Source organism: Paenibacillus sp. J22P165 (assembly GCF_059692015.1).
Window position 1 is genome coordinate 173,014 of sequence record NZ_JCAUAP010000006.1, and the last position, 57,671, is coordinate 230,684.

Annotated in this window: 59 protein-coding genes (2 of these 59 only partly in view); 48 read left to right on the forward strand and 11 right to left on the reverse strand. The window is 45.4% G+C overall.

The features are described 5' to 3' along the window. From AC58QM_RS15950 to AC58QM_RS15995, 10 genes are all read left to right on the forward strand, one after another. Positions 1–303: the 3' end of a peptidoglycan DD-metalloendopeptidase family protein gene (locus tag AC58QM_RS15950; protein WP_497285559.1), read on the forward strand. 594 nt of this gene lie to the left of the window's left edge; the window shows 303 of its 897 coding nt (coding positions 595–897); its start codon lies off the left edge, out of view; its stop codon occupies positions 301–303. Beyond that, the gene (locus AC58QM_RS15955) at positions 296–1,171 is read left to right on the forward strand and encodes a M50 family metallopeptidase (protein WP_497285561.1); all 876 of its coding nucleotides are present in this window, start codon (positions 296–298) and stop codon (positions 1,169–1,171) included. The genes AC58QM_RS15950 and AC58QM_RS15955 overlap by 8 nt, the downstream gene beginning before the upstream one ends. A 23-nt stretch (positions 1,172–1,194) precedes the next feature. Further along, complete coding sequence (locus tag AC58QM_RS15960) at positions 1,195–2,358, forward strand: Rne/Rng family ribonuclease (protein ID WP_497285563.1); 1,164 nt, start codon at positions 1,195–1,197, stop codon at positions 2,356–2,358. Positions 2,359–2,514: 156 nt separating this feature from the next. Then, positions 2,515–2,826, forward strand: a complete 312-nt coding sequence (rplU, locus tag AC58QM_RS15965) for a 50S ribosomal protein L21 (protein ID WP_028555793.1) — start codon at positions 2,515–2,517, stop codon at positions 2,824–2,826. 11 nt (positions 2,827–2,837) lie between these two features. Next, on the forward strand, positions 2,838–3,191 hold the full coding sequence (locus AC58QM_RS15970) for a ribosomal-processing cysteine protease Prp (protein ID WP_497285565.1): 354 nt from the start codon (positions 2,838–2,840) through the stop codon (positions 3,189–3,191). Positions 3,192–3,195: 4 nt separating this feature from the next. Then, complete coding sequence (gene rpmA, locus AC58QM_RS15975; protein ID WP_036742986.1) at positions 3,196–3,510, forward strand: 50S ribosomal protein L27; 315 nt, start codon at positions 3,196–3,198, stop codon at positions 3,508–3,510. Between the two features lie 191 nt (positions 3,511–3,701). Then, positions 3,702–4,457: a Spo0B domain-containing protein gene (locus AC58QM_RS15980; protein ID WP_497285566.1), complete on the forward strand. Its 756-nt coding sequence runs from the start codon at positions 3,702–3,704 to the stop codon at positions 4,455–4,457. 15 nt (positions 4,458–4,472) lie between these two features. After that, positions 4,473–5,777 carry a GTPase ObgE gene (obgE, locus tag AC58QM_RS15985; RefSeq protein ID WP_497285567.1) on the forward strand — a complete coding sequence of 435 codons (1,305 nt, stop codon included), beginning with the start codon at positions 4,473–4,475 and terminating at the stop codon, positions 5,775–5,777. Positions 5,778–5,933: 156 nt separating this feature from the next. Then, entirely contained in the window at positions 5,934–7,010 is a 1,077-nt protein-coding gene (locus AC58QM_RS15990; protein ID WP_497285569.1) for an anthranilate phosphoribosyltransferase, read from the forward strand. A gap of 162 nt (positions 7,011–7,172) precedes the next feature. After that, positions 7,173–8,153: a C40 family peptidase gene (locus AC58QM_RS15995; RefSeq protein ID WP_497285571.1), complete on the forward strand. Its 981-nt coding sequence runs from the start codon at positions 7,173–7,175 to the stop codon at positions 8,151–8,153. 55 nt (positions 8,154–8,208) lie between these two features. Here AC58QM_RS15995 and AC58QM_RS16000 read toward each other — a convergent pair whose 3' ends face one another. Next, positions 8,209–8,718, reverse strand: coding sequence for an NUDIX domain-containing protein (locus AC58QM_RS16000; protein WP_497285573.1), 510 nt, complete (start codon positions 8,716–8,718; stop codon positions 8,209–8,211). Positions 8,719–8,915: 197 nt separating this feature from the next. Between AC58QM_RS16000 and AC58QM_RS16005 the strand changes: the two genes are divergently transcribed. The 5 genes from AC58QM_RS16005 (at position 8,916) to AC58QM_RS16025 (ending at position 14,030) form a co-directional block, all read left to right on the forward strand. Next, positions 8,916–9,368 carry an ACT domain-containing protein gene (locus tag AC58QM_RS16005; RefSeq protein ID WP_497286031.1) on the forward strand — a complete coding sequence of 151 codons (453 nt, stop codon included), beginning with the start codon at positions 8,916–8,918 and terminating at the stop codon, positions 9,366–9,368. A gap of 29 nt (positions 9,369–9,397) precedes the next feature. Then, a complete protein-coding gene (locus AC58QM_RS16010) occupies positions 9,398–10,684 on the forward strand; it encodes a homoserine dehydrogenase (protein WP_497285575.1) in 1,287 nt (428 codons plus the stop codon). A 53-nt stretch (positions 10,685–10,737) separates the two neighbouring features. Beyond that, positions 10,738–11,715, forward strand: coding sequence for a homoserine kinase (gene thrB, locus AC58QM_RS16015; protein ID WP_497285577.1), 978 nt, complete (start codon positions 10,738–10,740; stop codon positions 11,713–11,715). Then, on the forward strand, positions 11,712–12,578 hold the full coding sequence (gene pheA, locus AC58QM_RS16020; protein ID WP_497285579.1) for a prephenate dehydratase: 867 nt from the start codon (positions 11,712–11,714) through the stop codon (positions 12,576–12,578). Before thrB ends, pheA begins: the two co-directional genes overlap by 4 nt. A gap of 189 nt (positions 12,579–12,767) precedes the next feature. Then, positions 12,768–14,030, forward strand: a complete 1,263-nt coding sequence (locus AC58QM_RS16025) for a LysM peptidoglycan-binding domain-containing protein (RefSeq protein WP_497285581.1) — start codon at positions 12,768–12,770, stop codon at positions 14,028–14,030. Between the two features lie 68 nt (positions 14,031–14,098). Here AC58QM_RS16025 and sigW read toward each other — a convergent pair whose 3' ends face one another. After that, positions 14,099–14,710 (reverse strand): RNA polymerase sigma factor SigW, encoded by a 612-nt coding sequence (gene sigW, locus AC58QM_RS16030; protein ID WP_310502873.1) that lies wholly within the window; start codon positions 14,708–14,710, stop codon positions 14,099–14,101. Between the two features lie 513 nt (positions 14,711–15,223). Between sigW and AC58QM_RS16035 the strand changes: the two genes are divergently transcribed. From AC58QM_RS16035 to yajC, 8 genes are all read left to right on the forward strand, one after another. Continuing rightward, on the forward strand, positions 15,224–15,886 hold the full coding sequence (locus AC58QM_RS16035; protein ID WP_497285583.1) for a BofC C-terminal domain-containing protein: 663 nt from the start codon (positions 15,224–15,226) through the stop codon (positions 15,884–15,886). A gap of 173 nt (positions 15,887–16,059) precedes the next feature. Then, the gene (gene ruvC, locus AC58QM_RS16040) at positions 16,060–16,563 is read left to right on the forward strand and encodes a crossover junction endodeoxyribonuclease RuvC (protein ID WP_497285585.1); all 504 of its coding nucleotides are present in this window, start codon (positions 16,060–16,062) and stop codon (positions 16,561–16,563) included. Then, the gene (gene ruvA, locus AC58QM_RS16045) at positions 16,560–17,189 is read left to right on the forward strand and encodes a Holliday junction branch migration protein RuvA (RefSeq protein WP_497285587.1); all 630 of its coding nucleotides are present in this window, start codon (positions 16,560–16,562) and stop codon (positions 17,187–17,189) included. The genes ruvC and ruvA overlap by 4 nt, the downstream gene beginning before the upstream one ends. 32 nt (positions 17,190–17,221) lie before the next feature. Then, positions 17,222–18,229, forward strand: coding sequence for a Holliday junction branch migration DNA helicase RuvB (gene ruvB / locus AC58QM_RS16050; RefSeq protein WP_497285589.1), 1,008 nt, complete (start codon positions 17,222–17,224; stop codon positions 18,227–18,229). A gap of 188 nt (positions 18,230–18,417) precedes the next feature. Next, the gene (locus tag AC58QM_RS16055; RefSeq protein WP_497285591.1) at positions 18,418–20,595 is read left to right on the forward strand and encodes a SpoIID/LytB domain-containing protein; all 2,178 of its coding nucleotides are present in this window, start codon (positions 18,418–18,420) and stop codon (positions 20,593–20,595) included. A gap of 9 nt (positions 20,596–20,604) precedes the next feature. Then, on the forward strand, positions 20,605–21,684 hold the full coding sequence (gene queA, locus AC58QM_RS16060) for a tRNA preQ1(34) S-adenosylmethionine ribosyltransferase-isomerase QueA (RefSeq protein ID WP_497285593.1): 1,080 nt from the start codon (positions 20,605–20,607) through the stop codon (positions 21,682–21,684). Between the two features lie 49 nt (positions 21,685–21,733). Next, positions 21,734–22,873 (forward strand): tRNA guanosine(34) transglycosylase Tgt, encoded by a 1,140-nt coding sequence (gene tgt, locus AC58QM_RS16065; protein WP_057311648.1) that lies wholly within the window; start codon positions 21,734–21,736, stop codon positions 22,871–22,873. A 15-nt stretch (positions 22,874–22,888) separates the two neighbouring features. Further along, complete coding sequence (gene yajC / locus AC58QM_RS16070; protein ID WP_497285595.1) at positions 22,889–23,203, forward strand: preprotein translocase subunit YajC; 315 nt, start codon at positions 22,889–22,891, stop codon at positions 23,201–23,203. 65 nt (positions 23,204–23,268) lie between these two features. Here yajC and AC58QM_RS16075 read toward each other — a convergent pair whose 3' ends face one another. Both AC58QM_RS16075 and AC58QM_RS16080 read right to left on the reverse strand, forming a co-directional pair. Further along, on the reverse strand, positions 23,269–24,108 hold the full coding sequence (locus AC58QM_RS16075; protein WP_310502864.1) for a phosphatase PAP2 family protein: 840 nt from the start codon (positions 24,106–24,108) through the stop codon (positions 23,269–23,271). Positions 24,109–24,205: 97 nt separating this feature from the next. Then, complete coding sequence (locus tag AC58QM_RS16080) at positions 24,206–24,586, reverse strand: TIGR04086 family membrane protein (RefSeq protein WP_497286033.1); 381 nt, start codon at positions 24,584–24,586, stop codon at positions 24,206–24,208. A 111-nt stretch (positions 24,587–24,697) separates the two neighbouring features. Between AC58QM_RS16080 and AC58QM_RS16085 the strand changes: the two genes are divergently transcribed. Then, on the forward strand, positions 24,698–26,026 hold the full coding sequence (locus tag AC58QM_RS16085) for an ArsB/NhaD family transporter (RefSeq protein WP_497285597.1): 1,329 nt from the start codon (positions 24,698–24,700) through the stop codon (positions 26,024–26,026). Positions 26,027–26,130: 104 nt separating this feature from the next. Next, positions 26,131–26,817 (forward strand): DUF421 domain-containing protein, encoded by a 687-nt coding sequence (locus tag AC58QM_RS16090; RefSeq protein ID WP_497285599.1) that lies wholly within the window; start codon positions 26,131–26,133, stop codon positions 26,815–26,817. Positions 26,818–26,828: 11 nt separating this feature from the next. On the opposite strand, the gene spoVB is transcribed toward AC58QM_RS16090, so the two are convergent. Further along, positions 26,829–28,394: a stage V sporulation protein B gene (spoVB, locus tag AC58QM_RS16095; protein WP_497286035.1), complete on the reverse strand. Its 1,566-nt coding sequence runs from the start codon at positions 28,392–28,394 to the stop codon at positions 26,829–26,831. A 204-nt stretch (positions 28,395–28,598) separates the two neighbouring features. Here spoVB and AC58QM_RS16100 point away from each other — a divergent pair, with 204 nt between their 5' ends. The 10 genes from AC58QM_RS16100 to AC58QM_RS16145 all read left to right on the forward strand — a co-directional run bounded on the left by AC58QM_RS16100 (position 28,599) and on the right by AC58QM_RS16145 (position 40,356). Continuing rightward, positions 28,599–28,886, forward strand: a complete 288-nt coding sequence (locus tag AC58QM_RS16100) for a post-transcriptional regulator (protein ID WP_497285601.1) — start codon at positions 28,599–28,601, stop codon at positions 28,884–28,886. Positions 28,887–28,982: 96 nt separating this feature from the next. Beyond that, the gene (gene secD / locus AC58QM_RS16105; RefSeq protein ID WP_497285603.1) at positions 28,983–30,218 is read left to right on the forward strand and encodes a protein translocase subunit SecD; all 1,236 of its coding nucleotides are present in this window, start codon (positions 28,983–28,985) and stop codon (positions 30,216–30,218) included. Next, a complete protein-coding gene (gene secF / locus AC58QM_RS16110) occupies positions 30,208–31,134 on the forward strand; it encodes a protein translocase subunit SecF (RefSeq protein WP_497285605.1) in 927 nt (308 codons plus the stop codon). Before secD ends, secF begins: the two co-directional genes overlap by 11 nt. 65 nt (positions 31,135–31,199) lie before the next feature. Then, positions 31,200–32,153, forward strand: coding sequence for a cation diffusion facilitator family transporter (locus AC58QM_RS16115; RefSeq protein ID WP_497285607.1), 954 nt, complete (start codon positions 31,200–31,202; stop codon positions 32,151–32,153). A gap of 63 nt (positions 32,154–32,216) precedes the next feature. After that, positions 32,217–34,634, forward strand: coding sequence for a single-stranded-DNA-specific exonuclease RecJ (gene recJ, locus AC58QM_RS16120; RefSeq protein WP_497285609.1), 2,418 nt, complete (start codon positions 32,217–32,219; stop codon positions 34,632–34,634). Positions 34,635–34,661: 27 nt separating this feature from the next. Then, positions 34,662–35,174, forward strand: a complete 513-nt coding sequence (locus tag AC58QM_RS16125) for an adenine phosphoribosyltransferase (protein ID WP_497285610.1) — start codon at positions 34,662–34,664, stop codon at positions 35,172–35,174. Between the two features lie 172 nt (positions 35,175–35,346). Continuing rightward, positions 35,347–37,533 carry a RelA/SpoT family protein gene (locus AC58QM_RS16130; protein WP_497286037.1) on the forward strand — a complete coding sequence of 729 codons (2,187 nt, stop codon included), beginning with the start codon at positions 35,347–35,349 and terminating at the stop codon, positions 37,531–37,533. Between the two features lie 24 nt (positions 37,534–37,557). After that, the gene (gene dtd, locus AC58QM_RS16135; protein WP_497285612.1) at positions 37,558–37,998 is read left to right on the forward strand and encodes a D-aminoacyl-tRNA deacylase; all 441 of its coding nucleotides are present in this window, start codon (positions 37,558–37,560) and stop codon (positions 37,996–37,998) included. A gap of 85 nt (positions 37,999–38,083) precedes the next feature. After that, positions 38,084–38,257, forward strand: coding sequence for a hypothetical protein (locus AC58QM_RS16140; RefSeq protein WP_497285614.1), 174 nt, complete (start codon positions 38,084–38,086; stop codon positions 38,255–38,257). A 149-nt stretch (positions 38,258–38,406) separates the two neighbouring features. Further along, the gene (locus tag AC58QM_RS16145) at positions 38,407–40,356 is read left to right on the forward strand and encodes an FAD-dependent oxidoreductase (RefSeq protein ID WP_497285616.1); all 1,950 of its coding nucleotides are present in this window, start codon (positions 38,407–38,409) and stop codon (positions 40,354–40,356) included. Positions 40,357–40,456: 100 nt separating this feature from the next. On the opposite strand, the gene AC58QM_RS16150 is transcribed toward AC58QM_RS16145, so the two are convergent. Both AC58QM_RS16150 and AC58QM_RS16155 read right to left on the reverse strand, forming a co-directional pair. After that, positions 40,457–40,771 carry a hypothetical protein gene (locus AC58QM_RS16150; RefSeq protein ID WP_497285618.1) on the reverse strand — a complete coding sequence of 105 codons (315 nt, stop codon included), beginning with the start codon at positions 40,769–40,771 and terminating at the stop codon, positions 40,457–40,459. Between the two features lie 308 nt (positions 40,772–41,079). Next, the gene (locus AC58QM_RS16155; protein WP_497285620.1) at positions 41,080–41,475 is read right to left on the reverse strand and encodes a DoxX family protein; all 396 of its coding nucleotides are present in this window, start codon (positions 41,473–41,475) and stop codon (positions 41,080–41,082) included. Between the two features lie 154 nt (positions 41,476–41,629). Here AC58QM_RS16155 and AC58QM_RS16160 point away from each other — a divergent pair, with 154 nt between their 5' ends. The 7 genes from AC58QM_RS16160 to AC58QM_RS16190 all read left to right on the forward strand — a co-directional run bounded on the left by AC58QM_RS16160 (position 41,630) and on the right by AC58QM_RS16190 (position 49,910). Beyond that, positions 41,630–41,938, forward strand: a complete 309-nt coding sequence (locus AC58QM_RS16160; protein ID WP_310502749.1) for a winged helix-turn-helix transcriptional regulator — start codon at positions 41,630–41,632, stop codon at positions 41,936–41,938. Positions 41,939–42,373: 435 nt separating this feature from the next. Beyond that, positions 42,374–43,639, forward strand: a complete 1,266-nt coding sequence (gene hisS / locus AC58QM_RS16165; RefSeq protein WP_497285622.1) for a histidine--tRNA ligase — start codon at positions 42,374–42,376, stop codon at positions 43,637–43,639. Positions 43,640–43,682: 43 nt separating this feature from the next. Further along, positions 43,683–45,464: an aspartate--tRNA ligase gene (gene aspS, locus AC58QM_RS16170; protein ID WP_497285624.1), complete on the forward strand. Its 1,782-nt coding sequence runs from the start codon at positions 43,683–43,685 to the stop codon at positions 45,462–45,464. A gap of 24 nt (positions 45,465–45,488) precedes the next feature. After that, positions 45,489–46,247, forward strand: coding sequence for a tRNA threonylcarbamoyladenosine dehydratase (locus tag AC58QM_RS16175; protein WP_497285626.1), 759 nt, complete (start codon positions 45,489–45,491; stop codon positions 46,245–46,247). Positions 46,248–46,391: 144 nt separating this feature from the next. Further along, a complete protein-coding gene (locus AC58QM_RS16180; protein ID WP_497285628.1) occupies positions 46,392–46,919 on the forward strand; it encodes a PadR family transcriptional regulator in 528 nt (175 codons plus the stop codon). Between the two features lie 14 nt (positions 46,920–46,933). Continuing rightward, positions 46,934–48,463 carry an MFS transporter gene (locus AC58QM_RS16185; RefSeq protein ID WP_497285630.1) on the forward strand — a complete coding sequence of 510 codons (1,530 nt, stop codon included), beginning with the start codon at positions 46,934–46,936 and terminating at the stop codon, positions 48,461–48,463. A 127-nt stretch (positions 48,464–48,590) separates the two neighbouring features. Beyond that, positions 48,591–49,910 carry a replication-associated recombination protein A gene (locus tag AC58QM_RS16190; RefSeq protein ID WP_436243154.1) on the forward strand — a complete coding sequence of 440 codons (1,320 nt, stop codon included), beginning with the start codon at positions 48,591–48,593 and terminating at the stop codon, positions 49,908–49,910. Here AC58QM_RS16190 and AC58QM_RS16195 read toward each other — a convergent pair. From AC58QM_RS16195 to mnmA, 3 genes are all read right to left on the reverse strand, one after another. Beyond that, a complete protein-coding gene (locus AC58QM_RS16195) occupies positions 49,905–50,252 on the reverse strand; it encodes a DUF3889 domain-containing protein (protein ID WP_497285632.1) in 348 nt (115 codons plus the stop codon). The two genes, AC58QM_RS16190 and AC58QM_RS16195, sit on opposite strands and share 6 nt — an antisense overlap. Before the next feature lie 490 nt (positions 50,253–50,742). After that, a complete protein-coding gene (locus AC58QM_RS16200; protein WP_497285634.1) occupies positions 50,743–51,432 on the reverse strand; it encodes an AlkZ-related protein in 690 nt (229 codons plus the stop codon). 60 nt (positions 51,433–51,492) lie between these two features. Next, the gene (gene mnmA / locus AC58QM_RS16205; protein WP_497285636.1) at positions 51,493–52,581 is read right to left on the reverse strand and encodes a tRNA 2-thiouridine(34) synthase MnmA; all 1,089 of its coding nucleotides are present in this window, start codon (positions 52,579–52,581) and stop codon (positions 51,493–51,495) included. A 322-nt stretch (positions 52,582–52,903) separates the two neighbouring features. On the opposite strand from mnmA, the gene cymR reads away from it, so the two are divergent. The 5 genes from cymR to AC58QM_RS16230 all read left to right on the forward strand — a co-directional run bounded on the left by cymR (position 52,904) and on the right by AC58QM_RS16230 (position 56,467). Next, entirely contained in the window at positions 52,904–53,323 is a 420-nt protein-coding gene (cymR, locus tag AC58QM_RS16210; RefSeq protein ID WP_497285638.1) for a cysteine metabolism transcriptional regulator CymR, read from the forward strand. A gap of 8 nt (positions 53,324–53,331) precedes the next feature. Beyond that, positions 53,332–54,480: a cysteine desulfurase family protein gene (locus AC58QM_RS16215; RefSeq protein ID WP_497285640.1), complete on the forward strand. Its 1,149-nt coding sequence runs from the start codon at positions 53,332–53,334 to the stop codon at positions 54,478–54,480. 28 nt (positions 54,481–54,508) lie between these two features. Further along, a complete protein-coding gene (locus AC58QM_RS16220; RefSeq protein ID WP_310502738.1) occupies positions 54,509–55,030 on the forward strand; it encodes a PRC-barrel domain-containing protein in 522 nt (173 codons plus the stop codon). A 7-nt stretch (positions 55,031–55,037) separates the two neighbouring features. Continuing rightward, complete coding sequence (locus AC58QM_RS16225; protein WP_028555750.1) at positions 55,038–55,241, forward strand: YrzR-like zinc ribbon domain; 204 nt, start codon at positions 55,038–55,040, stop codon at positions 55,239–55,241. A gap of 155 nt (positions 55,242–55,396) precedes the next feature. Next, positions 55,397–56,467: an AI-2E family transporter gene (locus AC58QM_RS16230; RefSeq protein WP_497285642.1), complete on the forward strand. Its 1,071-nt coding sequence runs from the start codon at positions 55,397–55,399 to the stop codon at positions 56,465–56,467. 273 nt (positions 56,468–56,740) lie between these two features. On the opposite strand, the gene AC58QM_RS16235 is transcribed toward AC58QM_RS16230, so the two are convergent. After that, positions 56,741–56,962, reverse strand: coding sequence for a DUF3951 domain-containing protein (locus tag AC58QM_RS16235; RefSeq protein ID WP_497285644.1), 222 nt, complete (start codon positions 56,960–56,962; stop codon positions 56,741–56,743). A 414-nt stretch (positions 56,963–57,376) separates the two neighbouring features. On the opposite strand from AC58QM_RS16235, the gene alaS reads away from it, so the two are divergent. Next, positions 57,377–57,671, forward strand: the start of a protein-coding gene (gene alaS / locus AC58QM_RS16240) for an alanine--tRNA ligase (RefSeq protein WP_497285645.1). 2,333 nt of this gene lie beyond the right edge of the window; the window shows 295 of its 2,628 coding nt (coding positions 1–295); its start codon is at positions 57,377–57,379; the stop codon falls past the right edge of the window.

Genomic DNA, 57,671 nt, shown 5'->3' on the forward strand with positions numbered 1-57,671 from the left:
CATAAAGGCGTGAATATAAATACGGCGGAGTTTGCGCCAGTGTATGCGATGGATACAGGACAGGTCATTTTCGCAGGGAATGCGACGGATACAGGGTTGACGATCATGATTCGTCATCCAGGGGGGCTGGAGTCCTTATATGGGGGACTTAGTCAGACTTCAGTAACTGTGGGGGATTGGATGAAGGTCGGGGAGCCGATAGGAAAGGCTTCTGCCAAAGATCCAGCTAAAGGGACTCTGTATTTTTCAGTCATGAAAGAGGGCGTGACGATCAATCCGGCGGAAGTGATTTCCTTTGATTAAATGGGCAGGGACGAAATATCGCTTTCATCCATTATTCACGCTAATTATGATCGGCTGTGCACTTACAGGATATTTTCTAGAAGCGATCACCTTGTTCGGTATCGTCCTCATTCATGAACTCGGGCATTTAACCGCGGCGAAAGGTTTCGGATGGAGGGTTCAAGAAGTGCAGCTTCTTCCCTTCGGTGGTGTTTTGATCGTGGATGAGCTAGGAAGTACCTCTACACGCGAGGAATTAATCGTCGCTATTGCTGGACCTCTACAGCATGTGTGGATGATTTTGATTGCAATCGTGATGAAATCATTTGAGATTGGCAGTAGTAATTGGTGGGACTACTTCATTGAAGCAAATCTCATGATCGGTCTATTCAATCTGATACCCGTGATGCCCCTCGATGGCGGGAAAGTGATGCAAGGCTTGTTAGGCTATATCATGTCGTACCATAACACGATTGTGTACTCAGTTTGGATCAGTATGACGATTAGTTGCTCGATCATTGTTATGGCTATTGTTCAGCTCATACAAGGCCAGCTGCCGATTAACATCCTAGTCATTGGTTTATTTCTTCTCGTGTCCAATTGGTACGCTTACCGGCAAATTCCGTATCATTTTGTGCGCTTTCTCATGGGCCGCGGACTGCGAGTAGGTCAGTTGCTTAGTCGAGGTACGAGAGCGCAGCCTATCGTGATAACGAAGCAGCTTACGATGGCAGAGACGTTGAAGCTTTTTATGCGAGAACGGTATCACTTAATTTATGTAATGAACGAAGCAGGACGCATTCAAGCCGTGTTACCCGAGCAGCAAATCGTCGGCGGTTATTTAGATGGAAAAAAACCGGGGAGTGCAGTTTCCGATCTTTTCATGTAAAATAACTGGTGAGGTGAACGTGTATGAAGCAACTGATAATTCACTGCGCACCCGAGCTTACACAAGCGGCATTGCTAGAAGATGGACGACTTGTGGAGTATGATACGCAGTATCCGCTTGAAACTCAACGGGCAGGCAGCATCTACATGGGCCGCATCGTGAACGTACTTCCTGGTATGCAAGCGGCATTCGTCGATATTGGACTTGCGAAGAATGCCTTTCTTTATATAGACGATCTCCTCCCCGTTCATTTGGACAAGCAGCCTAAGATTAAGCCATCCATAACGGATATTGCTGAAGTTGGGCAAATGTTGATGGTTCAAGTGAGCAAGGATCCACAAGGAACCAAAGGGGCAAGAGTGACTACACACGTTTCCATTCCGGGTCGTTGGATTGTTTATATGCCAGATGCTGATTATATTGCAATATCACGTAAAATTGACATTGAAGCCGAGCGGCAACGTCTGAAGCAGCTTGCTGAAGGCAATCTCATGCCTGGTGAAGGTGTTATTATTCGTACAGGGGCAATTGGTCAAAGTGAAGAAGCCATTCGCGATGATCTACAAAACTTGCGCGATGTATGGAGTACCATTCTAGCGAAGCGGGATGAGACAAATGTCCCTGCTCAGCTGTATCAAGATTTAGATCTCTTACCCAAACTTGCGCGAGATGTGATCTCCGATGAGGTTCAAGAAGTATGGATGAGCAATAACAAGGTCTTTGAAGAGATGAGAAACTTACTGCGTAAGCAGCAACCGAGCTGGCGAGGCCGCGTTGCTTTCTACGATCGCAGAACACCAATGTTCGATCATTTCGGCGTGACGGAAGAGTTGAATCAGAGCTTTCGTCGTAAAATTTGGCTGCCTAGCGGCGGGTATTTAATTATCGATCAAACAGAGGCGCTTACAGTTATTGATGTCAACACGGGACGATATACCGGTTCTATTGATTTGGAACAAACCGTAACAGATATTAATCGGGAAGCAGCTGTTGAAATTCCTAGACTTTTGCGGCTTCGTAATTTAAGAGGCATCATTATTGTTGATTTTATTGATATGCATGCCGAAGATAACCGGGCCAAGGTCATGGCCAACATGGCGGAAGCGGTGCGCAAGGACCGTTCTAAGACGACAATTGTCGGTTGGACGAAGTTAGGATTGCTAGAGATGACTCGCAAACGCAAATAAAACATTGCATATGAATTTATAACTGTGATATAATACTCGGAGTGTGTTGTTTAGGCATGCTGTAACCGCACGAAACAGGTCGAAGTACGCGAATGGATTTGAATTCGTTCCGTCACCTGCACAAGGCGAGTCTGAGACATGAGGAGGTAAGTGAAAATGTACGCAATTATTGAAACAGGTGGTAAACAGTACAAAGTTCAAGAAGGCGATGTTCTTTACATCGAAAAATTGAACGCTGCTGAGGGTGAGGTTGTTTCTTTTGATCGTGTGTTCTTGGTTTCCAAAGAGGATGGCCTAGTAGTAGGTGCTCCATTGGTTGCAGGTGCTTCAGTTTCCGCGAAAGTGGAGAAACACGGCAAAGGCGCAAAAGTCATCGTTTATAAGTACAAACCGAAAAAGAACTATCACAAAAAGCAAGGTCATCGTCAACCGTACACAAGAGTAGTAGTTGAGAAAATCCAAGCGTAAGAGACAAGCCTATGATCTACGTGACCATAGAACGTCTTGCACCGGATTCACCTCACATTCTTTCTTTTGTAGTTGAAGGACATGCTGAATATGACGTGCCTGGCAAAGACTTGGTCTGCGCCGCGGTATCGGCGGTTTCCGTTGGTACTATTAATTCGATCGTATCTCTAACCGGTGTGATTCCCATTCACGAAATGGAACGAGGACTTGTGGATGTAACCATCCCAGAAAGTGCGCGTGACATACCTGAAACTTGGAGTCAAGTGCAGTTAATTATAGAATCGATGGTCGTTATGTTACAAACGATTGAACAAACTTACGGTGATTATATAACGATTGAAACAATCTATCACAAAGGAGGATAACACCATGTTTTTGAAATTGGATCTCCAATTATTCGCTTCCAAAAAAGGGGTAGGTTCCACAAAGAACGGTCGTGACTCACACTCTAAGCGCCTTGGCGCTAAACGTGCTGACGGTCAAACTGTTACTGCTGGAAGTATTCTTTACCGTCAACGCGGTACGAAAATTCACCCAGGAACGAACGTAGGCATCGGTTCGGATGATACACTTTTCGCTTTGGTACAAGGCGTTGTGAAATTCGAGCGTTTGGGCCGCGATCGCAAAAAAGTGAGCGTATACCCAGTTGATGTAGCTCCAGTAGCTGCAGCTCTAGAAGCGTAATTAGAATCCCTGGTGAGCGAGAGTTCATCCAGGGATTTTTTCTCAGGCAGACATGGAAAAACCTCTAACCGTGATCACTCATTTCGGATGGTCGAGGGCGGAGGTTTTCTCGTTTGTTTGGTGAAGTTTTCCAGCCATCATGATATACTGGATGAACGGTTACAAAGCAGGGAGAACGGGGCGGACGGATAATGAAGCAATTGGGCAGCGCACAAGTCTATTTATTAGCACTTGTGTTCATAGGATTGACTGGCTTGTTGGTTACAGAACCCTGGATTATCAGAGTGGCGTTTCTACTGATCATTCTCGTTAGCGGTTATACCGCTTGGAGACTAGAAGTGAGTAGAATGGAAGAGAAGTGGCGTTGGGCGCAGAAGCAGCAAGAGCAAGACAATCATCTGAAGTTGATTGCTGTCGTTAATCGCTTACGACATGATTGGATGAATGATACTCAGATTTTATTTGGTTATATTCAAATGAAGAAGTTTGATAATTTACGGCCTTATATGGAAAAAATAAAAATGACTATGCAGCAGGAAAGCAATCTCTCCAAGTTGGGGATCCCATCATTCATTGCTTACTTGCTTCAATTCCGCGTGCAGTCGAAGACACTAGAGCTGCAAGTAGAAGTCGAACAAGAATTAAATCTTGGACAACTCCCGATCCAGCACGGACTAATTGAACGATTGGTTCGGCAAATGGTAGCGTGCGTCCAAGAACATACGGCATTTGAAGACGGGGAAAGTGGCACACTCAGCTTGGAGTTTGATGTTCAAGAAGATTGCCTACTGCTTGATTTTGTATATCAAGGCCCCTATAATCGGGAGCAACTTGAGCAATCCGTTTTACAACGTTTTTCATCGATAGGTTCCCAGTATTCGCTTGAGAATGAGGATTGGCATGAAGAAGAAGCAGGTGTCACACTACGATTGCCGTTTCATATATAAAGTTGAGGTGTAGAAATGTTTGTTGATAAGGCGAAGATTTTTGTAAAAGGCGGCGACGGTGGTGACGGTTTAGTTGCTTTTCGTCGTGAGAAGTACGTACCCGATGGTGGCCCTGCCGGTGGTGACGGAGGCAATGGTGGAGATGTTGTTTTTCGCGTAGACGAAGGTTTGCGGACACTGATGGATTTCCGTTATCAGAAGCACTTTAAAGCAGAACGCGGCGAGAAAGGCCGCAACAAAACGATGCACGGAGCTAATTCGGAACATATGATCGTTCGTATCCCTCCGGGGACGACAATCATTGATGATGATACGCAAGAAGTGATTGCTGACTTGACACGCCATGGGCAAGAGGTTGTCGTTGCCAAAGGTGGTCGAGGCGGAAGAGGAAATGCACGCTTTGCAACGGCGCGCCTAACAGCTCCTGAGATTGCCGAGAATGGTGAAGAAGGCGTAGAGCGCTGGGTTACCTTAGAAATGAAAGTGATGGCTGACGTAGGACTTGTCGGTTTCCCGAGTGTGGGTAAATCTACCCTATTGTCTGTCGTTTCTGCCGCGAAGCCTAAGATTGCTGCGTATCATTTCACAACGTTAACACCTAACTTGGGTGTAGTGGATGTTGGGGATGGCAGAAGCTTCGTGATGGCGGATTTGCCAGGATTGATCGAAGGTGCTCATGAAGGTGTAGGTCTTGGTCACGAGTTCCTGCGTCACGTAGAACGTACGCGAGTTATTGTACATGTCGTGGACATGTCGGCTGCGGACGGACGTGATCCTTATGAAGATTTCGTTAAAATCAATGAAGAAATCAAACTGTATAATGCGAAGTTGGAGCAACGTCCTCAAATTGTTGTAGCCAACAAAATGGACATGCCAGAATCGGAAGATAACTTGGCGTTGTTCAAAGAGCAACTGGCTGCTGATGGTAAGGATTACGCGGTTTATCCGATTTCTGCCCTTACACGCGGCGGTGTTCAAGACCTGCTTTACAAGATTTCTGAAATCGTGGAAAGCATCCCGAATGCCCCTGAAGTTGAGGGTGTAGCTGGGACGGAAGAGCGTAAAGTATACCGCTTTGAGAAACGCGAAGAGAATGACTTCACGATTCGTCGTGATAATGATGTCTTCGTTATCGAGAGTCCGTCCATTGAGAAATTAATCAAGCGGACGAATTTTACGACCCAAGATGGGATCGCGCGCTTTGCTCGTATTTTGCGTAACATGGGCATTGATGACGAGTTGCGTAGACGCGGTGCTGTCCATGGACAGACGATTCAAATTGGTGACTTTGACTTCGAGTTTGACGAAAACAATCTATAATACATGAGCACTTATCCCTATGGGATAGGTGCTTTTTCTTATTTTGACACAAATGATGTCACAATACTTGACATGATGTATTAAAAGCATTACCATTTTATATAAATAACCAATAATGTGTAAGTAAATATAACATAAAGCGGAGAGAGGAGGAGCATGATGAAGCGATGGATTCAAGCCATGGGTTCGGATCAAACACGGATGCGGGATTTAACCTACGATGAAGCGTTGGATGCTGCCAGTGAAATGGCGAAGGGAGATTCAACAGACGCGCAATGCGCAGCATTCTTAATGGCGTTATGTATGAAAGGGGAAGCAGATGATGAGTTGATGGCCTTTATTGATGTCTATCGCGGCTACGCCTTGAATTACCATGCTCAGCCTAACTCGCTTACTTCTATTGGGCCAACAGAGGGGAGAAAGCGATTCCCTATTACGCTGCCTGTCAGCCTCCTTCTTGCTTCAGTGGGCTTCACACAAGTGATGCAAGGTGGTGATGCACTTCCTTCGCGGCAAGGGACAGCACTGAAGGAAATTGTTGAGAGCTTTGGTGTAGCTGTTCAACTTTCTGTGAAGGCGTGGCAATCTATGCTATTTCATTTGCATATTGGATTCCTCCCTACCGAACAGTTGTGTCCGCCAATAGGGCGACTGAAGCAGGTTAGAGATCAATTAGGCATACGAACGGTCATTGATACCATTGAGAGAGTATTGAATCCTGTGCTTTCTACGAATTTAATTATTGGCGTGCAGCAGCGTAAAGCTATGGAGTCTCTGATTCCTATTTCGATGCGATCAGGCTTTCAACAAGCGTATATTATCAGTGGGATTGATGGTTCCGAGGATTTACCTATCTATGAGAACAGCACGATGCGCATTGTGACACCTTGGGGAGATGAGTCCCGCAGTGTTGAGCCGCAGAAGTTTGGCTTCACGAGTACAGCCTTACCCTTACTTGCTAAAGAAGAGCAGATCACCATGGTGAAGCGAATTATTTCAGGCGAGGATGGCGTGGAAGTCAAACGGGAACGGGATCATGTCATTTTTAATACGGGGCTGCGATTGAAATGGTTTGATCGAGTGGATAGTTACGAGGAGGGCTTTCAGCTGGCCGAAGCTTTACTACAGCGGAAAGAAGCACATAAAACCATGCAGCGCTGGATTGATCAGAGTCAGTATTTGAAGCTCCAGGATGTATCAGATAGCGACGATTCCTCATCGAAAATAGGTTGAAGACCTTTCCAAGAAGCTGGTTCTTAGACAGCAAATGGGGGTCTTTTTTTGTGGGGGTAGCAAAATTGGTAGATGTTACAGCTAAACCTTAATCAATGGATATGTTACCATTTACTAGTGTCGTTGTCATTCGTAAGTACAAATCGCTAGGAGGCCTACAACATGAAGAAACAATTACTTGCATTTGCCCTTATTCCTTCTCTTATATTTGGGGCTATTACCGTCCCATTACCTAAAGCAGCATCTGCTGCAACCACTGGTGAAGTTGTTAGCAGTGTGAGCTTTCGGCAAAGTCCTGATGAGAATTCACCTCGCATTCGTTATTTAAAAGCTGGTGAGCCTGTCTCCATTATTGAAAAAGTAAATGACTATTGGTATAGAGTTCAAGTCACGAACGGTCAAATCGGTTACGTCTCAACGAGTTCGAAGTACATAAAAGCAAACGGTCAAACCACAACACCAGCAACTGGAACTGGACGCATCGTCGCAAGCGTGAGTTTCCGTACGGCTGCCAATGAGAATGCAACACGCATACGATATCTGAAGGCGGGAGAAACGGTGCAGATCCTGCAAAAAGTAAATGCCTATTGGTATAAAGTCAAAGCTTCTGATGGTCGTGAAGGATACATAAGCACAAGCCCCACATACGTTACAACTTCTGGTGGTGTAACATCCCCTGGAAGCGGCAGTGGAGGATCAACTAGTGAAAAGATTCAAAAAGTGATTGCTGCCGGAAAGAAATACATAGGAACACCATATGAATATGGTTCTAGTCGCGATAATACAGCGACGTTTGATTGTTCAGATTTTGTACGTCAAGCTTACTTAGATGGCATTGGATTGAAATTACCGTCAGACTCTAGAGGTCAAGGCGCGTATGTGAAGTCACTTGGACACAATGTTACGGACTGGCATAACCTCAAGGTTGGCGATCTCATGTTCTTTATGTCCTATAAAGGGACAGCAAAGTCCAATTATGCAGGCATAAATAAGGCAACGCAGACCATTACGCATGTTGCTATCTACCTAGGCAATGGCCAAATTCTATCCACATATTCCAAAGAAAGCGGCGGTGTGCGAATCGATTCCATCGCCAATCGCCACTGGGAGTATCGCTTCCTTTTCGGAGGCAGCGCGCTATAGGCATGACAAACAAAGAGCAGATAACGAGAAATCGTTGTCTGCTCTTTGTGCGATCCTAGATTTGCATAGGATCCAGTAATGGATTCCAATGAATCGTTGGTGCTTCGGTCTCGGAGTGAATCCCCGCTGAGCCGATCCATGGATGAGAAGTTGGGCCTACGCTGAAATAATGTTCGAGCAAACAGCGAAAAATATAAGGCATCGGACGGTCTAAAACAGAGGCTTTGGGGACCCAGTAAAGGTCGCCTTCAGATGTAATGATCCGTGGATCCACATCCGTATTGCCTATGTAAAAGAACTGTTGGCGTATTTCTTGGCCATTGAGTCGAAGCAAGACATATTGAAGGCGTAGGTCATGAATTTCGTCCTGTTCAATGCCTGTTTCTTCCCATATTTCACGAAAACAGGCTGTTCTAGGTTGGTTGATTTCATGCGGTTCGAGATGACCGCCAATTGCTGCCCATAAGCCAGGGGAGAGCGTGCGCGTTAGTGCTCGCTTCATCATAAGGAGCTCGTCATGCTTGTTCCATAAAAGTGCAGTAGACATCATACGTAATGTAATCATGGAGAGTTCCCCTCACGTTGTTGGTTCCGTTTCAGCTTATCATAGAAAGGGAAGGGGCTGCAAAGGCGAATGCTTGGATGCATTTTGCCTATTGCTTCACGGGGCATGTTTCGATATAATGTCCTCTATAGGGAAACATTAGTCTTTTTGGAGAGGACGGTAGTTAGGTGCCGGAGAGCAAAGAGTTCCTTCCAACCATGAAGCACATCGGACCTGAGCGGTACTACTTAGTCCGCGAGGATATTCTTCCAGAAGGTGTTCTGAAGACAGCGCAGGCCAAAGAGTTACTTGCTAGGGGAGAAGTGAAGACGATTCACGACGCCGTAGAGCAAGTTGGGCTGAGCAGAAGCGCCTTCTATAAGTATAAAGATGGCATTCATCCGCTTAGCAAGCTAGAACGCGAGCGAATTATTACGATTTCAATGGATTTAGAGCATAGAGCCGGGATATTATCCCGCGTACTTGCACTTATCGCAAATTTGGATGGCAATGTACTAACCATTCACCAAACGATTCCATTACAAGGCATGGCGAACGTCGTTATATCACTAGAAATTTCATCCATGGGTGAAGAGATCCGAGAAATTGTGGATCGCCTAGGAGCACAAGATGGAGTTAAGCGTGCCATGGTCATCGGTCAAGGCAGTTAAAGATAGCATACAATTCAGGAGGTAATAAAATGAAGCCCATCAAGGTTGGTTTACTAGGATTAGGTACTGTAGGAACAGGTGTAGTACGTATTGTTGAAGGACATCAAGAGGATTTGCAACGTCAAACAGGTTCAGTGATTGAAATTGCAAAAATCCTTGTACAAGATAAATCCAAGCATCGGAACATCTCTGTGGATGCAGATAAGCTAACAGAGAATGTGTGGGATGTGATCGGTGATAGTGACATTGATATCGTTGTTGAAGTCATGGGTGGCGTTGAAGCAACGAAAGCACACATTCTAACAGCACTTGGAAATGGTAAGCACATCATTACGGCCAATAAGGATCTTATGGCGATGCATGGTGCTGAGATTTTGGCGAAAGCGGCTGAGAATAATTGCGACGTTTTTTATGAAGCGAGCGTAGCAGGCGGTATTCCAATTATTCGTGCGCTTGTAGAAGGCTTCTCTTCTGATCGTATCACGAAAATTATGGGTATTGTGAACGGCACAACGAACTATATTTTGACGAAAATGAGTCAAGAAGGCGCGGCGTATGCGGATGTGCTGAAGGAAGCACAGGAATTGGGCTACGCGGAAGCGGACCCGACATCCGATGTTGAAGGCTTGGATGCTGCTCGTAAAATGACTATCCTATCGACACTTGGTTTTCACGCGAACGTTGCATTGAGTGATGTTGAAGCGAAGGGGATTTCCAAGGTAACGAAGGAAGATATCCAATACGGGAAGAAATTAGGCTACGAAGTGAAGCTCTTGGGTATCGCTGAGAATCATGATGGCCATATCTCGGTGAGCGTTCAACCGACAATGGTAAAAAATTCACATCCACTAGCATCCGTAAACGGTGTCTTCAATGCCGTATACGTAACTGGTGAAGCTGTTGGTGAAACGATGTTCTATGGTGCAGGTGCCGGCGAGCTTCCAACTGCAACATCCGTTGTAGCCGATCTAGTGGCTGTTGTACGCAATTTGAAATTAGGTATTAATGGTCGTACGGTACAAGCTCCTTATAAAGAGAAGAAGCTCAAAACAGACGAACAAATCGCTTCCAAGAACTTCATCTTGCTTCATGTTGAGGATAAAGCAGGGGTACTTGCGCAAATTACACAAATTTTTGCAGAGCATGAAGTTAGTTTGGAGTCCGTCTTCCAACATCCGAATAAATCCAATCCAAAAGCTGAAATTATCATTATTACACATGATGCGAACCAAGCTAGCATGAAAAATGTATTGAATCAATTCAAATCTATGGATGTCATTCATGCGATTAAGAGCGTGTACCGTGTAGAAGGATAAGAATTTGGACGGCGTATCCATTTATTTTGAGTGAAAAGAGGCGCAATTTCGAAATGAGCTACAAGATAGAACAAAAGGTAAGGGTGAAAGTACCGGCAAGCACAGCTAATTTAGGTCCCGGCTTTGACTCTCTGGGGATGGCCTTGAACTTATATGCTTGGATTGATATGGCGATCTCTGATCAGACGAGAATACAATTAATTGGCGATCAGATGAGTGGTATTCCTACGGATAAAACGAATTTAATCTATAAGGTTGCTCAAATGGTTTTTGATAAAGCAGGCGTTTCACATCCTGAGCTTGAGATCACCATGTATAGTGAGATTCCACTTACACGTGGTTTAGGAAGCAGTGCTTCAGCGATTGTAGGCGCACTTGCAGGCGCGAATGCACTTATAGGGAATCGATTCTCAACCTATGAGCTCTTTCAAATCGCATCGCGTCTGGAGAAGCACCCTGATAATGTGGGCGCAAGCATTTACGGCGGGATCGTTGTTGCGTTCTGGGACGAAGTAAAGGCAGAATCGATCCGGATTGAGCCTGATCACAATCTGGAGGTGCTGGTGGCGATACCAGCCTTCCAGCTATCGACTGAAAAGGCGAGAGGTGTGATGCCGCAGCATGTATCGATGAAGGATGCGGTGTTCAACCTTAGCCACTCCTCGTTACTCGTTGCTGCGCTCAGCACAGGGAACCTCGGCATGATCCGTCATGCGATGAAAGATCGCTTGCATCAGCCTTACCGCGCGGCGCTCATTCCTGGCATGAAGACATTATTGGATGAATGTGAACATCATGGCGCGCTTGGTGTTGCTTTGAGCGGAGCGGGACCGACGATGTTAGCGCTGGTTGATGCGCGCAGTGAGAAGAAAACGGAGCTAGAATCGTTCCTTCAGGGCACATTGGCTAAAGAAGGCATTGAAGCCCAGCTTCTATGGCTAAAGCCAAGCCAAGAAGGTGTGACGACAACCGAACTTCAAAGCAGTGATGAGGGGCTTCTTTCTCTAGTGGAAAAGGAAGTGCTTGCATGAAACGAGTCGCAATACTTGGACCCAGTACGTTTTCAGAGGAAGCTACGCGTCATTTTCTAGGTGAGAATTTTACGTATGTGTCGTATAAGTTGATTTCAGAGGTATTTAATGCTACGGCTTCTGGAGAAACGGATCTGAGTGTTATTCCCATTGAGAATACATTAGAGGGTTCTGTACACTTACATGTAGATTGGCTTGTTCATGAAGTTGATTTACCGATTCGAGCAGAATGGGTATTCCCAATCGATATGAATTTAATAGGGTATCCGAATCCAGATATGGACGTTGATCCTACGAACCCTTATCGTCACATTCGCAAAGTGCTGTCTCATCAAGTTGTTCCTGCCCAGTGCAATCAATTTATGAAGCAATATTTGCGTGAGGCTGAGTTTGAACAAGTGAGTTCTACGGCTGAGGGTGTTCGTATTGTATCAACGCTTCAGGATCCAACGGTTGCTGCGATTGGGACGGCTATCGCTTCAGCGAATTATAACGTGCCCATGCTGCAACGTGAAATTCAAGACCATAAGGATAATATGACACGCTTCTTACTCGTTGGTAAAGAGGCATCAGAGTTGAAGTCCTCGGAGATCATTAAGACGACAATCCTTGTCACCTTACCAGACGATTATCCCGGAGGTTTACATCAGGTGCTGTCTGCATTTGCTTGGCGGAGAATCAACCTTTCGAAGATTGAATCGAAGCCGACGAAGAAGAAGCTTGGCATTTACTATTTCTATATCGATATCGTTGGTACGATGGACTCTGTTCTTCTACCTTCAGCTATTCAAGAGATCGAAGCGATTGGATGTCAGGTCCGAATTCTGGGTTGTTATCCAAGCTATTCTTATATAAGTTCATAAGACAAATCCCTTGCGTTTAGGACGCGAGGGATTTTTTTTGTGCGACAGGGGCAAAAGCCTAGGAACGTGCATAAACTGTAATATCATTATTGTGAATAAGCGAATGCTGACGCGGCCAAGTTACTGCGATTGGAAGAGAGACGCGAAGGAGATGCTTACGAAACCAGTTTTTCTTAAGGAGGTAGGGTTTTGAAAATCCATATTGTCAAAAAAGGCGATACCCTGTACGAGCTTGCAAAAAAATACCACACCACCCTAGACCAGATCATTGCGCTTAATCCGCAAATCGCTGATCCGAATCAGATTGATGTTGGGATGAAAGTGAAGATTCCATCTTCCGTTAAGCCGGTTGATCCACCTGCATCTGATTTTGTTTATAAACATGTTGTCCAGCAGGGGGACAGTTTATGGAAGCTTGGGAAAGCTTGGGATGTGCCATTGCAAGCGATGATTAAAGCGAATGCGCACCTGAAGAATCCGAATGTACTTATGACGGGGGATATCGTTTTTGTTCCTAAAATGCAGCATGGACATACGCATAGTAATCAGCATGGCACGCATCATACTTCCAAGCTATCCACGGAGCCATTTGCACCGATGCCTGTGATGCCGCCAACAGATGCCTATCAGCAGCCTGTGATTCCGAGCCCGCAACAACCTGTTGTTGAAGCCCCGCCATTGTCGCTGGGTGAAACGGTACCTGCTCTGCCGCAAATACCTCAGCAAGTACCGATGACGTCTCCGGTTATTCCAGCTCCAGTCATGGAAGAGCATGCGCTACATGAGCCTTATGGGCAAGCGGTACATCCGTTTCAACAATTTCACATTACGGCTACAGAGGTCTTTGCATACCCTGAACAGCAGCAACATGAGGCAATGACGTACCCGTCGGCCTATTCGCCTTTTCAAGAAGAGCCTTGTGAGCCGCTTCCTACAATGGTAGCCCCTGTGACAGTCGTCGATGAAGGCTGTGGGTGCGGCGGACCTGCGATGAATGAGCAACAGTGGATGAATTATCCAGCCCATCTCGCCAATGTACCGATGGGAAATCCTTGGGACACGATGATGCCACAAGAGATGCAAGCTATACCAGCTTTTTATCCGCCTCCGATGCCGTATGATCACCCTATGGCACAGCACTATGCCCATCAGCACAACCCGTATGGTATCCCTTATGCAGGAGCAGGACAGCATGCCCCTTTTGAAGAGTCCTCCTTGTTGCCCCAAGTTCATACCCATGAACTGAAGAAGGTAACTGATACTTTAGCTGAAGTGGATATTACGATTCGCGACAAGCAAAAAGCAGATAAACTCAAGCCAAACGGACATCGCTCAACACGAAAAGTAAAGCTATCAGGAGCTTCAGCGCTAAGTGCTTTCTTACAGCAACAACAACGAGCTACGGAGACGCGTGAAGCGAGCAAGCCCGCTGGTCCGTGGATTAACTTCTAGGAATAATAAAAAAGCCTCAAATCACGACGTACATCGTGGTTTGAGGCTTTTTGTATGCAGAAGGGCTATTAAGCGATCATGCCCAATGTGAAAAACGTCATTAAACCAATTACGAAATTCATTCCCCACTTTTTGCGAAGAAGCTCACGCCCCCGATGTAACCGTGTTTTCACTGTCGTAATCGGCAGGTTCATTCGTTCACTAATTTCTTGAAGGGAAAGCTCCTCGAGATAGTACAGGGTGATGATACCTTTATATTTGTCCGCCAATTTATTAATCGATGCGTGCATATGCTCTTGAATTTCGGTTTGAAGCACAGCATGTTCCGGCGATTGATCTTGGCTGGCCAGTTTACTGTAGTAACTGTAATCATCATCAAAATCGTTTAGCTCCGCATCAAGAGATTGTACGGGCCTTTTTTTGCGAAGTAAATCAATGGCAACATTTTTTCCGATCCGATAAATCCAAGTTGAGAAATTCTGGCTTTCATCAAAGTGGTTTAAATTCAAGTAGACCCGGATAAAGGTTTCTTGGACAATATCCTCGGAATCAGGACGGTTATGCAGCATCCGAAACGCTAGCTTTTGTATTTTACTACGGTAGAGCTCGACTAACTCCACGAAAGCGTTGCGATCGCCCCGTCTGGATAATTGAATTAATTGAAGTTCTGCCACATTCATGATGTTTCCCTCCTTAGAGTTGTCGTTTAGAAAAAGGTGAAGAGCATTCTCATTTGCTTATTTCATATATATCGTCATTCGTGTATGCCTATGAGAGTTTTTCATCTATCTTTGACTATATCATTTCTGTGGCTACAGTCAAATTCAAATGAGAGGAAGAGTCCGATTATAACCATTTGTTACCGAAATCATGTAAGTTTCGTGACACTTCATAGGGATCTTTGACGAAGTCAAAGTCTCTCTGCTAGGAGTGGGGACTCGGATTTGACTGGGAGACTGACGTTGTACCCGAAGGAGCTGGTCCGATCTTATTGATTTCATTCCATAATGCCACACTTCCCCAGAATAATACGACGCCGATAATGAGGAGGGTTGTGCGTTTAATAGGTTTTCTTTCGTTCATGGTTACGTTCACCATCCGTCTTGATTGGTTTCGTTCTCTTCTATGGTAAATGATGTATAGTGCATCTTGCAAATGGAAACAATACGAAAAAACAAGAAGAAGGGGATAACGTGAATGTACACCGGTTCTTGAAGCAATTAAAGAAGAGACTACGCTGGAAGCGCAGTTGGTTGACCTTAGGGATGTTCGTTCTGGTTGTTGCGATTACCTGGGTGGTAGCAGGTCATGAAGACCAATCAAACTCGAAAGTTGCGACCCGAGCAACCATCGCTGGCTTAACGCCGGAGGATGATGCGCGTCTTCAGGAAGCGACCAAGTTGTTGCAAACCATTTCGGATCGCAGAGAAAGCTATTTGCTCAAGTCCTACGTTTGTGGAGAAGAACGCAGTCTACTGGGTTCACATACGTCACAAGAATTACTCTCGCTTCAGAAACAACATCCTAGCTGGCTGTTAAGCATCAAGGACTCTGGCGAGGTTGTCTTTACGGAAAACATTGATGATCTATCTCCAACCTGCAAAGAAAAAGCCGTATTTGGGATTGATGGTAGCAGTAACTTATCATTATTCAATGGTACACCTGCAAATAATCAAATTATTCGAACCTTTTTCCAGCTCAATATCCAGCAGTTAGAAAGCAGTTTGCCAACCGATACGGTTGCTCAGCTGCATGAGGGAATCCGGGTCACAGATATAGAGGAGTATAATAGCGTATTATCTACGTTCAGCGATTATGCCATGGAAGTTACAGAAGGCGCCATGTCGCGTCCCTAGTTCCAACAATACCACAGATAAAATCGAAGAGATAGTTTCGGGAATTCCCGAGCCTATCTCTTTTTTTTTGTTACAATGTAGAACTCCAAGATGGGCGTTGTAGCTGTTTATTATGTCTGCTATAATGAAATGACTACATATGTTCGCTTTTTTTTAGATGGGAGAGAAATGTTTTGCGTATTCTAGGAATTGATCCAGGGATCGCGATCGTAGGCTTTGGCTTTATTGATAAAATCGGCAGTAAGCTAGTTCCGGTACAATATGGTTCGATTCAAACGGAAGCACACACGGATCCTGGTATCCGACTGAAAGATGTCTATGATGCTACAGTGCAATTGATAGAGAAATATAAACCTGATGTGATGTCTATTGAGAAATTGTTTTTTAATAGAAACGTAACGACGGCATTCACCGTTGGCCAGGCGCGAGGTGTGATGATACTTGCTGGCGTTCAGGCTGGGTTGCCGATTGCTGAATATACACCGCTTCAAGTAAAACAAGCCGTTGTAGGATATGGGAATGCAGAGAAGAAGCAAGTGCAGGAGATGGTCAAGATTCTGCTGAAGCTGTCACAAGTGCCGAAGCCAGATGATGTCGCTGATGCGCTCGCTATCGCTATTTGTCATGCCCATTCCTCTTCTCTTCAATCTATGATAAATGAGGTCAGGAAACGATGATAGATTTCTTACGAGGTAAGGTTGCAGCGCGTGAAAGTGATTATGCGGTTCTCGATGTAAACGGGGTTGGTTATCGTGTGTTCTGTCCGAATCCTTATGCACTTTCCCATATGGAAAATGAGGATGTCACAATGTTCATTCATTACCATGTAAGGGAAGACGCGCATCTCCTATTTGGTTTCATGACACGTGATGAGCAGTCCTTATTCCGCTTATTGCTGGATGTGAGCGGAATTGGCCCCAAAGTAGCACTGGGTATTCTAGCTGCTGGCGGGAGACCTGAAGCGGTCATTCTGGCGATCAGCCAAGAAAATCTGGCGTTTCTAACTAAGCTTCCTGGCATTGGGAAGAAAACGGCTCAACGGATTATTCTAGACTTGAAAGATAAGCTGGGCTCTGTAAGCTTCTCAAGTCCAGAAGCGGCTGTCGCCCTGAGCGTTGTCGGATCCGCACAATTAACTGAAGGCGGGCTGCCATGGAGTGAAGCGAAGGAAGCCTTAATGACACTTGGTTACACAGAAGCAGAAGTCGATCGTGCCTGGTTGCAGGTGAAGCCAAAAGCAGGACCATCGGATTCCGTTGATGTTCTAGTGAAGCTTGCTTTGCAAGCCTTATTTACCATGTAAGCAACTGATCGTGTGAAAGAAGGAGGGACACCATGGACAATGACCGAATCATATCGGCTAATTTTATGATGGAAGACAATGTGGTCGAGTATAGTCTACGTCCGCGTTTTTTGGCCGAATACATCGGACAGAAGCAGGCCAAGGAGAACCTCAAGATCTACATAGAAGCTGCAAAGATGCGGAAAGAAGCTTTAGATCATGTGCTTCTCTATGGTCCGCCTGGACTTGGCAAAACCACACTATCCAACATTATCGCCAATGAACTTGGCGTGAATATTCGTACAACCTCCGGGCCAGCCATCGAGCGGCCTGGAGATCTTGCTGCCATCCTGACGAATCTGCAGGAGGGAGATGTGCTCTTCATCGATGAGATTCACCGTCTCCACCGAACGGTGGAAGAGGTGCTATACCCCGCGATGGAGGATTTTGCCCTTGATATTATCATTGGCAAGGGGCCAAGCGCACGATCCGTGCGACTCGATCTGCCGCCATTCACATTGATCGGCGCCACGACACGTGTAGGGCTGCTCTCTGCGCCGCTGCGCGACCGTTTCGGTGTCGTCAGTCGCTTGGAGTTTTATACTGTCGATGAGCTCAGCTATATCGTCAGTCGGACAGCCGACATCCTGCAGGTCGGCATTGTGGGTGATGCTGCGCGTGAGATCGGCATGCGTTCGCGTGGAACTCCGCGTATTGCCAACCGTTTGCTGAAGCGGGTTCGTGATTTTGCGCAGGTAAGAGGCGATGGCATTATTACGATGGAGCTCGCTCAAGAATCATTACGCCTGCTGCAGGTTGATGATTTGGGTCTTGATGAAATCGATCATAAAATGCTGCGCGCGATTATTCAGAGCTTCCAGGGGGGCCCTGTAGGGCTTGAAACGATCGCTGCAACGATTGGTGAGGAAAGCCAAACGATTGAGGATGTATACGAGCCTTACTTGCTTCAAATCGGATTTATGCAGCGCACCCCAAGAGGTCGGACAGTGACGCCGCAAGCCTATCACCATCTTGGTTTACCTGTTCCAGAGCAACGTTAAATCGTACTCAGTTCCTCTATAGATGTATGGACAATTGTAAGCTTTTGCCGCTGCTTAAAGGGCGGGCATTAGCTTTTTTTGTCATTTTTTCTGCGAACGAACAAAACTTCTGTCTCTTGCTAGAGTCTACATTACTAGATGAACGGAGAAAGAAAGGATACGATACCTGTATGTTTGGAAGACGAAAGATGATTTATGCAAAGCATATTGCCCTCATAACTACAGCAGCAGTCACGTTTTCAACCTTCTCTTACGGAGGATCTAAAGCCAACGCGGTGGGAACTAAGCATCTGGATCAGATTCGTGTTGCCATTGTCATTAATGCTAGCAATTATAAAAAGATAGAGCCGCTAGTTTCACTGTCCTCACCTGGCGGATTTGATATTGGTGTTCGGAATTCAGCGAGTGTAGAGGTAAAACCATGGGCTTCAATCTCGGATACGTCTATTCGGATGTCATTGGATCAGTTTAGTACGATCATGTTGGAAACGTCTGATTTTACTGCTGCCAAAGCACTGAATACGAAACTGAATCTTTTGCCAGAGGAAAGCTATGTGTTAAGTCGTACGAAGTTGGGTAAAACGGTCTACCAAGTTTTCTATGGAAACCTGCCTACGAAGGCTGAAGCAGATGCTGCTGCGGCTCAAGCATTAAAGGATACAACGGTAGCGGCATTGACTAAAAATACGGTTCCTGCCGTCAGTGGACCCCTTCATTTAAGTGCAGGGACATTTGCTACAGAGGCTGCGGCACAGCAGCAAATCGCGTTGTATACCCAGGCAGGCATAGCAGCTGATCTGGTCTTACAGGCGGATAGCGCAGGGAAGGTTGGTTATAGTGTTTGGATAGGCAACGAAGCAACAGATGCCAATTTGGAGGCTGTGAAACAAGCAGCGCTCAAAGCAGCTCCTAGCGTGCCACTCCAAACGGCGAACACGAAGGATGCTTACTTAATTCGCAGGTCGGATGTAACGGTCTCAACCTCTCCGACAGCTTCCGTGGCTCATTATGTGACAGGCGCAGGTGAACAGAAAACTATCCTGCATCCGAAGAAGATGGGGATCGCAGTGAAAGAGCGTATGGATCGCAGCTTCCGAGGTGACATGGAGTTAAGTATGTATCAGGATCGATTAGCCTTAATTAATGTAGTTCCGATGGAGCAGTATTTATATGGGGTTATGGGGGCCGAACTTAATTCACAATGGCCAACTGAAGCGTTGAAGGCTCAAGCTGTGGCAGCCCGTACCTTTGCGATTTATCAAGGAAATAAATATGAGATTGCACAGGTGACGGATACCACACAAGACCAGGCCTATTATGGATTGGATAAAGAATTTACAGCAGGCAACCAAGCTGTCGATGCTACGAAGGATGAAGTGATTTCTGATAAGCGAGGCTTGATTTCACCTGTGTTTGCGTCCAATGCGGGAGGGATAACCGCAGATCCTACGGAAGCATGGGGCAATTCAGTGGACTACCTTCGAAGTGTACCTAGCCCAGATGAAGGAGCTGAACAGGGGAAGGCCATCTGGTATCAAATTCAACTGACAGACGGCAGCACAGGCTTTGTACATAGCATGTATCTTAAGGACACAGGGCAGAAGGACAAATCTGGTAAAGCGATTTTTGAATCTACTGAGAAAGACGTCAATGTGCGACTATCGCCTTATGTTGATAATAGTGCGAACCCTGCCATCGCGAAGCTGGCTGTTAAAGAGAAAGTGAGCATCCTAGGGCAAGAGAAAGAATCGAATGCCTATTCTTGGATACGTGGTCCTTATACATTAAGTGAAATTAAGAGTAAGCTTGAGGCGGCAAAGATACCGATTAAAGGCGAATTAACTTCTCTGGAAGTGTCTAAAAGAGGGCCATCTGGCCGAGCCATCGAGTTAAAAGCGAACGGTGTTGTCGTTAGTGTGAAGAATCCAGATGCGATTCGAACGGTCCTTGGCGGATTGCCAAGCACGCTGTTTGAAATAGAAGGTGCAGGCAGTTATACTGGTACTAGCCCGAATGTTCCAAGTATATCGATTCTGAGCGGCTCGGGGGTAGTCTCGCATACTGCGGACAGCTTGTATGCGCTAGCTGGCAATCAGTCTCAGCCAACTGCAGTGAAGAAACAAGATGCTATGACGATTAGCAGCTCAGGCGTTAATAAGCTCGCGGTGACAGGACCGACGACTCCGGGGACTCCATCCAAGGGAACGATTACCTTGCAAGGGAACCAAATTATTTTCCGAGGAAACGGGTTTGGTCATGGTGTAGGTATGTCGCAATGGGGCGCAAAAGGTTTTGCGGAAAAGGGTTACGATTACAAAAAAATACTTCAGACTTACTTTACTGGGGTCAACATAACGAAGGAATGAATCTATCTGATGGAAGTACAAGATTTCGATTTTGAATTACCTGAATCATTAATCGCCCAGACGCCGCTGCTTCAACGCACGGCGTCTAGGCTGCTTACGCTGAACAAAGAAACAGGCGAAACCGCTCATCGCACATTCGAAGATCTAATTGATTACTTAGAAGCCGGGGATTTACTCGTGATGAATGATACACGAGTCATTCCAGCACGGCTTTTTGGTATGAAGAAAGATACGGGCGCGAAAGTGGAGTTATTATTGCTGAAGCCGCTTGGCGAGGATCGCTGGGAGGCATTAGTCAAGCCAGGCAAACGTATGCAGCTTGGTGCTGTTGCCGTTTTTGGCTTAACGGGTGACGAGAGCAGTGAACCTCTCTTGACGGCAGAAGTCGTAGAGGTTGGCGACATGGGAGCCCGTATACTGCAATTCCGGTACACTGGAATTTTTAATGAGATTCTTGATCGGTTAGGCGAGATGCCGCTCCCTCCCTATATTAAGGAGCAGCTATCTGAGCGGGAACGCTATCAAACCGTCTATGCGAAGCATGAAGGGTCATCCGCCGCGCCAACAGCTGGCTTGCATTTTACAGAGGATTATTTGGAGCGACTCAAGGACAAAGGTATCCGTCTCGCTTTCGTGACTTTACATGTAGGTCTGGGTACATTTCGCCCCGTATCTGTGGACAAGATCGAAGAACATCAAATGCATGCCGAGTATTACATTTTGTCCGAAGAAACAGCCTCACTGATTAATGAAACTAAATTAGCAGGCAAACGCGTCATCGCTGTCGGAACAACATCGGCACGGACGTTGGAGACGGCGGCTGGATTAGCGCGTGAACAACTTGGCTACCAAGAAGGTGAGCCATTACTCCTTCAACCTTCACAGGGATGGACGTCCATTTTCATCTATCCTGGCTATGCATTTGGTGTCGTTGATGTGTTGTTAACGAATTTCCACCTGCCCAAATCTACGTTACTCATGCTAATTAGTGCGCTAGCTGGGAAGTCAAATGTGATGCGAGCCTATGAAGAAGCTGTGAAAGCGGAGTATCGTTTTTTCAGTTTTGGCGATGCGATGTTAATTTATTAAGACGTTTTAAATGAACGATAGAGTAAGCTTAGAATAGGAAGTGGATATCATGACAGCAGCAGTAACTTACGAACCGATTAAAACCTGTAAACAATCCGGCGCCCGCTTAGGCCGCGTTCACACGCCACATGGTGTTATTGAAACACCAGCGTTTATGCCAGTAGGCACTCAAGCCACTGTGAAAACGATGAGTCCGGAAGAATTGAAAACGATGGACGCTCAAATCATTTTAAGTAATACGTACCACCTGTTCATTCGTCCTGGACATGAGATTGTGAAAGAAGCAGGCGGATTGCATAAGTTCATGAACTGGGATCGTCCCATTTTGACGGACAGCGGTGGTTTTCAAGTATTTAGCCTTAGCAATATGCGTAAAATTACGGAGGAAGGCGTTACATTCAAATCACATTTGAATGGTGATAAGTTATTTCTATCCCCTGAGAAGGCGATGGAAATTCAGAATGCACTTGGTTCTGACATCATGATGGCCTTCGACGAATGTCCACCGTTCCCTGCGGAATACGAATACGTGAAGAAATCACTAGAGCGTACGACGCGGTGGGCAGAACGCTGTCTGCAAAGCCATGCTAGACCTCAGGATCAAGGCTTGTTTGCCATCATTCAAGGCGGCATGCATGAGGATCTACGTAAGCTAAGCGCGGAGCAGTTGACTTCCATGGATTTCCCGGGGTATGCTATTGGTGGACTGAGTGTTGGAGAGCCTAAGCATTTGATGTATGAAGTGCTAGATTACACAACACCGCTTATGCCTGCGAACAAGCCGCGTTATTTGATGGGGGTTGGCTCGCCTGATGCACTAATTGAAGGCGCTATCCGAGGCATTGATATGTTTGATTGCGTGTTACCTACGCGGATTGCTAGAAATGGGACTTGTATGACAAGTTCAGGACGTCTTGTTATTCGTAATGCGAAATATGCAACAGACTTCGGCCCGCTAGATGCCAAATGTTCCTGTTATACGTGCACGAACTATAGTCGTGCCTACATTCGACATCTGATCAAAGCGGATGAAACGTTCGGTATTCGCTTGACGACGATTCATAACCTTCACTTTCTACTACAGCTCATGCGTGAAGTAAGAGAAGCCATTAAGGAAGATCGATTACTCGATTTCCGCGATACTTTCTTTGCCGCTTACGGGCTGAATGATAATGAAAGAGGATTTTAAGAGAGGAGGAGACCTATGTTTCTATTGGCTGACGATGCTGCAAGCACTGGTGCAGTAGGATATTTGTATACATACGGGCCTTTAGTGCTCATGTTCGTAGTACTGTACTTCTTACTTATTCGTCCACAGCAAAAAAGACAGAAAACACGTAGTCAAATGCTCGGAGGATTGAAAAAAGGGGATAAAGTAGTAACCATTGGCGGACTTCACGGCACGATTGTAGAAATTACGGATGACATTTGCGTACTTCGTGTCAACGATGCGACGAAGATGACATTTGATCGCTCCGCAGTTAATGCGGTTTCACAAACGCCTGCTGCTAAGGAATAAGAAAATTAAAAAAGCGAGGTCCTATAATAGGCTCTCGCTTTTTGTTTTGTTAAGCAGCTAACATTTTAATATTCGTTATTCTTAACACGGCGTTTGAGGAGGGCGCGCTCACCAAGGATGAGACGACCTTCGGCAATCCGAAGACCCATTCTAGCAGCTACGACACCAAGTACAACGCCGGCGCACATATCCGATAACCAGTGGATACCGAGATAGAAGATTGTGAAAATAATAAAGGCCGCGGAGCAAGGAACGAAAATTTTCCAAAACTTGTTTTGGCTTTTTACAGCGATGACTGCCATAGAGATAGAAATGGAAGTGTGTAAGCTTGGGAAGCAATTGTCGAGTCCTGATAACGGTCTGTAGTCTTGCTCAAACGTTGGGAAAACATCTAGAATAAGAAGATCTACTTTGGGATGGAAAAACCATACTTCGTTAACTGGGAAAAAGAGATAAAACGGAATGGCAATCATATAATTGAACATGAGTGCATAGCAGACCGCATAGAAAAGCTTATGATTCTTCTGGTACGTATAGAGAGCGATGGAAGTAATCATGATGGAGGGAAAAATGATTACATAGAAGTAGCTGCTGATCACCGTTAGAACATCATTATGGAAGAAGTTCTGAATCGATGCTACAAAGTCGCCTTCAATGCCGTAGATCGACTTCGTAAAGTCAGCTTTGTATTGCATGCCTTTTTCAATCGCCATTTCCATCTTATTGAACATGAGTATCATAAGCAACGCGATGAAATGAAGAAGGTATTTGCGTGAAGTGAATATCTCTTGAACGAAGCTACTCGCAATGGTGTATGGACTCTTTCGCGTTGCGATAATTACAAAAGCGAAAATAGTTAGTACAATATAAACTGTCGCATGCGTCATAGATTGAAAAGGGCTCATGTTGTATCCCCCCTATATTTTGGAAGTTTTGTGCGGCAATAACTATGACATTATACCACATTCAACAGGGGGGAAGTGCAATCTTCACGGAAAAGACTTATTTCTGAGTATTTACACCAAGTATGCCACCGAGCGCCCCAGCTGCGAATAGAATGCCAAGTAATTGGAGGGATTGAAGATTCAATCCTGCGTCAAAAGCTAGAAAACCGACCAAGAAAATAAGAATGAAATAAAAGATGCCGACCATGCCCCCGTGGTACCAGCCGCGGTTTCCCGCTCGCTTCCCTGAAACCCATCCTCCAATAAATAAGGAGACCGCATGGATGATTGTTGTGAGTGTGTGCAAGGAGCTTTCTTGCGTGCTTGTTAATAGCAAAAACAAGGAGGTCACAATGGTTCCGATGGTCATCATCGTAAAAGAATAGACAAGTCCTGAAAATAATGGCGATGTTATTCGAACCTGACTGACCGTTTTCATAGGGTTCACAGGCATCATTCCTTTCCTATATTCGAACGCTTCATTAACATCATTGTATGGGCAAGTACATAGAATTAGTACAAACTATCGTTCAAAGGAGTGTGATTATTTATGACTGAATTCTCTCAAGGTCCGGCTATGTGGCAAGCAGTAGCGGCATTGCTTATTTTTGCAGCTGCTTACGTTTGTATATTGATTGAAAAGTGGGATCGCATGTATACCGCGTTAGGTGGAGCCTGTTTGATGCTGATTTTGGGCATTGTCCCCCTGGATAAAGCACTATCCAGCTACGCAAACTGGTCCATCATCATTTATCTCGTGAGCCTATTTATCCTCTCAACTCTTTTTCAAAAAACGGGGATTCCCTCTTATATCGTGAGTTCAATCGTGCGGAAATATCGCATGCGCGCTTTAACACTTATCATCTGTCTATCCCTTCTAGCAGCACTCATCTCGGCACTTTTGGACAGTCTAATGGCTGTCGTAGTCATCGTACCTTTTATCATTATTGCGTCTAGAAAAATGAGATTAGTACCGGCTCCATTTCTAATCGCCATGCTATTATCCGTACATATCGGCGGCGCGGCAACGATCATGGGCAATATTCCTAGCCGAATATTAGGAGCCTCAGGACATATCTCAGCAGGGCAGATGTTCCTCAAGCTATTTCCGCTAATATGCTTGCTGTTAGCTGTTGTTTATCTCATTATGTGGCTCATCTATCGCAAGCGCTTGGTTGCTGCTGAAGCTCATATGCGAGAACTGCTCAGCTTGAAGCCAAGTTCATATTTATCAACAAATCGCATCTTTGTATGGGGCAGCAGTGTGATAACGGGAGTGACTTTGCTTATCTTGTGTCTTCATGGTGTACTAGCTTGGAGCCCAGCTTATATTGCAGCCTGTGGAGCGATTGCAGCTCTCGCATTCAATTACAAAGATATCGTTGAAACGATGAAAAACAAAGACTTTGTGGCGGTCTGGCATCATGTAAAAGAAACGCAATGGCTCTTCTTCTTAGGCTTGTTCATCATGGTTGGTGGCTTAACGTACGCAGGCTTTGCGGGCTTCATTGCCAGCAGGGGACTTGAGTTAAGTCAAGGAAGTATCCCTTTTTTGACGGTATTGTTGCTCTGGTTAAATAGCTTTGGAGCGGCGATGCTGGATAACATCCCGTTCATTGCAGCAATGATTCCAATCGTTGATCAGATGGAGAAGCTCGTAGAGGTATCCACGCAGCCTATTTGGTGGGCACTGATCGTGGGCAGTGGAATCGGAAGTGGCGTAACGCTAATCAGCTCAATCGCAAGTTTATACGCAGCATCATTTACCTATCATGACGGTGTTAAGTTAAAACAAAGTGAATATGTCGTAGTAGCGGCACCGATTTGTTTCATTCTACTGTTGATTTCTACGGTATATTTCAAATTATTCTTGTTGTAATTGCCAACAATTGAATACGTAATATCTGCATGATGAAGTGCATGGGCGGTCAGAATACCAGTGAACTCCGAGAACGAGCTAGAGCTTAGATCAGGGAGGTTGCGATGGATATTCTGACCATTTTTTTGCGTACGGTGCTTATCTATTTTGTCGTTTTTCTCATGCTCCGAATTATGGGGAAACGTGAAATTGGTAAACTTTCGCTTTTCGATCTTGTCATTTCGATCATGATTGCGGAAATTGCTGTGTTTGTGCTGGAGGATGCGAAGAAGCCCCTTATGTCAGGTCTTTTACCTATGGGGACTTTGGTGCTCATTCAAGTTGTCATTGCCTTTATTACGTTAAAAAGTCGCACGATTCGTGTGCTTTTCGACGGAAAGCCGAGTGTTCTAATAAATAAGGGAATGATCAATCGGGATGAAATGAAGAAGCATCGTTATAATCTAGATGATCTGATGCTCCAATTAAGACAGAATAAAATTATGAATGTGGCAGATGTGGAATTTGCGATTTTGGAGCCTTCGGGGAAGTTAAGCGTAGTTGAAAAAGACAAAAATGACAAAGAGACAGAGACGGTAGTAACGAAATCAAATAATGCAATACGTTACGAGGGCTTGCCGCTGCCTCTTATTATGGATGGTAAAGTGCAAGACGATAACTTAGAGAAAATCGGTCAAACGAGGTTTTGGTTGAAAAACCAGCTCCAAGAAAAAGGAGCGCGAGACTTTAAAGAAATATTCTACTGTTCCATTGATCATCGCGGTAGAATGTTCCTTGATCGAAAGCGGTAAGCCGCCGCGATTCAACGGATAATTTTTTTACCCATATTCATCACACGCCCAATATCCTTAAGACTAATGAGTCGGAAAAGTGTGATGAAACAGATATAAGAGATGATCCCCAGAAGTAAAGAGGTGACGAAACGAATCCAAGTTAGGGAAACCCAAGGTGTGTACATGATGAGGTAGCAGACAACTCCTGAAAGTAGCATCGCTACACCGATTTTTCCAAAGCTGCTGCCCTCCATTTTGAACTTGAGTAGTCGAACGACACTATTCCAATGAAGTAAAGTAACCAGTACAATATTCACATTAATCGCAAATACGGCCCCATTAATCCCCATTTCAGGCTTGCTGGCTAACCAGTAAATCAAGATTAACTTCACAGTAGAACCGATGAGGGTGTTCACTAGTGCTGCACCAGGCTTGTTTAATGCTTGTAAAGCAGATTGCAACGGGGCTTGAAAATAAATGAAGATGGCGATCGGTGCCATCATTTTGAGCATGACGCTGACATCAGGTTGATTGTACATATATGTACAAATTGGTTCAGCAAGAACAAACATCAAGACAGCGAAAGGGGCGCCTGTCACTAAAGCAAGCTTCAGGGATTGATGCAATCGCATATGGATAGTTTTGAGGTCTTTTCGTGCAGCCGCCTCGCTTAACGAGGGAACGAGAGAGACGGATAAGGACATGGTGAGTGCACTCGGTAGAAGGATGATTGGAATAATCATGCCTTGTAGAGCTCCATACTGTGCCGTTGCTAACGAAGTAGTTATACCAGCGATAGCTAAGCTCTGAGCAATTAAGATCGACTCCAGTAAATAAGAACTGGCGCCGATGAGTTTACTGCCTGTAATCGGAATGGATATACGTAAAATTCTACGTAGATTGGAGAAACGACCTATTGTTTTTTTCGTTCCTATTTGGGCTAAAGGGGACTTAGGAGCCTCTTTCTTATCCCATCGGAAATGAATGGCCAAGACAGCTAGTCCGCCTATTTCACCTGCCAAAACGCCGATCATCGCACCTGCCGCCGCATATTCAATTCCATAAGGGATCATCATATAAGAACAGACGAGCACCATGACAATCCGAATTAACGTCTCCACAATTTGCGAGGTTGCCGTAGGAATCATATTCTGCCTGCCTTGGAAATAACCGCGATACACAGCGGAGACGCCAATAATAGGGATCATGGGACTCATACATAAGAAGGTGTAATACACACGGGAGTCTGTTAGCAAATGTGACGTGATCCATGAGGCCCCTAGAAGACAGATAAGTGTAAAAATGAAGCTTAGGGATATTGTGATGGCTAACGATATGCGCAATATACTGCGAATCCGGCTCTCATTCTTCTCTGCCTCCGCTTCCGCGATTAACTTGGCAATGGCTACAGGAATGCCTCCGGTAATAATGGTTAAAATCACTGACAGGAAGGGCCAGCCCATTTGATAAATGCCAATGCCTTCCGCTCCGATTACGCGGGGTAACGTCATTCGGGGTATGAAGCCCAGTATGCGATTCAAAATGCCTGCGGCGAGCAGGATCATTGTACCTCTAATAAACGACTGCTTGGTCACTGCCATACCCTCTTCCGATAATGTCATACCTATGACTATGCGCAAGCTGGCCAAGCTCATGCTAAGATTTTATGGACGAAGGTGTATTTGGCAGGAAATCGCGAGGTGTATCTCGAATGATAAAGCATACAGGTAAAACCAATGCCTTTAGCTTATGCTTACGTAGATAGTTTTGCTCCAGCAAAACTTTTAGGAGGATCCCCCATGAATGACGCACAGGATAACGGAAGTGAAGAAGAAGAGCATCCAGGGCTTTCGGATAATGAACTGAATGAAATTATCGAAAGCCTATGTTTGAGTAAAGTAGAAGAGTTTATACTTCTCGGATATGAGCATGTTACTGGCAAGGATATATGGGATTGTGTAAGCGATAAGTATCGTAAAACAGGGATGCCCTCTCTCCATCAAATCGTAAATGACATTTTGTCCCTCAAGTCTACAGCGTTTATGAACTGGATGACGATTAGTATGTATAGAGGAGCCCAATTCTAAGAATGGGCTTATTTTTCATGAAACGACTTAAATTGACTCGTTTTTCAGACCTGAGTATAATAGGCATATTGAGTATTGAAGGGAGACTAGCAACAGATGCTGGATTGGAAAAGAATTTCGTTCTTTTTTCTAACGGTTGTCATTGTTCTTGGCGCAGTTGGAGCAACGAGCCCTAGACTTGTAGAACGTATTAAGCTTGGATTGGATTTAAAAGGCGGTTTTGAAATATTATACACCGCAGAGCCTTTAACGGCTGGACAGCCTCTAACCAAGGAAACGCTTACGGAAGCCGCGCAAAGCCTTGCTAAACGTGCGGATTCACTCGGTGTTGCTGAACCTGAGGTGTATCCAGAAGGTTCCGATCGTATCCGTGTACGTCTCGCGGGTGTTGAGAACGAGGAAGAAGTTCGTACGTTGATGTCTAAGCCTTCCGTACTTACATTCCGTGGACCAGATGGAACAGTTTACATGAATGGTACGGACTTCGTCGAGAACGCAGCGAAACTAAGCTACGATCCGAATACGAAGCAACCGATTGTTGAAATCAAAATGAAGAGCAGAGAAAAATTCAAAGAAGTAACAACGAAGCTGGTTGGCAGCACGTTGTCCATTTATTTGGATGATGTTGTACAATCCACAGCATCTGTCAATTTCCCAATCGACAGTGACTCCGCGATCATTACACAAACGAACGTAGCTGAAGCTACTAAAGTAGCAAAAATGATTAATTTAGGCGCAATGCCGCTCAAATTAACTGAAAAATACATACAACGTGTTGATGCTACTTTAGGAAAAGCTTCCTTGCATGAGACAGCTAGAGCGGGGCTAATCGCTTCGATCTTAATCTTCTTGTTCATGGTGCTTTACTACCGTATCCCAGGTTTGGTAGCAGCTTTCACTTTGATAACGTACGTTTGGGTATTATTAGCAATCTTCGACTTTATGAATGCCACGCTGACATTGCCTGGTATTGCTGCCCTTGTTTTGGGTGCAGGGATGGCCGTTGATGCGAACATTATCACTTATGAACGAATTCGCGAAGAAATCCGTGCAGGCAAGAGTATTCTTTCATCCTTGAAAGCAGGGACGAAGCATTCCTTCCGTACGATTATGGATGCGAACGTAACGAATTTAATCGCAGGTATCGTGCTTTACTATGTAGGTAACGGTGCTATTCGCGGATTCGCAGTTATTACGATGATGAGTATTATTATCAGTATCTTAACGAACGTTTTGTTCTCCAGATGGCTGCTACATCTTATTATCCGGGGTAATTTGCTGAAAAAGCCAAGTTATTTCGGTGTGAAGGAGGCAGACATCCGTGGACTCTAAGCAAAAATACGATTTTGTAAAAAATCGCAATATCTTTTTCATCATCTCGGCTGTCATTCTGATCGCTGGGTTAATCGTTATCTTAACTTCGAGCATGAATTTCGGTGTCGATTTTAAAGCAGGAACGAATATTGACCTTGTTGTAGGTAAACAATTGGATAGCGCTAAAGTTGAGGAAATCCTGCATGGCTTGAACACTAGCGGCGACGTGAAGTCGAAATATGCAGATCCTACAATCGGCGGTAACAATAGTGACCGCGTGTCGATCCGTTTTGATGACGTTCTGGACGATGCGACAGTCGATAAGATCCAAAAAGCTTTTGCAACAGCTTATAGTGCAGAAGTGTCGAAGGAAATTAACACGGTTGATCCACAGCTAGCTCAAGAATTATTGATGAAAGCCGTATACGCAATTGCCATTTCCAGCGTATTGATTTGCTTGTATGTCAGTATCCGATTTGAATGGCGTTTTGCTTTAGCAGCGATTATCGCTATTTTGCACGATGCGTTCATCGTTATCGCGATGTTTGCCATTTTCCGTTTCGAAGTAAACCTGCCATTCCTTGCAGCTGTTCTGACAACGATCGGTTATTCGATTAATGACAAGATCGTTATCTTTGACCGAATTCGTGAGAACCTTCGTTTCGCTAAGCTCAAAACAGACGCTGACCTTGTTGCTCTGGTCAACGATAGTATCTGGCAAACGATGGCACGTAACATCAATACCGTACTCGTCGTGTTGATTGCCGCAGGATGTATATATCTGTTCGGCAGTGAGTCCATTAAATTGTTCGCCTTGGCGAAGTTAATCGGTCTAACAAGCGGTGCTTACTCTTCCGTCTTCATTGCTTGTTCCTTGTGGTATTTGTTCAAAAGAAACTCCTTATCACGTTCTAAAAAGAAAGTTGCAGCGTAATAACCATAATAACCGGCCGCGTGATTGTTGCGCGGCCTTTGTATCCGTTCAGGGGGTATGTCCACATGAATGATGAGGGTTTTCAAAAGACAGAATACGGATTTTGGGGAGGTATGATCGTCCTTTCTGTGCTGGCTTGCCTGTTAGGCATTATTGGTTTCAAGGCTAACAGTCTGTCACTGATCGCAGCCGCGGCACAGTCGGCGGCAGGAGTTTGCTTACTATCAGACGCTGGCAACAGAATAAAGTCGATGAGAGTGCAGCTGACGGGTACCTCTATGCGAGGCTTAGATAAGCAAATGTCAGTCGGTTCGATTTTACTCATTGTACTGATCTTCGTAATTGGAGCTGAATTAGGGATCCTATCCATCAAATCCCTGTTCAATCCAAGTGAGTTTAATTCGACGATTATGACCTTGGCTGGTCTTGTTTTCTTGCTGTTCACTAAGGAAGTGATGTTCCGATTCTTGCGTAGACTCGGCAAACAAGCAGGGACTGAGGAATTTATTGCCAATGCGCGAAGACGCCGTTTCGATATATACTCATCTATTGTGGTCGTGGCAGGCATTGTCTCGTCGATGCTAGCACATGCCGTAGGATCTACCGCATATTCCTATGTGGATGCATTAACTGGACTTATTGTTGCTCTTTTGATAGGTAAAATAGCTTACTCTTTGATCGGCAAAAGTTTATCAACCGCAACCGTGAAAGTACTTCACGAAGAGGAAACTGCTGATTTTGTACAAACAGTTCAAAAGATTCATGGTGTGATTACAGTGGATGATTTGAATGCGAGAGAACATGGGCATTATGTTGTCATCAATGTGACAATCAGTGTGAATCCTAGACTTTCTGTCTGGGAGGGCCATGAGGTGTCGAAGAAAATAAAGCAGCAGCTGATGAAACAGTATCATCATGTCACACATGTGTTCACTCATGTGAATCCTTATGATGCAGGTTATCCCTATAAGCAACAAGCAGATGTGGAAGCAAGTGAGCTGCCCTCTGTGTTACACTAATTCATTGTTTTCGAAGTTTACGTAACGAGATTTTCTGAGGAAAACGCAAGGAGGACCCACCAAGTGCTAGCACCGAAGGCAAGATGGAACATTGGAAATGCGGATGAAGCGCTTGTTGAAGAGTTTGTTCGAGAGCTGCAGTTGGATCCCTTGGTTGCCCGTATTCTAGTGTTGCGAGATATCCGCAATGTGTCTGAGGCCAAACAATTTATGCAAGGTGGCGTTGGCGATTACCACGATCCGTATTTATTGGACGGGATGTTGCCCGCTGTAGAGCGAATTCGAAAAGCGCTGCACAACAACGAATTGATTCGTGTTTACGGCGATTATGATGCAGATGGCGTCAGCAGTACGTCTTTAATGGCACATTTGTTACAAGGATTAGGGGCAAATTTTGATACCTACATTCCTCATCGGATTCGCGAAGGGTATGGATTGAATCGTGCTGCAATGGACTTGGCGAAGGAGCAAGGTGTGCAGCTGCTGATTACCGTGGATACGGGAATTAGCGCTGTTCAAGAAATCGCCTATTGCCATGAAATCGGCTTGGATGTCATTGTGACGGATCATCATGAGCCGCCAGAAGTATTGCCTGATGCCTTAGCGGTCATCAATCCTAAGAAGCCTGGCTGTCCTTACCCCTATAAACTGCTAGCAGGTGTAGGTGTTGCTTTTAAGCTTTCACATGCGCTGCTTGAGAGGTTTCCAGAAGAGCTTCTTGAATTCGCTGCGCTTGGAACGGTAGCCGATCTTATGCCCCTCACAGGAGAAAATCGGCTGCTTGTGAAGATGGGGCTCGCACGCATGCAGGATTCCAACTATGTCGGATTTCGTTCCCTGATCGGTGTGTCTGGCATTGAGCGGAAAGAGATTACGGCCGGGCATATCGGTTTCTCGCTGGCTCCCAAAATTAATGCGAGTGGCCGGTTAGAAGCGGCTGATATTGCAGTAAGGCTCCTTACGACGACGGATGAAAAAGAAGCAGAGCAAATTGCCTTCGAATTGGATATGCTGAATAAGGAGCGTCAACAAATCGTCGAGGACATGGTCCAAGAAGCGTTCGCTATGGCTGAGGAACAGCGCGCGAAGGGCTTGGATAAAGTAATTGTCGTAGCGAAAGAAAACTGGAATGTTGGCGTCGTTGGGATTGTAGCTTCCAAGATTGTAGAGAAATTCTATCGACCAACGCTTGTGTTGAGCATTGATCCGCAGAAGGGCATGGCCAAAGGCTCTGCACGTTCGATAGCAGGCTTTGATCTGCACAAGGCGCTGACAGCTTGTAAGGATCTCCTCGACCACTACGGCGGGCATCAAGCAGCGGCTGGGATGAGCCTAGAGAGCGGTCATTTGGAAGCCTTCGCAATTCGATTAAATGAGCTGGCAGAGGCCACACTGACAGAGCAAGATTACATTCCCGTTTTAAAAGTAGATAATGCGTGCAGTCTTGTAGATGTCCCTATTGCCAGTATTGAAGGGCTTGAATTGCTTGCCCCATTTGGGATGGGGAATCCTTCGCCGAAGTTCATGTTTACGGAATTAGGACTTGAGGATATTCGAACCATGGGTAAGGAAAAGCAGCATCTCAAGCTAGGGCTTTCACAAGCGAAGGATGAGGTCAGCTGTACGGTCGAAGCTGTAGGCTTTGGGAAAGGGAATTTAGCAGCGCTTATTGCGCCCTCTGCCAAAGTGGATGTCTTAGGTGAGCTGTCGATTAACGAGTGGAACGGTGTTCGAAAGCCGCAAATCATCATGCAGGATCTGCGTATCCCGCATACGCAAGTATTTGATTGGCGAGGCACCAGCCAATTGCATCTGAAGCTTGCAGCGCTTTCGGGCAACCTTTCTGGGGGGCCAGCTGCGACACTGAGCTCACCAGGAATTGTGCTCTTTGACGAGGCAGATGTAGTTCTGTATCAGACAACAGCGGCTCAAGTCGGAGAACAGGTGCCTTATTGGATCGTGCAAGAAGACGGCCCTGTAAGGCCGGGGAATGAGGCAGCAACTGCGATCGCGTTCGAGGAGCTGCAGGATGTCATTCTGTACACGTTACCGCGTCGGATTGACAGCTTGAAAGGGGTACTCCAACAGGCGACAGGCATGATGCGGTGCTATCCCGTTTTTGCCGAACTTGGGCAGGATAGTGGGAATACGTTACCTTCCCGTGACATGTTCAAGATGCTCTATGCTACCCTGCAGAAGGAGAAAACGCTCCAACTTCAAGATACGAGAATGATGACGTCTTTTAGTAAACGTTCAGGTCTTTCCCTCGGCATGATTCATTTTATTATATCTGTCTTTGAAGAATTAGAATTTGTCGTAAAACATGATAATATGGTTACATTGAGTGCCACTCCGGCCAAAAGAGATTTAACAACATCACGATTGTACCAGCATCGCTTGCATCGTCAAGAAGTTGAAGCCATTGTCATGTACTCTTCAGCAAAAGAGCTGGAGCAATGGATCGCTGATCACATACTATAAAAAGAGTTAACATTGGAGGAAATTATAATGAATTTCAAAGATTATATTCGCGTTATCCCGGACTTCCCACAGCCAGGTATTCGTTTCAAAGATATCACAACACTGTTGCAGAATGGTCCTGTTTACAAAGAAGCGATCGAGCAAATGAAACAACTGATTCAAGACAAAGAAATCGACGTAATTGCAGGTCCGGAAGCACGTGGATTTGTGATTGGAGCTCCTCTAGCTACAGCATTAGGGGTAGGCTTTATTCCTATTCGTAAAAGCGGCAAATTGCCTGGTGAAACGATCGAAGCTGACTATGCGCTTGAATACGGCAAAGATAAGCTTGCTATGCACAAAGATGCCATTAAGCCTGGACAAAAAGTGCTGATTGCAGATGATTTGCTTGCAACAGGCGGCACGATTCAAACTTCCGTTGATTTGATTAAACAGCTTGGCGGAGAAATTGTTGGAGCTGCTTTCTTAATCGAGCTTACTTACTTAGATGGCCGCAGTAAATTTGATGGTTTTGATGTTGTATCTCTTGTTCAATATTAAGATAGGGTTGGAGAATCGAAGGTTCGTTATTCGATTCTCTTTTTCATAGCAATTTACGGAGTTTTCAGCATCAATGATGCATTTTGTCGAATGCTTGTACGCGAATAGTTGACGAGGGGCCTGACTAGCAGGCATAATGAATAAAAATCGACTAAAGGGAATGGGTAGATGCATGGGTATAGAGCAGCTGCTGGAAAAGGCCGCCACCTATCTGAAAGAGAATGATTTGCAGAGGATTCGGGAGGCCTATGAATTCGCGGACGAAGCCCATCATGGCCAAGTGCGCAAATCAGGTGAGCCCTATATTCTGCATCCACTTGCTGTGGCAGATATATTGGTGAATATGCAGATGGATGTCACTTCGGTGATAGCTGCACTTCTGCATGATGTGGTTGAAGATACGACAGTTTCTTTGGAAACTGTTCTAGATAAATTCGGGAAAACATGTGCAATGCTCGTTGATGGTTTGACGAAGCTGGAGCGCATTAAGTTCAAATCCAAAGAAGAGCAGCAGAATGAAAATTATCGCAAAATGTTCGTTGCTATGGCACAGGATATTCGCGTTATTTTGATTAAGCTAGCCGATCGTCTGCACAATATGCGGACATTAAAGTATCAATCAGAAGAAAGCCAACGCCGCATTGCAGAAGAAACGTTGGAGATTTTCTGCCCGATTGCTCATCGTCTTGGTATTTCTACGATCAAATGGGAGATGGAGGACATTGCCCTCCGTTATTTGAATCCGCAGCAATACTATCGGATCGTTAATCTCATGCAGAAGAAACGAACTGAGCGTGAGCAGTATATTGAAGATGTCATTCATAGCATCAAAGAGAAATTGGATGAAATGGGGATTCAGGGAGATATTTCTGGAAGACCTAAGCATCTGTACAGTATTTACAAAAAAATGAGCTCCCGCGGCAAGCAATTTAACGAAATTTACGATCTTATGGCCCTGCGTGTCATTGTTGACGGCATTAAGGACTGCTATGCCTCTTTGGGAATCATTCATACATTATGGAAACCGATGCCCGGCCGCTTCAAGGATTATATTGCAATGCCGAAGCCGAATATGTATCAATCCTTGCATACGACTGTGATTGGGCCGAAAGGTGAGCCGCTTGAGGTTCAGATTCGGACATGGGAAATGCATCGGACATCCGAGTTCGGGATCGCTGCACATTGGGCATACAAAGAAGGCGGCTCAGTTGTTCCATCCGGTACCTTCGAAGATAAAATGAGCTGGTTCCGCGAAATTCTGGAGCTTCAACATGAAACGAACGATGCGTCTGAATTCATGGAATCCATGAAGATGGATTTCTTCTCGGATCTTGTGTTCGTCTTTACGCCAAAAGGGGAAGTCATCGAGCTTCCAGCAGGCGCAGTTCCGTTGGATTTTGCTTATCGAATTCATACAGAGATCGGTAACCGTACCATTGGTGCCAAAGTCAATTCGCGGATCGTTCCGCTCGATCATAAGCTCAAAACCGGCGACATTATTGAAATTCTAACTTCCAAGCATTCCTATGGTCCAAGTCAGGATTGGATCAAGATCGCACAGTCCTCTCATGCTCGGAGTAAGATTAAGCAATGGTTTAAGAAAGAGAAGCGTGAAGAGAACGTTGAAAAAGGTAAGGATATGATTGAACGTGAGCTTAAACGCTTAGCGATTGATCCTCCGACCTTAATGAGCGATGATAAAATGCTGGAAGCAGCGAAGAAGTTTAATTTTAGCGATATTGAAGACATGCTCTCAGCTGTTGGCTTTGGCGGCATTACGGCGGCTCAAATCTGTACGAAACTCACAGAGAAGCTACGCAAGGAAGCAGAAGAAGCCCAAATTATTAAGCTGAGCAGCGAAGTGAAAGAGGTCAAAGCACCTGCTTCTGCGGAACGCAAAAGCCGTCCTACGAATGGTGTTCGCGTTAAAGGTGTAGATAACTTGCTCGTACGTTTTGCTCGATGCTGTAATCCAGTTCCAGGTGATTTCATTATCGGTTATATTACACGTGGACGAGGAGTATCTGTGCACCGCTCAGATTGCACCAACATTCCGACGAGCATGGGCGAAGAAGAACGGGTAATTGAAGTGGATTGGGCAGAGGCTGTTGAATCCAATTTCAATGTGGAGATTGAGATAACCGGCCATGATCGCCGCGGCTTCTTAAACGAAGTGCTCCAAGCTGTATCCGAGAGTAAGACGATGATTTCAGCTGTATCTGGACGTTCGGATAAGAACAAAATGGCTACGATCCATATGACTATTTTAATTAAAAATATCGATCATCTACAGTCTGTTGTAGAAAAAATAAAACGTGTCAAAGATATTTATTCGGTTCAACGGATTATGCAGACCTAGCAAGAATAAGGGGATTTAGGAACGATGAGAGTAGTCGTACAGCGTTGCAAACGTGCCGAAGTAACCGTTGATGATCAAATCATCGGTCGCATTGGTCAGGGGTTAATGCTGCTAGTTGGCATTACGCATGAAGATACGGAACAAGATGCCAAGTATTTGGCGGATAAAGTGGCGGGTCTAAGAATTTTTGAAGATGAAACGGGGAAAATGAATCTTTCTGTCATCGAGACAGGAGGGGCCATTTTATCGGTGTCCCAATTCACACTGTACGGAGATTGTCGTAAAGGTAAGCGTCCGAATTTCATGTCAGCGGCACGACCTGAACAGGCGGAGCCGCTGTATCATCAATTCAATGCCATGCTCAAAGAGCAGGGTTTACAGGTTGAAACCGGCGCCTTCGGTGAAATGATGGACGTTTCCTTAACCAATTGGGGACCTGTTACGCTAATCATCGATAGCAAATAAGTTAGGAATGGTTGAAGCTTCGGGATAGGCAGATAGACCGGTGGTTATACTACTAAAGTATAAACTAGCGGTTAGGAGCCTACAGATGCGTCAATCCGTCAAAGAAAAAATGATGACTGCCCCCGTTCAGCAATTGTTCCATACCTCCATGGCAGAACGGATGAGTCAAGCATCCGCGCTCGCGGATGTTGAAATAAGTGCAGAATTCACCTCTGATCTTGAAAAAATGAAGAGTATACCCAAAAAATCTTATCGGTAATTCATAAAACCACGTGTGTGCTGTACGTCAGCCCTGCGTGGTTTTATTTGTGAAACGGGCATAATTTCTCTACCACTACAAAATGTGGTAAACTAGCCTATGGAATTATTGTATGACAAGCAGGAGATAAGGTGGGTGCTTACGTCGTAATGGCAAATTCAAATCGCAACAAATCCACATCCAAAGGATGGCTCTGGTTGATGGTGACATTGATTGTACTTACGCTGCTGGCTGCAACGGCTGCTATGTATTATCAATATAATCACCATAAGGGCGCCAAAGGACATAGTGGGCAGCAAGAAGCCCTTGAAGAAGTGAAATCGGTAAAAAAGGCGAAAGACGCCTATGATGTCATTGTCGTTGGTACGGATCCAGAAGGCGTAGCGGCAGCGGTTTCCTCAGCGCGGAATGGTTTGAGTACGTTGCTTGTTGACGGTCGAAATCGTGAGATTCTAGGCGGTTTAATGACGCTTGGCTGGATCAATTCCTTGGATATGAATTATTCCACGAGCAAAACCTTGCTGGGCAAGGATGATGTGTGGAACAAAGGTTATTTCTCGGAATGGTATGCCAAAACCGAAGGGGATTCCTTCGATGTTCATACAGCGGCGAATGCCTTCTACGACGCAGTAAAGAATGAAAAGAATATCGATGTTTTGATGAAAACGAAGAAGATTGAGCCGGTGCTTTCGCAGAATAAAAATGCGGTGCAAGGCGCGACCATAACTCTTGAAAATGGAAGTACCCAAGTTGTTAAAGCGGCATCTGTTATAGATGCGACACAAGATGGTGATTTCGCAGCGGCAGCAGGGGTTCCTTTTACAATGGGTCATGAAGATATTGGGGATCCTAAGTCGAAGATGGCTGTTACACTTGCCTTTCGGTTGAAGAATGTTACACCTGAGGTATGGAAGTTGATGGCTAATCGTTTGAACGGGGATGACAATCCAGGCACAGGTGTAACGGATGTCAGCGTGTTCGGATACAGTGAAATGAGCAATTATCCAGCAATTAACAAGGATAGAGCCAAAATGAGAGGCCTCAACATGGGGCGTCAAAATGACAATACCGTGCTCATTAATGCTTTGCAAATTTTTGGTGTAGATACCTTTGATCCGAAATCAGTTCAAGAGGCATTTGATATTGGGAAAAAGGAATTGCCTAATATCGTCGCTTATATGCAAAAAACGTTCCCTGAGTTTTCTTCGATTGAGCTGGATGGCTCCGCACCCGAGCTGTATGTGAGAGAAACCCGTCACATGCAAGGGGAATACCGCTTGACGATCGTCGATGTTTGTACAAATGCGGATCAGTGGGATCGCATCGGCTTTGGATCTTATCCTGTCGATATTCAGCGCATCTCACCAACGGACTCCGGTAATGTGGTGTGTAAACCGAAGCAATACGCAGTTCCTTTCCGCAGCATCGTTCCACAGAAGATTGATGGCTTGCTCGTCGTTGGTAGAGCAGCTAGCTACGATACACTTCCGCACGGAAGCGCACGTGTTATGCCAACAGGCATGGCAGAAGGCGAGGCAGCAGGAGCGGCAGTGAGCTTAGCCAAAGCAGAGAACATGACATTCCGTCAACTTTCAGCGTCCAAAGATATGATCGCGAAGCTGCAAGCACAGTTGAATAAGCAAGGGATGGAAGTTCAGCCCATGAGCATTAAGCCCCAATCTTTCATGGAGCATAAGGCCTACGAGGGTCTGAAATCAGCCATGATGCTTGGCTTGGCATCTGGTGCTTATGATAATAACTTCCGTCTAGATGACGCGGCTAATCCGAAGCGAATGGTCAACGTGGTTGGCGGGGCACGGAAGATGAAGCCGGAGGCATTTGCAGGGGATGTCAATCAAGCCATTGCTAAGTTGGATAATGCGGACAAAATTCCGCTTACCCTTGATCAAGCGAGCTATACGTTTGCACAAGCACTTGGCATCAAAGCTACAGCGGCTGAAGCGCAAGCGAAGCTCATTGAGGCTAAGCTGCTAAACGCAGCAACGGTTAATGGAATTGCTGATAAACAAAAATTAACCAATGGCGACACGTATATGATGATTCGTGATGTTAAGCTCGGTTTGACAGGTAAGCCTTAAAGATGAACCAATAAAGAGCCTTATTGCCGCAATGGATGTGGCTGTAAGGCTCTTAGTTTGTAGTTGGCGCTGAGAAATAGGTTGAAGGCGGTTACAATACTTAGTCTGCGTCGGCAGCTTCTTCGTCCGCTTCAGCTTCTGCGGATTCCTCAGCTTCTTCCTCATCGGCAGCTTCTGCTTCCTCGTCCGCGGATTCTTCACTCTCAGCTTCCTCAGCTTCGACTTCTTCCTCATCAGCAGCTTCTTCTTCTGATTCCTCAGAAGCATCCGTATCCGATTCTTCAATGGCCTCTTCTTCGGCTGCTTCGTCGTTAGCTACTTCATCGTCAGCAGTTTCGGCTTCGGTTTCGGATTCCTCAGAGAAAAGCACCACGAGATCTTGTCGTTCCTCTTGAAACTCGTTTTGTAGTGTCATTGTTACAGCCTCCAGATGTTATATTCAAGGCCATCTGCCTTGTTGTACATGTATATGTGAAAATGGAGTGAATATACGAATGAAAAGAAATGAAAATGCTTGAAATTAAACGAGATTTTGGCGTAATCAAATTGTAATACGAGCTTCATGTTCCTTTAATCTAGGATGGATATACTTATAGACGACCCCCTTTAAAATATAAACTTTGAAAGCCTGCTGCCCCGTGCTGCAGGCTATTTTCTTTCTAGACAAACAAAAACCGTCTCAGCTTAAAGCTGGACGGTTTTTGCATTCATTCATTAATTTAATTACATAAGAGCATCAATTGCGTAGTCACCAGCGCCAATTAATGCAACGCCAAGGGCGATAACGAGCAGTGTAAGGTTATATTCAAATCCATTGGAGGTTACCCAGTAACCGTTTTTGCCATGAACTTTAATAATAGCCATGATCATTGTAATAATAATAAGAGCCGCGCCAACTTCTGTCCATAAACCAGCGGCGAAGAGCAGACCACCACCTAATTCGATTAAACCAGCAACGACCGCCATCATGACGCCTGGTTTGATACCAATGGAATCGAAGTATCCGCCTGTGCCTTTCGGTCCATAACCACCGAACCAACCAAACAATTTCTGTGTACCATGTGCTGCCATTGTTAACCCAATCACCAAACGAATAATAAGAAGTCCTAAAGCCATCACTAACATCTCCCCTGTAAATATATTTTGTTTAACAACTTACTTTATGTTAGTATATTATTACGAAGCACTTACTTTTGTCAAGCGACTATGTTAAAATAGTTTTACAGAAGTGATTGCAGCAGTAATCTGCAAGAACTCGAAGGAGATGATTAAGATGGAAAACTATCAACTGTGTCCCAAATTCGAGCATGCATTCGAACTTCTGGGAAAACGTTGGACAGGACTTATTGTTAATGTGTTGCTATCTGGGCCTAAGCGGTTTAAAGATATCTCCGTATTAATCCCAAGTATGAGCGATCGGATGCTCTCCGAAAGATTCAAGGAATTAGAAGCAGCAGAGATTATTATTCGACATGTTTATCCAGAAACACCAGTACGCATCGAATATGAGTTAACGCCAAAAGGTAAAGGACTTCGTCCTGTTATGGAAGAAGTTCAAAAATGGGCGGACTCTTTTAACTAAATATTAGGTGGTTGCATATTATAAGTATCCCATGTCTCTTGACTTTGCCCTTACCAATGTTTACAATAACCATAATGTAATTTGATATGATTGTGATCCATTGAAGGGACACAGTAATTCGCCCCCACATGTACAGAGAAGGAAGCCTAGGCTGCAAGCTTCCCATGATGAGTGAATGAACAGACCTCCCTGAGGACCAACTGGGAACAGACCATGGCAACATGAGCTAAGTAGTAGTTGTGCGAGTGGCGGGCGTTAACCGCAAAGAGCAGAATTGTTTTTGCTTGCGCAAGCGAGGAAGCAAGGGTGCTGAATGTGGGTGGTACCACGGGTGAATTTGATAAATCAAATCTCTCGTCCCTGACGTAAGTCGGGGGTGGGGGATTTTTTGCTTTTTCAATTAGCTTGTCATAGAGACAAAGGGAGGTTATTTAGATGAGTATTCAGAAGCCAAAAGGAACACAGGATCTGCTTCCAGGCGAAGTGGAGAAATGGCAGTATCTTGAGTCAAAAGCGAGAGACTTGTGCCAACGATTTAATTACAAAGAGATCCGCTCGCCAATTTTCGAGAGTACTGAGCTTTTTTCGCGTGGGGTTGGAGAAACGACGGATATCGTCGAAAAAGAAATGTACACATTTCTGGATAAAGGCGATCGCAGCATGACGCTTCGTCCGGAAGGTACAGCTGGCGTCGTTAGAGCTTATGTAGAAAATAAACTTTACGGCATTCCTGATCTTACGAAGTTATTCTACGTGGGGCCAATGTTCCGCTACGAACAACCGCAAGCGGGGAGATACCGCCAGTTTCACCAGTTCGGTATTGAAGCTTTCGGATCAGTAGATCCAAGCATTGATGCAGAAGTGATTGCGCTGGGCTATACCTTCTATAAAGAAATTGGACTCAAAGAAGTGACCGTGGAAGTTAACTCGGTGGGTACGCCAGCAGTTAGAACAGCTTACCGCGAGCAGCTTCAGGCTTTCTTTGCTCCTGTGAAAGATCAGCTGTGTAAGGATTGTCAGTCGCGCTATGACCGTAATCCAATGCGTATTCTCGATTGCAAAATAGATCAAAAGCATGGCGTAGGCGCACCTGACATCCTTGAGTTCTTGGATGAAGAGTGTCGTACACACTTTGCACAGGTGCAAGAGCACTTGACCGCGATGGAGATTCCTTTCCGTATTAACCCTCGCTTGGTACGTGGTCTGGATTACTACACGCACACGGCGTTTGAATATAAAGCAGCTGGTATTGGTGCGATTGACACGATTGGCGGGGGCGGACGCTACAATGGTCTCGTCGAACAGATTGGTGGACATGGTACTGATCAGCCAGGAGTAGGCTTGGGTCTTGGCCTTGAGCGCATTCTGCTCGTACTACAAGCGCAAGGCGTTGAAATTCCGAAGCCTGAGCCGCTTGATGTGTACCTGATTGGGCTTGGTGAAGCAGCGGAGAAAGAAGTTACGAAGCTTTTGCACCAACTGCGCGTACAAGGTTTGAAAGCAGAGAAGGACTATCAGGGCCGCAAGATGAAGGCTCAAATGAAGTCCGCTGATCGTTTCCAAGCAACGTATGTTGCCATTCTTGGTGATGATGAGTTAGCACGCGGCGAAATTACGCTGAAGAAGATGGAAACAGGGAACCAAATCACAGTAAGTTTAGTGGATCTTGCCTCACAAGCTGCAAAGACACTATTCGAATAGATAGCAACATCATTCATAAAACTTCGAGGAGGCAATAACAATTATGATGCTCAAAACACATCATTGCGGGCAGCTAACAAAAGCCCATGTAGGCGAAACAGTAATACTTAATGGGTGGGTGCAAGTAAGACGCGATTTTGGCGGACTTCTTTTCATCGACCTACGTGATCGCAGTGGCATCATTCAAACTGTATTTAATCCTGAGTTCTCAGGGGATGCTCTGGCTATTGCAGATCGTGCACGTAATGAGTACGTGCTTGCCGTGAAAGGGAAAGTTGTTGAGCGTGATGCTGAGACCGTCAACAAGAATATCCCAACAGGTGAAATCGAAGTTCAAGTAACCGAAATCGAAATCATGAATGCGGCTAAAACACCTCCGTTCTTCATCGAAGACGGCGTAGAAGTGGATGAAGCGGTTCGTTTGAAATATCGTTACCTTGACCTGCGTCGTCCAGAGATGCAACGTACGTTGATGCTGCGGTCCAAAGCGTCCAACATCTTCCGTAATTTCTTGGATTCCCAAGGCTTTATTGACGTGGAAACACCGATTTTGACGAAAAGTACACCAGAAGGCGCACGTGATTACTTAGTACCGAGCCGCGTGCATCCAGGCGAGTTCTTTGCACTTCCGCAATCCCCACAAATCTTTAAGCAATTGTTGATGGTTAGTGGTCTTGAACGTTACTACCAAATCGCTCGTTGTTTCCGCGACGAAGATCTTCGTGCAGACCGTCAACCTGAGTTCACACAAGTCGACATCGAGACGTCTTTCTTATCCCAGGATCAGCTTCTTGAGATTCTCGAAGAGCTTGTTGTGAAACTGATGAAAGAAACAGCGAATGTTGATATTCCTCGTCCGTTCCAACGGATTACACATGCAGACGCAATGGCGAAATACGGCTCAGATAAGCCTGATCTTCGTTTTGACCTTGAACTGAAGGATGTATCGGATATCGTTTCAACTTCCGGCGTTCAAGTATTTGCTAACGTTGTAAAAGGCGGAGGCCAAGTAAAAGCACTTAACGCTAAGGGCTGTGGCACTTGGAGCCGTAAAGAAATTGACGACTTGCTGCCGTTCGCAGCGCGTTATGGGGCAAAAGGTCTTGCTTGGATTCAAGTGAAAGACGGCGAGTTCAAAGGGCCAATCGTGAAGTTCTTCAACGAAGCTGAAATCGCATCATTGACAGAGCGTTTAGGCGCGGAAGAGGGAGATCTTCTTTTATTCTCCGCGGATAAGAAAAAAGTTGTTGCTGATGTCCTAGGTAACCTTCGTTTGAAAATTGGTCGTCAACTGGGACTAATCGATGACTCTGTATTCAAATATGCGTGGGTTGTAGACTTCCCACTTCTTGGGTACGACGAAGATGCGAAACGTTATGTAGCCGAACATCATCCGTTCACACGTCCAAACGAAGACGACATTCATTTCTTCGATACAGATCCAGGTCAAATTCGTGCGCAAGCCTACGATCTAGTCTTGAACGGCTATGAAGTAGGCGGCGGATCCATGCGGATCTACCAACGTGATGTGCAAGAGAAAATGTTCGCAGCGCTAGGCTTCTCCAAAGAAGAAGCGTATGAGCAATTCGGCTTCTTGCTGGAAGCATTTGAATACGGTACGCCTCCGCATGGTGGCTTTGCCTTTGGATTTGACCGTTTGGTGATGTTAATCACAGGCCGTACGAACCTAAGAGAAACGATCGCATTCCCGAAAACAGCTAGTGCAACAGACTTGTTGATGGATGCTCCGGGAACAGTTGATGATAAACAACTAGAACAACTATCGATTCGCTTAGCGCTTAAGCAGCCTGCTGCGAAAGCCTAAGAACTTTGAAGAGGAAGTGTTCCCATGCTTCACCAATTTTCGCGAACTGAATTGGCGATTGGACCTGAGGGTCTAGAAATTTTGAAAAATAGTACAGTTGTTGTACTCGGTATTGGCGGTGTCGGTGGCATTGCGGCTGAAGCTTTGGCGCGCTCAGGTGTTGGCCGTTTGATCCTTATCGACAAGGATGTCGTCGATATTACGAATGTCAACCGTCAGATCCATGCCCTTACGACGACAGTTGGTCAGCATAAGGCTGATCTGATGCGAGATCGTATCCTTTTGATAAACCCCGAGTGTGATGTCATCTCCCTTCGGATGTTCTATACAGAGGAAACGTATGAGCAAGTATTCGCGTATCCAATCGATTATGTCCTGGACGCAAGTGATACGATCGAGTACAAGATCCATTTGATCAAACAATGTTTGGCACGTAAAATCCCGATGATTTCTTGTATGGGTGCTGCGAATAAAATGGATCCGACACAATTTAGAATTACGGATATTTCCAAAACGAGCATGGACCCGGTCGCACGCGTGATTCGTCAACGTTTGCGTAAGGAAGGCATCAAGAAGGGCGTGAAGGTCGTATTCTCGATGGAAGAACCAATGAAGCCGCGGGAAGACGTTACAGAACAAATCGTGCCTGCGGATGCACCAGATAGACGTAAGGCGAAACAACCGCCTGCGAGCAATTCTTTTGTACCTCCTGTAGCGGGGCTTATCATGGTGAGTGCGGCTGTGAAGGATTTGCTGGAGATTGGTGCGAAGAAAAAATCATAGAAGTGAGGGATACCCGTAAAATGGGTGTCCCTTTTTTTATCTTTTTATATATATATCAGTAAAGTATATATTGACTCGATATATGTTAACTGATAAATTGTAAGTAGATCAAGACAGTTATCACCAAAATGGAGGCTTCACAGCATGAATAGTCAAGATGTGATTTTGGGTTTATTAATGCACCATAGCTTATCTGGCTATGACATCAAGCACAAGATGGAGACGGTTCTTTCCTACTTTAACAACGCGAGCTTCGGCACGATTTATCCTATGCTTAGCAAAATGGAGAAGGAGGGCTTGATTACCAAGGAAAGTGTGATCCAAGAAGGCAAACCGAATAAAAACCTCTATTCCATCACGGAGGAAGGGCAGCACCAATTTAAACAGTACATGTATAGTCCAATTGAAAACGATGAGTTCAAGTCGGATGCGATGACACGGTTGTTTTTTGGCGAGTTTGTAGAAGCACATATCATGGTTGGTGTGTTAGAAGAGTTCCTTAACCGCACGAAGGTAAATTTGGAGAGACTACGTCAGTTGTACGTGGACTGCCAGCCCGAGATGTCGCCTACACAAGAAATTTGTATTCAGATTGGCATCAATAATTCAGAAAGTAAAATCCATACCCTGACACATGGGATAACACGGTTAAAAAAAGTAGAACAGAAGTGAGGTAGGTTTCGAAAATGGCAAATAAGAAAACAGGTTTGATTATTTTGGCGATGGCACTGGGCCTTCTTATGTCCGCACTGGACAACACTGTGACATCTGCGGCGATTTCACATATCATTGGCGACATTAATGGGTTTGATAAAATAAGCTGGGTATTCACCGCCTATATGCTTGCTTCCACAAGCACAATGCTTGTATTTGGAAAGCTGTCGGATATGTTCGGTAGAAAATTGTTTTACATGATTGGGATTTCGATCTTCCTGATTGGGTCTGCTTTATGCGGTATGGCACAAGATATGAATCAACTTATTGTGTTCCGTGCCATTCAGGGTATTGGTTCTGGAGCGATCTTCCCGATTTCGTTTACGATCATTTACACGATATTTGCCGACCCCAAGCAGGCGGCGAAGCTGTCTGGTGTTTTTGCAGGGATATTTGGACTATCTTCCGTTGCTGGGCCGCAAATTGGTACGCTCTTAGCTGAGTCATGGGGGTGGCGCTGGTGTTTCTACGTGAATTTGCCGCTAGGCGTATTGTCGTTCCTTGTCTTGTTTTTTGCTCTAAAAGAATCTCGCTCTGATCGTCGTCCGAAAATCGATTATCTGGGTACGCTGTTTCTCATTATAACAACCGTTTCACTTATGCTGGCCCTTGAGTTCGGAGGGAAGGATTACGCATGGGGTTCATGGCAAATCATTAGCTTGCTAGCCGTCGCAGTTGTCATTGGTTTCTTGTTTATTGGGGTGGAGCGCCGAGCGCATGAACCCATTCTTCCGTTACCTTTATTCAAAAATCGGATGGTTCTGGCCACCGTCTTAGCTTGTTTATGTCAAGGTGCGATTATGTTCTCGGCCATTGCGTATTTGCCTATTTTCTCAACAGCTGTTCTGGGTAATGCGAACTCGAATAGTTTGCTGACGCCTATGATGTTTTCCTTAATGGTTGGTGCTGTTGGCTTTGGGTTCCTGCAACGCTACTTCAGCTTCCGTGCTGTGTTCGCTTTCAGTATGACAGCGGGTATTGTTGTCAGTTATCTGCTCAGCGTAGTCAGTCATGATGCAAGTAAGTTCTATATGATTGTGCTTATGGTCTTGCTTGGTGTTGGTGCGATCGGACCTTTAATGAGTGTGGCTCAAAATGCTGTTGCACAAAGTGTAGACCGCAAGTATATCGGTGTCAGTTCCTCGATCGTTGGATTCTGGCGAAATATTGGCGGAGTTCTAGGAGCATCAATTATGGCAACCATCGTGAACAATAACTACAGCAGCCTCATTCAGGAAGGTGCTGCTGCGCATCAAATGCCGCTTGATCAACTTGCTACGTTGGGGAATCCGGAACAATTGATACGTGCAGGTTCGGCGCTGCAACCTGATACAATGAACTTCCTGCGGGACTCGCTAGGAACAGCGATTAATCATGGCTTTATTTTAAGTATTGCCTTTGGTGTTGTCGGGTTAGGTGCTGCCTTTATTGCAGGTCCTCTCCGGTTCGCAGCTCCAGCACCTCGTCAGGATGCTCAGCAGGAGCCTGTTATTTCTCACTAGATGTTGCTCCTCCCATGCGTGGTCACCGCGCGTTGGAGGAGTTTTCATTTAGTTAGACATGACATGCCTTTCTAGGCAAGGTATAATGGACAGACCAACTTTTATCACCAAGTAAAGGAAACTAAACATGGATTTGTTTACATATGCGTCATCCCAAGACCCTGTGGGCAAGCTGCTAGCCGACAGGATGCGGCCAACGACATTAGATGAATATATCGGCCAAGAACAAATTGTGGGCAAAGGCAAGTTGCTCCGAAGGGCGATTGAGGCGGATCAAGTGACGTCGATTCTTCTCTATGGGCCTCCAGGGACAGGGAAGACGACGCTCGCAAACATCATTGCGAATCGGACCCAAGGCGAATTCATGAAGCTCAACGCGGTTGATGCTTCTGTGAAGGACGTCCGCGAGATCATCGAGCTAGCCAAAAGCACCAAAGCGATGTATGGGCGTAAAACGACCCTGTTTCTGGACGAAGTCCATCGCTTTAATACCTCGCGCCAGGACGCGCTGCTTCCTGCGGTCGAGCAGGGCATCCTCATCTTCATCGGGGCGACCACAGAGAACCCCTTTCACCATGTGAACGGGGCCCTCTTGTCGCGCTCGACGCTATTTCAGCTCGAGCCGCTCACGGCGGAGCATGCGCTCATCGCCATGCGAAGAGCCATCGCCGATCCCGTGAAGGGGCTCGGCTTCATGCGCCTCCAGGTGGACGAGGAGGCGCTGCAGCACATCGGGCAGATGGCCAATGGCGACATCCGCCGATCCCTGAACGCGCTGGAGCTGGCAGCGCTGACGACTTCACCTGAACCGGATGGCACGGTTCATATCACGCGCGAGGTGGCGGAAGAGTCGATCCGCCGCCCCATCGTGAAAGCGGACGAGTCGACGCAGTATGACGTCTTGTCCGCCTTTCACAAGAGCGTACGCGGCTCTAGCGACGCCGCGCTGTTCTGGTTCCTCTATGCCGTCGAGAAGCTCGGCATGGATCCTATGACCTTCCTGCGGCGTCTGATCGTCGCTTGCAGCGAAGATATCGGACTGGCGAACCCGCAGGCGATGGTTCAATCGGTCACGGCGATGGACGCCTACCATAAGATCGGCTGGCCGGAATCGAAATACATCATTTCCCAGGCAATTTTATTCGCTGTGGAGAGTCCGAAGTCCAACTCGATCCCACTCGCGATTATGCGTGCACAGGAGTTGATGGAGCGGGTGAAATCAGCGGAAGTTCCGCTGCATCTCCGTGATACCCACTACAAAGGTGCGGAGAAACTCGGTCATAAAGGCTATATGTACCCGCATAATTACCCAGGTCATTATGTGCGTCAGCAGTACTTGCCGGATGAGATTCAGCATGAAGTGATTTTTGCGGCTACTAATCAAGGTACAGAAGAGAAGATGAAGCTCAATCAGCACAAAAGAAGAGGGACGCCTACAGATTCATAGAATCCGTAGAGTCCCTCTATTTTCTTGCTCCATAAGAATCGTGAATACCTTTTCTGTAACGGAATCATAACGGATGGAGACGATGAGTGGAAATTCAGCGCCATTCTTTTTGACCCAGAAACGGAACTGCTGTTGTACGACACCTGGTGCTACGTTGGACTTTCCAATGTATTTGTAATCCAACAACGTATACACCTTACCGGCTTCGTGAAAGGCCAGGCGGCTCCACTTGGCATAAGAGGGGTCTTGTATTGGCGCCCAAACGGTATTGCCGCTGTTGTCATGTTGGATGGTGTCTACTGCAAGTGCAGGAGAAGATCCAATCCAGTTCAAGCCAAACATGAGTAAAATAACTATGATTTTGCTCAGGATTGCTCACACCTTTCAAGTGTAGCGTGTGCGGCAGTAGGAGCAGGCATGCGTCATAGTGAACGGTAAATAACAGCAAAAAATCGATTTCCGAACATGTGCGAGGCTCGCCAACACGAAATTTCTTTGCATTTATCTGCTACTCTCAACTACTTGCAGCGATTAACTGTATTTTGTACATCTATTTCTTAGGGATTTCCCTTTAAAATCCGAATAGATGGATTTCCTACAGTTAATCCAGAGCATTATCGCCAATATTGCCATATGGGGCAGAATTAACTACCTATAATCCATCTAAACTGAATTTCAAGGTAGATTTCATTGAAATAGCTGTACATTTTACAGGTAATCTATAAGTTCGAGCCCAACTCCACCACTGCATTTATCTCCAGCACTCCCAGCCCCCAGCACTCCCAGCCACTGCAATAAACAAAAAAAGGAGCACCAAAGTGCTCCTCCCCCATTACAACTTAAAAATCTTCGTTAAATACTTCCCAGCAGCTTCGCTATACTTGTCCTTCAGCAGCGTTCGCAGCTGAGCCTTGGCTTCAGGAGTAGGCAGGGTGTTCTTCTCAATCCGATGCAGCTCCATCCAATGTGAAGCGGTCATGTAACAGGTGCCGTTCCATCCATTTTTCGTGCCATTGGCGTTCAAACGCTCACTAATTCCCGCTATCACGATATCCGCTTTACTCTGCAAGTCGATTAGTGCACGATCAAAATCATTTTTGGACTCTTTGGATTTCAAATCGGTCGCAGCTCGCAAAGCTTTGACATCGATCCCTTCATTGCCAGCAATAGCGTGATAGACATCAACCGCCGCTTTGGACAGTTCACCGTCAGAGTAGCGCTCATCTACGGAATAGGGATCTTCAAGTAAATTTTTGATCAAAGGAAAAAGGTCGGAAGAAATCAACAAGGGTTTCTTGGCAAAAAATCGTCCATAAGCTGCAAGCCCATCACCTGGAAGGCGGTCTCGCCATAACCACGGATCTGTTTCTAGTCCCGTATGCCATTGTTCTGGAAGCGTCAAAGAGTCCAGAGAAGGATGCTCAGGGATGAACGAAGAGAGAGGAAGAATCCCAATCTCTTTAACGAGCCTCGTTACATCTTCATACGTATCAGCTTTGATCGTTAACTCATTCATAGTCATACACATTCTCCTCTACACTAATCTGTGTACTCATTTCTTGCCCTTATGCTTGCTGATCTCTTACTTATGGACCTTATCAATCACACCGCCGCCTAGACAAATCTCTCCATCGTAAAATACAACGGATTGGCCAGGCGTAACTGCTTTTTGCGGCTTATCGAAGACAACTTCACAGCTACCATCTGGCTGCAAGGTGATGACAACCCCTTGATCCGCTTGACGATAACGGAATTTGGCTGTACACGTAAATGCACCCTCAGGCTTCTTAGTGGAAATCCAGTTTACGTCAGTAGCTGTTAAACCTTTGGAATAAAGACCTGGATGGCCCTCGCCTTGCACGACGAGCAATTCATTCTTCTCCAAGTTTTTATCTACAACGAACCAGGGTTCACCGGAACCTGATCCACCAATCCCAAGACCTTGTCTTTGGCCTAATGTGTAATACATTAACCCGTCATGACGCCCTTTGATCTCACCATTGCGAATATCGACCATATTCCCTGGCCGTGCAGGGAGATATTGGCTTAGGAACGTTTTGAAGTCACGTTCGCCAATGAAACAAATCCCCGTACTATCTTTCTTCTTCGCTGTTGCAAGACCAGCTGCTTCAGCGATCTCACGTACCTTGGACTTTGGCAAGTGACCGATCGGGAACATCGCTTTGGCAAGCTGCCCTTGATTAAGGACGTTAAGGAAATAGGTTTGATCCTTATTGGAATCATTGCCACGCATCAATACGAATTCACCGTCTTGTTCCTTCACTTGCGCGTAATGTCCCGTTGCGATGTAGTCGCCGCCTAGATCGAGAACTTTTTGCAACAATTCTCCGAATTTGATTTCACGGTTACACATGACATCTGGGTTCGGCGTGCGACCCTTGGTGTACTCGTCCAAGAAGTAGGCAAAAACTTTGTCGTAATACTGCTTCTCGAAATTTACTGTATAGAAAGGGATGTCGAGTTGGTCACAAACCCGTCTGACATCCTCTGCGTCTTCTTCTGCGGTACAATGACCAAATTCGTCAGTATCATCCCAGTTTTTCATGAAAATGCCAATAACTTCATACCCTTGCTCCTTAAGCAGCAGCGCGGCAACCGAAGAATCGACACCTCCAGACATCCCTAGAATGACACGTTTTTTTGTTTCCATAGCGTGAACCTCTTTTCCATCTTGCTTGACTTGGGTGGAGCTGTTCATTTTGAACACTACTATTATACATGCCAATTGCTCAAAATTAAAATATTTCATGAGAATGTCATTGTTTTTCCCCCACAATACTAGGGTTTTGTGATAACATAGATACGATATACGGATGTTTTGGAATGTTTTTGCGAAAAATGGAAACGCTGTTTACCTAGATAGGGACGACCCTGGTTGTTAAAACGTAGGGAGCGAGATTGGTAAGCATCTCAAGTTTTAGCGATATATACAGACTCCTTGATGGCATATCATGTTGAATGAGGTGTTAATTTTGAAAATTTCCACAAAAGGTCGTTATGGTCTAACGATCATGATGGAACTAGCTAACCGAGTGGGTGAAGGACCAACTTCACTAAAGAGTATTGCTGAGAGACATCAGCTTTCGGAACATTATCTTGAACAACTTGTAGCTCCTTTGCGTAATGCGGGTTTAGTCAAAAGTATTCGCGGAGCATACGGTGGCTATATTCTCTCTAAATCTGCCGAGCAGGTAACTGCTGGTGAAGTCATTCGTGTACTTGAAGGGCCGATCAGCCCCGTAGATTTTACGGAAGAGGATGATCCTGCCAAAAGGGATTTGTGGATTCGCATTCGCGATAGCATTGCGGAAGTGCTGGACTCCACAACATTGTCGAACCTGATCTCTTTTGAGGATAAAGGCAAAAACGATAATTACATGTTTTACATTTAAGGTGACTCATGGAACCTATTTATCTAGATCACGCTGCTACAACGCCCGTACATCCTGATGTATGGGAGGCGATGTTGCCTTTCTTTACAGCAAATTTTGGTAATCCTTCCAGTACGCATAGCTTTGGTCGTACAGCAAGAACAGCGCTGAATCGCTTCCGCGATGGTATGGCGAAATCACTAGGCTGCTTGCCTAGTGAGCTGATCTTCACAAGTGGTGGAACCGAAAGTAATAACATGGCGATCTTTGGGGTTATGCAGGGGGAGCAAGCTGGTAAGAAGCATATCGTGACAACTGCGATTGAGCATCATGCCGTGCTGCATCCCTGCGAACACTTAGAACGTCTTGGATTTGAAGTCACATACGTACCCGTAGGTTCAGATGGGCTTATTCAACTAGAAGATGTGGAAGCATCAATTCGTCCCGATACAGCTCTTATCTCTATGATGTATGTGAATAATGAAGTAGGTACGATTCAGCCAATTGAGCAAGTTGGCTTGCTCGCTAGAACGCATGGCATTCCTTTTCATGTCGATGCGGTGCAAGCACTAGGAAAGATTCCCTTGAATCTTGCTGAGCTGCCGATCGATCTTATGAGTCTGTCCGCTCACAAAATTTATGGCCCCAAAGGTGCTGGAGCCCTGTACGTCTCCAAGCATACGAAGTTGCTTCCTCACGTATTCGGCGGCTCGCAAGAACGTAAGCGCCGTGCAGGTACTGAAAATGTCCCCGCCATCGCCGGCTTCTCGAAAGCAGTTGAAACCATTCTTCCGCTCCAAGAACGCAACTACACACAGGCAAGTGAGCTTCGCGAACACATGATTTCTATCCTAGAACAGCAATTGGGCTGTGATGCGTTTACAATTAACGGGCACAAGGAACAGCATGTCCCGCATATTCTAAACATTTCTTTTCCAGGTATCTCAACTGAAACACTTTTAATGAACCTTGATTTAAGTGAAGTAGCTGCTGCAAGCGGCTCCGCATGTACGTCTGGCTCTCTTGAAGTCTCGCATGTCTTACAAGCCATGAAACTTCCAGAAAATGTGACACACTCCGCGGTGCGATTTAGCTTTGGAATGGGGAATTCTAAAGAACAAATCGAAACGGCTGCCCATAAAGTTGCAACCATTATTCATCGGTTGCGTAATAAGTAGTACTGGGCGGTTCTAGGAGGCGTTGCGTTTGCGCAGAGCGCATGAATTAATAGGACTTCCCGTGTTAACCGTTGAGTCGGGTAAGCAAGTAGGCGAAGTAAAGGATTTATTGATCGACCCAACTTGGAACATAAGCGGCATTGTGCTCGAAGCGAAGACGTGGTTCTCGTCCTTACGATACATATCATGGGAGGGAATCGTCGCAGCCGGAGAAGATGCTATAACCATACCGAACGAAAGTGTCATTTGCGAATTTGGGCAGAAGAATGAGTGCCATGCTTTTCTTGAGGGAAGCGACAAGATTAAAGGACTTCCGGTCATCACAGTGGGAGGGCACGAATTAGGCGTGGTAGAAGATGTTTATTTAAACCAGAATTGGGGTAAACAAATAGTAGGTTATGAATTGTCCGAAGGGTTTATTTCTGATTTAAAAGAAGGGCGAAAGTGGCTTCCCATGCCAGAATTGGCAACAATGGGGGAAGATGCGATCATCGTGCCTGGACATTGCGCTCAGGAAGTAGAAGAACTCTTCGTATCCAAAGAAGAATAGGGTGAGCATGATGCGTTGTCCAAACTGTAATTCCAAAGATATTGGAAAGATCGGTTCCCACCAATTTTACTGTTGGGGTTGTTTTATCGAACTTAGCGTAAACGGAGATAAAATGTCCGTTTATCAAGTTGAGGAAGATGGTACGTTAAGTTCTCTGGATGATTTGTTTTTTGAGGAAGAAGTTTCTCATATCCATGAACACGTGAACTAAAGTTAACATGTTGAAACGTTAGCGTTCGAGCGAGAAATCGCTTGGGCTCTAACGTTTTTTTGTCATTCCGTGACATTGAAGGGTTAATTTGGGTGAGTTGTACACATACTGTATGAACGCTAAGTTGAATTTCTAATGACAGAGGTGGAGGTTGTATGGAACGATTTTTGAGTAATAAATGGTTTATAGGTATGGTTTATGCCTTGCTCATCCTGGTCGGATTATACTTGCTTATCTTGATTAAGCCTATACTATTTCATCTTTTTACTTTCATCAAAGCCATCGTAATGCCGTTTTTCATTGCGGTCATCATATCGTACATTCTTAATCCAGTGGTCACGATACTGAATAAACGGAAAGTGCCAAGAACAATTGCTGTTCTGTTGATTTATAGTGTGTTTATCACTTCTGTGACGGTCATTATCATGAATATGACCCCGATGTTTATCGAGCAGGCTGCGGAATTAAATGAGCATATGCCACAAATGGCGATGCGCGCACAGTCGCTTGTTGACGGTTTTAATCAAAATCAACTACTGCCGGACAGTGTGCGAAATGGGTTTAATCACTCGATCGGTAAGCTGGAATCGAAGATTTCTATGGCTGTCGCCGATTACATGAATCAGATTGGGACGACGATCAATATGCTGTTTATTGCTTTTATCGTGCCATTCCTCGCTTTCTACATCTTGAAGGATTTCCAGATTATTGAGAAAACAGCGCTAGCTATCGTGCCAGTGAAGCATCGTAAAAAAACCGTCTCTCTCCTGATGGACATAGATACGGCACTGGGCAATTATATTCGCGGACAGCTCCTCGTATGCATCATTATTGGCATTCTCGCATATGTAGGTTACTGGCTGATCGGCATGCCGTATCCGTTATTGCTAGCTAGCGTGGTCGCGATCTTCAATATCATCCCTTACATGGGGCCTTTCTTTGGTGCGGCACCTGCCATCATTATGGCTTCAACCGTCTCTTTGAAAATGGTACTGTTCGTAGCCTTGGTCAATTTGACCGTGCAGATTCTAGAGGGGAATGTGATTTCTCCCCAGGTCGTTGGCAAAACCTTGCACATGCATCCGTTGTTTATCATCTTCGCCTTGCTTGTTGGGGGGGAAGTAGCAGGCGTAGTTGGTTTAATCTTGGCTGTACCGTTTTTTGCTGTGATGAAAGTGATTATCCAGCATGTGTTCATCCATTTTGTACATAAGCCAACTACTTAGCGGGATATTGCCGTTACAGGCAAAAGACGCACAAAACCCCCTGAGCCATGACTTGCGGGATCATGGTCCAAGGGGTTTTGCACGAGGGTTGAGGAGTTTTGAAAGGTTGTGGCCCATACGTAAACCATGAAATGGACTACGGAATAAGTGAGTAATAATCAAGCTGTTAGTTGTTTGTTCGATAATGAAAATCATTATCAATAAACTTAGTATACTTCTATTGAGAATCATTGTCAATGGTGAATTTTTATACGATAGATTGGAGGCAAGTCCTTATTTCAGATGCTTGTCTTTATCATCGCCCTGGCTGTCATCTTCCTCTTTTTGTTCTTTTTGTTCTTGAAACTCTACATGTGATTGACCTGTAATGTAGTCAAAGGGGTTGTAGCGACTGTCTGGTATTTGTTTTTTAATGAGTGTTTTCACCATGATATAAATGATTAATACGAAAATGGGGAAAATCAGACCGAGCAGTGTTAGGGTAGACATATCCATTTAAAGCACCTCCGTTGTTTCTATTGTAATATAGATGGCTGTCATATTGACAGGCAACATCCATAAAGTTATAATTTGCCTTATCTATATGTGAATTAAAACGTTGATGAAACTAAGTAAGTCATAGCCCATCGATCAGAGAGAAGGTTCCGCTTGGCAGTTAGCGCTGCGAAGTCGGCTGTAAGAACCTTTCGGTGTTAGGATGGCCCAAAGCTCGTTTCGGAGTGTGGATGAACTCCACCGGTTGGACCCGTTACAAGTCCGCACAAGGAGATTGGATTCGCCCTTGCCTCTGAGGCAGTGGGAGCACGGATACAATAACCAGGGTGGTACCGCGATGATTCGTCCCTGTTAGCTGCAGGGGCGTTTTTTGTTTGTTTGTAAACATATCCTAAATATGGAGGCTTGACTTCGATGAAAGCAAGTGAGATTCGTTCAAAATGGTTACAGTTTTTCGCAAGTAAAGGGCATAAGGTTGAGCCTAGCTCCTCTTTAGTCCCTCACAATGATCCGTCCCTTTTGTGGATCAATGCGGGTATTGCTCCGTTGAAGCCGTATCTAGACGGGCGTGAAATTCCTGAGAATCCGCGGATTACGAATGCTCAGAAGTGTATCCGTACGAATGATATTGAAAACGTAGGTAAAACACGCCGTCACCATACATTCTTTGAAATGCTAGGAAATTTCTCCATCGGGGATTATTTCAAAA

What these genes read in the sequence shown, in the direction of transcription:
- AC58QM_RS16145 (WP_497285616.1), top strand. Translation starts at nt 38,407, where the DNA reads ATGGCAAATTCAAATCGCAACAAATCCACATCCAAAGGATGGCTCTGG.
- ruvA (WP_497285587.1), top strand. Translation starts at nt 16,560, where the DNA reads ATGATAGATTTCTTACGAGGTAAGGTTGCAGCGCGTGAAAGTGATTAT.
- queA (WP_497285593.1), top strand. Translation starts at nt 20,605, where the DNA reads ATGGAAGTACAAGATTTCGATTTTGAATTACCTGAATCATTAATCGCC.
- AC58QM_RS16195 (WP_497285632.1), bottom strand. Translation starts at nt 50,252, where the DNA reads ATGTTTGGCTTGAACTGGATTGGATCTTCTCCTGCACTTGCAGTAGAC.
- ruvB (WP_497285589.1), top strand. Translation starts at nt 17,222, where the DNA reads ATGGACAATGACCGAATCATATCGGCTAATTTTATGATGGAAGACAAT.
- dtd (WP_497285612.1), top strand. Translation starts at nt 37,558, where the DNA reads ATGAGAGTAGTCGTACAGCGTTGCAAACGTGCCGAAGTAACCGTTGAT.
- AC58QM_RS16055 (WP_497285591.1), top strand. Translation starts at nt 18,418, where the DNA reads ATGATTTATGCAAAGCATATTGCCCTCATAACTACAGCAGCAGTCACG.
- pheA (WP_497285579.1), top strand. Translation starts at nt 11,712, where the DNA reads ATGAAACGAGTCGCAATACTTGGACCCAGTACGTTTTCAGAGGAAGCT.
- AC58QM_RS16185 (WP_497285630.1), top strand. Translation starts at nt 46,934, where the DNA reads ATGGCAAATAAGAAAACAGGTTTGATTATTTTGGCGATGGCACTGGGC.
- AC58QM_RS16230 (WP_497285642.1), top strand. Translation starts at nt 55,397, where the DNA reads ATGGAACGATTTTTGAGTAATAAATGGTTTATAGGTATGGTTTATGCC.
- hisS (WP_497285622.1), top strand. Translation starts at nt 42,374, where the DNA reads ATGAGTATTCAGAAGCCAAAAGGAACACAGGATCTGCTTCCAGGCGAA.
- AC58QM_RS16005 (WP_497286031.1), top strand. Translation starts at nt 8,916, where the DNA reads ATGAAGCACATCGGACCTGAGCGGTACTACTTAGTCCGCGAGGATATT.
- AC58QM_RS16085 (WP_497285597.1), top strand. Translation starts at nt 24,698, where the DNA reads ATGACTGAATTCTCTCAAGGTCCGGCTATGTGGCAAGCAGTAGCGGCA.
- AC58QM_RS16125 (WP_497285610.1), top strand. Translation starts at nt 34,662, where the DNA reads ATGAATTTCAAAGATTATATTCGCGTTATCCCGGACTTCCCACAGCCA.
- AC58QM_RS15995 (WP_497285571.1), top strand. Translation starts at nt 7,173, where the DNA reads ATGAAGAAACAATTACTTGCATTTGCCCTTATTCCTTCTCTTATATTT.
- AC58QM_RS16115 (WP_497285607.1), top strand. Translation starts at nt 31,200, where the DNA reads ATGAATGATGAGGGTTTTCAAAAGACAGAATACGGATTTTGGGGAGGT.
- tgt (WP_057311648.1), top strand. Translation starts at nt 21,734, where the DNA reads ATGACAGCAGCAGTAACTTACGAACCGATTAAAACCTGTAAACAATCC.
- AC58QM_RS16150 (WP_497285618.1), bottom strand. Translation starts at nt 40,771, where the DNA reads ATGACACTACAAAACGAGTTTCAAGAGGAACGACAAGATCTCGTGGTG.
- yajC (WP_497285595.1), top strand. Translation starts at nt 22,889, where the DNA reads ATGTTTCTATTGGCTGACGATGCTGCAAGCACTGGTGCAGTAGGATAT.
- rplU (WP_028555793.1), top strand. Translation starts at nt 2,515, where the DNA reads ATGTACGCAATTATTGAAACAGGTGGTAAACAGTACAAAGTTCAAGAA.
- AC58QM_RS15970 (WP_497285565.1), top strand. Translation starts at nt 2,838, where the DNA reads ATGATCTACGTGACCATAGAACGTCTTGCACCGGATTCACCTCACATT.
- AC58QM_RS16190 (WP_436243154.1), top strand. Translation starts at nt 48,591, where the DNA reads ATGGATTTGTTTACATATGCGTCATCCCAAGACCCTGTGGGCAAGCTG.
- AC58QM_RS16090 (WP_497285599.1), top strand. Translation starts at nt 26,131, where the DNA reads ATGGATATTCTGACCATTTTTTTGCGTACGGTGCTTATCTATTTTGTC.
- thrB (WP_497285577.1), top strand. Translation starts at nt 10,738, where the DNA reads ATGAGCTACAAGATAGAACAAAAGGTAAGGGTGAAAGTACCGGCAAGC.
- AC58QM_RS16080 (WP_497286033.1), bottom strand. Translation starts at nt 24,586, where the DNA reads ATGAAAACGGTCAGTCAGGTTCGAATAACATCGCCATTATTTTCAGGA.
- AC58QM_RS16180 (WP_497285628.1), top strand. Translation starts at nt 46,392, where the DNA reads ATGAATAGTCAAGATGTGATTTTGGGTTTATTAATGCACCATAGCTTA.
- obgE (WP_497285567.1), top strand. Translation starts at nt 4,473, where the DNA reads ATGTTTGTTGATAAGGCGAAGATTTTTGTAAAAGGCGGCGACGGTGGT.
- AC58QM_RS16100 (WP_497285601.1), top strand. Translation starts at nt 28,599, where the DNA reads ATGAATGACGCACAGGATAACGGAAGTGAAGAAGAAGAGCATCCAGGG.
- AC58QM_RS16140 (WP_497285614.1), top strand. Translation starts at nt 38,084, where the DNA reads ATGCGTCAATCCGTCAAAGAAAAAATGATGACTGCCCCCGTTCAGCAA.
- AC58QM_RS16010 (WP_497285575.1), top strand. Translation starts at nt 9,398, where the DNA reads ATGAAGCCCATCAAGGTTGGTTTACTAGGATTAGGTACTGTAGGAACA.
- AC58QM_RS16000 (WP_497285573.1), bottom strand. Translation starts at nt 8,718, where the DNA reads ATGATTACATTACGTATGATGTCTACTGCACTTTTATGGAACAAGCAT.
- AC58QM_RS16160 (WP_310502749.1), top strand. Translation starts at nt 41,630, where the DNA reads ATGGAAAACTATCAACTGTGTCCCAAATTCGAGCATGCATTCGAACTT.
- mnmA (WP_497285636.1), bottom strand. Translation starts at nt 52,581, where the DNA reads ATGGAAACAAAAAAACGTGTCATTCTAGGGATGTCTGGAGGTGTCGAT.
- aspS (WP_497285624.1), top strand. Translation starts at nt 43,683, where the DNA reads ATGATGCTCAAAACACATCATTGCGGGCAGCTAACAAAAGCCCATGTA.
- secD (WP_497285603.1), top strand. Translation starts at nt 28,983, where the DNA reads ATGCTGGATTGGAAAAGAATTTCGTTCTTTTTTCTAACGGTTGTCATT.
- rpmA (WP_036742986.1), top strand. Translation starts at nt 3,196, where the DNA reads ATGTTTTTGAAATTGGATCTCCAATTATTCGCTTCCAAAAAAGGGGTA.
- AC58QM_RS16215 (WP_497285640.1), top strand. Translation starts at nt 53,332, where the DNA reads ATGGAACCTATTTATCTAGATCACGCTGCTACAACGCCCGTACATCCT.
- AC58QM_RS16200 (WP_497285634.1), bottom strand. Translation starts at nt 51,432, where the DNA reads ATGACTATGAATGAGTTAACGATCAAAGCTGATACGTATGAAGATGTA.
- AC58QM_RS16175 (WP_497285626.1), top strand. Translation starts at nt 45,489, where the DNA reads ATGCTTCACCAATTTTCGCGAACTGAATTGGCGATTGGACCTGAGGGT.
- AC58QM_RS16075 (WP_310502864.1), bottom strand. Translation starts at nt 24,108, where the DNA reads ATGAGCCCTTTTCAATCTATGACGCATGCGACAGTTTATATTGTACTA.
- AC58QM_RS15960 (WP_497285563.1), top strand. Translation starts at nt 1,195, where the DNA reads ATGAAGCAACTGATAATTCACTGCGCACCCGAGCTTACACAAGCGGCA.
- AC58QM_RS16130 (WP_497286037.1), top strand. Translation starts at nt 35,347, where the DNA reads ATGGGTATAGAGCAGCTGCTGGAAAAGGCCGCCACCTATCTGAAAGAG.
- AC58QM_RS16225 (WP_028555750.1), top strand. Translation starts at nt 55,038, where the DNA reads ATGATGCGTTGTCCAAACTGTAATTCCAAAGATATTGGAAAGATCGGT.
- AC58QM_RS15980 (WP_497285566.1), top strand. Translation starts at nt 3,702, where the DNA reads ATGAAGCAATTGGGCAGCGCACAAGTCTATTTATTAGCACTTGTGTTC.
- sigW (WP_310502873.1), bottom strand. Translation starts at nt 14,710, where the DNA reads ATGAATGTGGCAGAACTTCAATTAATTCAATTATCCAGACGGGGCGAT.
- AC58QM_RS16235 (WP_497285644.1), bottom strand. Translation starts at nt 56,962, where the DNA reads ATGGATATGTCTACCCTAACACTGCTCGGTCTGATTTTCCCCATTTTC.
- AC58QM_RS15990 (WP_497285569.1), top strand. Translation starts at nt 5,934, where the DNA reads ATGATGAAGCGATGGATTCAAGCCATGGGTTCGGATCAAACACGGATG.